Source organism: Streptomyces sp. NPDC104831 (assembly GCF_055583025.1).
In genome coordinates this window covers 1-56,803 of record NZ_JBVJOT010000052.1, presented here as the reverse complement: position 1 = coordinate 56,803, position 56,803 = coordinate 1, and the positions used below count along the sequence as shown (strand labels likewise).

Below are 56,803 nucleotides of genomic sequence, written 5' to 3'. Positions count from 1 at the left end.
GCGCCACGTCCCTGCTTGTGCCCGGGCGGCCCGAACACCACGTCCCCTCGTCGCCGGAACTCCTGCAGAGCCTCCAGCACGGGTACGCGGGAGTGGTCCATGGCTGCCTCCTGAGCTGTTCGGTGCCGCACCCCCCGTGTTGCACCACGGGGGCGGCCCAAACCCGCCCGCCCGGTGTCGGGGGCCGTCCGGGTGGAACCCGGACCGGCACGGAGCACACCCGCCGCACCGAGGAGGTCTCGTGTCGCTGTATCACCGGATCGGGGAAGAGGTCGCACGGCGTGCCGACGCGCTGTGGTCCGTGGCGTCGACGCTGCACGCGGACCCGGAGACCGCGTTCGCCGAGCACCGGGCGGCGGCACTGCTGACGGGCGAGCTGGAGGGCGCGGGCTTCGAGGTGCGGCGCGGGGCGGCGGGGCTGCCGACGGCCTTCACGGCCCGCTCGGGCCGGGGCCGGCCGGTGGTGGCGTTCCCGCTGGAGTACGACGCGCTGCCCGGGCTCGGCCACGCCTGCGGGCACAACCTGATCGCGGCGGCCGGCCTCGGGGCCGCCCTGGTCCTGAACGCCGTGCGGGACGGCGCCGAGGGCACGGTACTGGCGGTGGGCACACCTGCCGAGGAGGGCGGCGGCGGCAAGGCGCTGGAGGTGGAGGCGGGCGTCTTCGACGGGGTGGACGCGGCCCTGATGTTCCACCCGGGGGTGTACGACTGGGTGCGGGCCCCGCTGACCGCGCAGGAGCAGTACCGGGTCGCCTTCCGGGGCCGGGCCGCGCACCCGACGGGCAATCCGACCGAGGGCATCGACGCGCTGGCGGCGCTGATCGAGCTGTTCAACGTCCTGTCGGCGCTCGGCCGGCGGCTGCCGGAGGGCTCGCACGTGCAGGGCATCATCACGCACGGCGGTACGGCCACGAACATCGTCCCGGAGTTCGCGGAGGGCCGGTTCGGGCTGCGGGCGCTGACGACGGCCGCCCTGGACGAGCTGGCGGAGCGGCTGGCCACGGCCGCCGAGGGGGTGGCGCGGGCGACCGGCACGACCGTGACGGTGGAGCGGGCGAGCGTGCGCTACGAGCACTTCCGGGACAGTTCACCGCTGTCCGAGCGGTTCGCCGGGCATCTGGACCGGGCCGGGATCGCCCTCGCCCCGCCCGCTCCCGGCGTCTATCTGGGTTCCTCCGACATCGGCAACGTCAGCGGCCGGGTGCCCGCCATCCACCCCTTCGTCGCGATCATGGACGCGGGGGGTTCGGACCACACGCCGGAGTTCGCCGAGGCCGCGGTCTCGCAGCGGGCGCGCCGGGTGCTCCTCGCCGTGGTGGAGGCGCTGGCCTGCACGGCGGCGGACGTCCTGGGCGACGCGGCCTTGCGGGACCGGGCCCGGGCGGAACTGCGCCAGGCCGGGGAATGAGGCCTGGCGCGTCCGGCGGGCGGTGCCGTACGGGTCCTACGGGAAGGACGTCACCTTGGACGGGACGGTGTCCGTGCCCGAGGTCGGGGCGCCGGTGCCGTTGACGACGTGGGCGTACTGGCCCTTGCCGCCGAGGGAGATCACCAGCAGGTCGTGCATCTTGATCCCCGCGGTGACGGGCACCTGGAAGCCGTGGGTCTGGACGATCGACGGATCGGCCGTGAAGTTGCAGTAGCTGCCCAGGCCCCAGGCCTCGTGGGTGGTGACGGAGTCGGCGACCTTGTAGGCCGCGTAGCCGACGATGCCGTCGTGGGTGACGGCGGCGGCGTTCGGGACGTCGTACGCCTTCTCGTTCTGGAAGAAGATCGTCCGGCCGCGTTCCCCGCTCCAGTAGACGTCGTACTTGTTGAAGTGCTCCACGAACAGGCCGGTGGCCAGGACGTCGTCGCCGTTGACGCGCAGGCCGTAGTCGGCGCGGTTGGTGTCCCAGCCGACGCCGCTGCCGTGGTCGGCACGCCAGATCCAGGTGTGGTCGACGATGACGTCGTCGCTGTCGACGACGACGGAGTTGGTGGCGAGTCCGGGTCCGGCGCCGCCGATGCGGATGAACACGTCCTGCATGGTGGTGGGGTTCGCCGAGTGGTCGGCGGCGGCGCCGGGGGTGCCGATGCGCAGCAGCGTGTCGGAGTTGACCGGGCCCGCGTCGATCAGGAACCCGGCGAGCCGGACGCCGTCGACGTCGGCGACGTGCATCGCGTCGACGCCGTTGTCCGGGACGAGGGTGGCGAGGCCGAGGCCGAGGACTACGGTGTCGGGGCGGGTGACGTCGAGGGTCTGGTCGAGGTGGTAGACGCCGGGGGTGAACAGGAGGTTGAGGCCCTGGGCGAGGGCCGCGTTGATGGTCGCGGCGGTGGCACCGGGCTTGACGACGTAGAACCGGTCCAGCGGGAGCGAGGTGCCGGCGTTCGCGGGCCAGGACACCCCCCGGGCGGCGGTGCGCTTGGCGGGGACGAACACCTTGTAGGCGGAGCCGTCCAGGTAGAGGAAGGGCTTCTCGCGGGAGACCGGGGTGGTGTCCAGGGTGGTGTACGGGCCGCTGTCGAAGTTGGTGGCGGGGGCGCCCTGGACACCGGAGAAGGTCATGTTCCACACGCCGTTGGTCCAGCCGCCGACCGAGCTGTCGCGGGTGTACCACTGCTGCTGGGAGTAGGGGCCCACCGTGCCGTCGACCTTGGAGTCGGCGATGTAGCCGCCGGAGGCCCAGCCGTAGCCGTTGGGCGCCAGGTTGAGGCCGCCCTTGACGTGGATGCGGCGGAAGGGCGCGGCCTGGGCGACCGCCCAGCGGTCGGTGCCGTTGGACGGGGTGATCGCGAGGTTCTCCGCCGAACGCCAGAAGTTCTGCGTGGCGTTGCCGTTGAACCAGCCGGCGTCGACCGTGACGTCCCCGTTGATCTGGGTGTCGTCGGGGTTCAGGCCGAGTCCGGAGATCGAGGTGTAGAAGCCGAGCTGGGCGTTGATGCCGTTGTAGGTGCCGGGCTTCAGCAGGAACTGGTAGCGGCCGGTGCCGAACTGGGCCGATTCCTGCCGGGCGAAGACGTCGTCGAACTTCTGCTGGAGGTTCGGGGTGGAGGGGTCGACGACGATGACGTTCGGGCCGAGGTCGCCGCCGCCCTGGACCGGCGGCACGCCGCTGGTGCCGGTGTGCACGGCGACCTCCCACAGCGAGTAGCCGTAGCCGGTGCCGCGCGCGGTGCCGTAGATCCGCACGTACCGGCCGGAGCCGCTGACGTCGTAGGAGGCCGTGCCGCCGGCCGCGCCGGTGACGGACTTGAGGGTGCTCCAGTTCTGGCCGTCGGCGGATGCCTGGATCTGGAAGTCCTTGCCGTAGGCGGCCTCCCAGTTCAGGTCGACCTTGCACAGGTCCTTGACGGCGCCGAGGTCGACCTGGAGCCACTGCGGGTCGGCGGCCCGGCTGGACCAGCGGGTGGCGGTGTCACCGTCGAAGGCGGCGGAGGCGGGGGTGCCGGCGTTCTCGGTGGAGGAGGCGGTGGCGGTCCTGCCCTTGGCCGCGTTGCCGCTGTCGCAGCCGCTCTGGCCGGCGTCGGCGCTGCCGAACACCTGGAACTCCCACAGGGAGTAGCCGTACTGGGTGGCCCGGTGCACGCCGAGCATCCGGACGTAGCGGCCCCGGCCGGAGACGTCGAGGGTGTCGGCGCCTCCGTCGGAGCCGGTGACGGACTTCAGGTCGGTCCAGGTCTTGGCGTCCCCGGAGATCTGGACCTTGTAGTCCTTGCCGTAGGCGGCCTCCCAGGCGAGTTCCACCCGGGTGACCGAGGCGGTGGCGCCCAGGTCGACCTGGAGCCACTGGTCGTCGCCGGCGGCCGAGGACCACCGGGTGCCGGTGTCGCCGTCGACGGCCTTGCCGGCCGCGGTGCCGGCGTTCTCCTCGGACGACGCGGTGGCCGTCCTCCCCTGGGACAGGGGTGTTTCGGCCGCGGTGGCCGAGGGGTGGGTGGCGGGCAGGGCGGTCAGCGCGGCCGTTGCGGCCAGCGCGACACCCAGGGATCTCCATCTCATACGGCGGCTCCAGACGTGGCGGGAATCGACTCACCGATCCCACGGCTTAGTTCAGGTTTTGATTTAAGGGATGAATCAAGCCGTCCACAAGCCTTCGGACACCACGTCCTTGCGGAGCCGCTCCGCCGGCCCGCCGTGCCGCTAGGCGCGGGAGGGGGTGAACGACAGGGTCTGTTCGGTGGCCGTGCGGCCGTCGCCGAGGGAGCCGCGGGGGGCGGTCCAGGTGCGCTGCGCGGTGGTCTCGGCGAGCCGGCCGGGGGTCGCGGACAGGCCGAGGACGAGCCCGCTGTAGCGGTTGACCAGACGGTGGGTGCCGGGCGCGGAGGAGTTCGCGATCACGAACCACTGCTGTCCGACGGCCGGCCCGCCGGCCGGGACGGCGGTCACCGTCGGCAATGCTCCCCAGGCCCGGCCCGCCGTCCGCGCGGAGTCGACGCCCAGCAGGCGGCCGGTCGCCGCGTTGGCGATGGTGAAGGCACCGTCCCCGGTCGGGGTGAAGGACCACGACTCGCGGGCGGACCCGGTGGGCCGGGCGAGGGAGGTGACGGCGGAGCCGCCGGACTCCTGGGCGAGGATCCGGCCGGTGCCGGCGGCGATGCGGTACCGGCGGCCGGGATCCACCGGCGGGGCGGCCGGGGTGGCGGGGTCCACGGTGATGTCGGCGTACTCGCCGGCGGAGCCGTGGGAGCAGCCGAAGGAGCAGTAGGCGCGGAAGGTCCGGCCGAGGACGGCGGAGCCGGTGCGGCTCGCGGGATCGAGGAACCAGCGGTACCAGGAGGCGGTGGTGTAGTCGCCGGTGTCGCCGATGAGCCGCCACCGCTGGGTGGCCAGATCGTCGGTGGCGTACAGGTACTGCGGTGCGCCGCCGCTCTGGTCGACGGCCTGCGGGGTGCCGATGTACCGGCCGAGGTGGGCGTCGTAGGCGATGTTCATCACGAACAGCGGGGACGTCGGGGGCATCTCGCCCGCCGCGATCTGCTCGGCGGCGGTGCCGGCGTTGGCCGGGTCGTACTCGTCGGCGGCGGGGGTGTGGCCGGTCGGGTGTTCCGCGTCGACGGGGACGATGTTGCTCTCCCGGCCGCCCGTGCCGGGCTCGGACCAGGTGCCGTCGTACCACTTGCGCCAGGAGCCGGGGGCCATCTTCGCGGCGATCGGGGCGCGGGCCACGTGCTCGTGGAACGCCTTCCAGCCACCGTTCTTGTCGACGATCCGCGAGCCGTAGAAGACGTAGAAGTACCCGGAGGCCGTGTCGGCGAACAGGCGCTGGTCCCCGTCGCCGTAGGAGTACGTCTCGTGCGGGAAGGCCGTCGTGTCGCCGCGCCGGGTGCTGTACGGCGAGGTGAGCACGTGGTCCTTGATGGTCCAGGTGCGGCCCCGGTCGGTGGAGACGGCGTAGTCGACGGCGTCGTAGTGCAGTCCGTCGCCGAAGGGGCGCGGGGTGAACTCGTTGTGCACCAGGCCGTACCAGTCGCCGGTGTCGGGGTCGATCCACACCCCGGACAGGTCGCAGTAGTTCTTCCGCGCGTAGCCGGAGCCGCTCGGCGCGTACGTCGCCTCCCGCCCCGTGGGGCTGTTGTCGCAGCGCCAGGTGGTGTCGTCGTTGCGGTCGGCGGGGTTGGCCGGGTCGGCCGCCTCGCTGAGGGTCCGGTCGAGGACGGCGGTGTCGAAGTCCCTGCCGGTGTAGAAGTCCCAGACCCGGGGGTCGTCGGCGCCGTACAGCGCGGCGGACTGCTGGTAGTGGAAGGTGCCGTCGCGGTCGGTGAACGGGGTGGCGGGGGTGTCGGTGGGGTGGGGGAAGGGCACCGGGGTGCCCACGGTCACGGTGTGGCGGGCGTCGGCGGGGGAGGCGGTGCCGGTGCCCAGGACCAGGGCGACGGCGGCGGCCACGGCGCCGCCCGCTCGGATCGACAGTCGCACGGTAGCTCCTAGTTGGCTGAGGGCCGGGATCCACGGAACGATCCGGCCCCCGCGCCGCCCCGGCAATGGACTCCCGGCGTCCGCCTCTTGCACTTTCGCGCGCCGGCGCCCGCGTTCCCGCGTCCGGTTCGGGCGGTGTCGCGGACAGCGCGGTGTCTCGGGCGAGTCGGCGAGGACGCCTCCCCGGTGCCGGTGGCCGAGAGGGGCCGGTCCCGAACCCGGGGGCCCCGTCCGGGCGCCGCACCGCTGTGGGCGGCCGGGACCACGGCGTGCGCGGTGCGCGCGCAGCCCGCCGCCGGACGGGCGCCCGCCCGCACCCGGAGCGCGCGCCGCGTGCCACCGGACCGCGTCGGGCAGCCCCGCGAAACGGTCCGAAGGCGCGCGCCGGCAGGTCCGTGCACCGGCACGCCCCTCGTGCGGAGGGTGATCGTGCCGGTGGAGTGGGTACGTCCCGGCCATGCGGGTGAGTGTGGTGGACGCGGGGTCGAACACGGTGCGGTTGGTTGTCGCGGACGTGGAGGGGGGTGTGCCGCTGCCGGTGCACACGGTCAAGTGGAAGCTGCGCCTGTCCGAACACCTCGGTCCGGACGGGACGATCGCCGACGAGGCGGTGCGGCGGCTGGTGGAGGCGGTGGACGCCGCGAGCGCCACGGCCCGCCGCTGGCAGGCGGCGGGTCCGCTGGCCTTCGCGACCACGGTCGTCCGCACCGCCCCGAACCGGCAGGAGGTGCTGCACCGGGTGGCGGCCGGGACCGGGGTGCGCATGTGCACCCTGCCCGGGGAGACGGAGGCCGAGCTGACCTTCCTGGCGGCCCGCCGCTGGCTGGGCTGGAAGGCGGGCCCGCTGGCACTGCTCGACATCGGCGGCGGCTCGCTGGAGGTGGCCTTCGGGCGGGGCCGGATGCCGGGCTTCGTGGCGTCCCTGCCGCTCGGCGCGGGCCGGCTGACCCGGGAGTACCTGGCCGCGCAGGACCCGCCGGAGCCGGGCGAGCTGAAGGAGCTGCGCCGCCGGGTCCGGCACGAACTGCGGGACGTGGCCGCGCGGATCCGCTGGGAGCGTCCGCGCACCGCCGCCGTCACCTCCCGCACCTTCCAGCAGCTGGCCCGGCTGTGCGGTGCGCCGCCGGGGCGCCACGGCCCGTTCGTGGAGCGGGAACTGGCCTGCCGGGACCTGGGCGAGGCGGTGCGTGCGCTGGCCGCGCTGCCCGCCGCCGAGCGGGCCCGGCTCCCGGGGATCTCCGCGCCGCGCGCCGCGCAGAGCCTGGCCGGGGCGGTGGTGGGGCACACGGCGCTGAAGCTGATGGGCCTCACCCGGGCCGTGGTCTGCCCCTGGGCGATCCGGGAGGGCGTGCTGCTGCGCTATGCCGAGGACGGCGCCGACTGGTGGACGGACGCCACCGCCGGCGGCGGCGCCGCCGACGCCGTCGCGCCGGCGGTCCTGCGCGTCGCGGGCCCGCCGGCCTGACGGCCGGGCCCGGCGGCCGGGTTCAGGAGGTGTGCTTCAGGCGGGGCATGCAGCCGAACCAGTTCACCGTGTCCTTGTCGGTGGTGTAGCCCAGGCACCGGATGCTCCGGTCGTGCAGGGTGGCGGTCCGCTCGACGCCCCCGTCCACGTAGTCGTTCTTGTGGTGGGGCTCGACGAGGGTGTCGAAGGCGACGGTGTACCAGCGGTGGTCCTGGTCCGGCACGCTGCAGTGACGGGCGGTCACGTTACGGCTGGGCCCTTCACTCCATATGGGGCGTTCGGCGCGGTCGCAGTGGGCGCGCTCGCCGGCCTCGGCGGTGCCGGCGCCGGTGCCGAGCAGGGCGGCGGCGCCCGTGGCCACCGCCGCGCCGGTGCCGAGCAGGCGCTTGAGTGTGGGGTTCATCGTGTGGTCCTCCTGCCGGCCGCGGTGACGGCCGGGATCGCTGGGTCACCTTCCTGTGATCGTCACACCGGCCCGCGGGTCCGGCCCGCCGGCCGTCGGCCCACTCCCCCGACCCGGTGACCGGGGTCCCGCCAATGCAGCAGAGCGCCCCCCTCCGGCCGGTGCTCCGTCGCGCCCGGAACCGTGACACGACCCGCTATTGACATGTACCTGTATCTACCCCGAGGCTTCGTGCGTGAAGTTGCTCGAATGATGCTTGTTTCAAGCGTTTCCGAGCAATCCAGCCAGGACAGTCAATCCGCAAAGGTGCGAGGGGAGCTGTTCCGCCGTGCGAAGACTCCGACATCGTGTGCCGTGGCCCGCCTGGGTTCCGCTGGGGCTGGCGACCGCCCTGGCCGCGACCGTGCTGGCCGGCCCCGCGCCCGCCGAGGCCGCCCCCGCCGGATCCGGCGCCGTACTGGACCCGGCCCACGGCAGTGCCGGCTGGCGGAGCCCGGTCTACGCCAAGGGCACCGGCGGCGGCCCCGAGAAGTGCCCCGCCGCGGCCGACGACCCCGGGAACACGGTCTGCCACCGTTTCGACCTCACCGTCTCGGTGCCGGACGGCTACTGGGACGACAGCCCCGAGGGCGGCGTCCCGCTGTCCATCACCTGGGAGCGCCCCTCGGACGACTTCGACCTGTACGTCTTTGACGACCACGGCAGGCAGGTGGCCTCCGGCGCGGGCACCGCCGACCCCGAGGCCACGGTCATCCCGCGGGCGTCGGGGACGTACCACGTGCTCGTGGTGCCGTACGACGTGCACGACAACTCCTTCACCGGCAGCGCCTACCTGCCCGCGACCACGGACGCCGGCGACCTCACGTCCTTCTCGGGCGGAAACGGCCGGTACACCATCAGGGCCGGACGGCTGACGGCGCGGGCGGACTTCCTGAGGGGCGGTCAGCTCAGGCTCCAGGCCGACCCGTCCGGCGCGCCGAGCGATCCGGCCGGCACCGCCATCGTGCGGCACCGGCCCGCCCCGGACCGGAACACGTCGTCCTTCGACGCGGGCGACTACTACGGCATCCGGTCCCCGAAGGCCGTGCTGCGCGTGTACAAGAGACCGCTGCGGTTCGGGCTGTACCGGTCCGACAACCGCACCCGGATCTGGCAGGAGGACAGGCCGCTGCGCTGGTCGACCGGCGGGATGCGGCAGAGCCTTGCGCGCGGCGCGGACGAGCAGTTCTTCGGCGGCGGCGAGCAGAACGGCGGCTTCTCCCACCGCGGCCGGACCGTGCACGTCGCCAACAGCTTCGACTGGAACGAGGGGGGCTACAACAACTCCCAGCCGTTCTACCTCTCCAGCGCGGGCTACGGCGTCTTCCGCAACACCTTCGCGCCGGGCGTGTACACCTTCGGCGCGCCGGTGACCACCGGCCAGCAGGAACGCCGCTTCGACGCCTACTACTTCCTCGGCGACGCCAAGCAAGTGATCGGCAAGTACACGGCGCTGGTGGGCCGGCCCTTCATGCCCCCGGTGTACGGCCTGGAACCGGGCGACTCCGACTGCTACCTGCACAACGCCAACCGGGGCGAGCGGCACACCCTGGACGCGCTGAAGGTCGCCGACGGCTACACCGAGCACCACATGCCGCTCGGCTGGATGCTGGTCAACGACGGGTACGGCTGCGGCTACGAGAACCTGGAGCAGACCGCCAAGGGCCTCGAAAACCATCACGCCCGGCTCGGCCTGTGGACCGAGAACGGCATCGACAAGCTCGCCGACCAGGTCAGGGCCGGCCAGCGGGTGGCCAAGCTGGACGTGGCCTGGGTCGGCAACGGCTACAAGTTCGCGCTGGACGCCTGCGACGCGGCGAAGAAGGGGATCGAGGACAACAGCGACGCCCGCGGCTTCGTGTGGCTGCCGGTGTCCTGGGCGGGCGCCCAGCGCTGCGGGGTGCTGTGGAGCGGCGACCAGAAGCTGTCCTGGGACTACATCCGCTGGCAGATCCCGACGTACGCCGGGGCGACGATGTCCGGCATCGCCTACAACACCGGTGACGTGGGCAGCATCTACCGCCACGACGCGAAGATGTACGCCCGCGACCTCCAGTGGAAGGCGTTCCTGCCCGCCATCATGACGATGGACGGCTGGGCGAGCGACCTCACCACCGGCAAGCCCGCCGACCAGCAGCCGTGGCGGGACGGCGAGCCGTACACCTCCGTCAACCGCAAGTACCTCCAGCTGAAGGAGCGGCTGCTGCCGTACACGTACACCCTGTCCGCCGAGGCGGCGAAGACGGGCGTGGGCGCGGTGCGGCCGCTGTGGCTGGAGTACCCGGACGACCCGGCCACCCTGGGTCCCGCGGCGAAGTACGAGTTCCTGTCCGGCCGGGACTTCCTCGTCGCGCCGGTGTACGAGGACTCCGACACCCGGGACGGCATCTATCTGCCGAAGGGCACCTGGACCGACTACTGGACCGGGCGCACCTATCGGGGCCCGGTCACGCTCGACGGCTACCACGCCCCGCTGGACACCCTGCCGCTGTTCGTGCGCGAGGGCGCGATCGTCCCCATGTGGCCGAAGGGCACGACCAGTTGGCAGACCCGCGACCGGCACGAGCTGGACTGGGACCTGTACCCGGCCGCGCACGGCACCAGCCACTACACGCTCTACGAGGACGACGGCGTGACCCGGGACTTCGCCCGGGGCGCGGCGGCCACGCAGCGGGTGTCGGTGCGCGCCGGCGCCCGGGACACGACCGTGACCGTCGGCGCGAGCGAAGGTGACTACGCGGGCAAGGCGGACGCCCGGGCGTACCGGTTCACGGTGCACGGCGGCACGGCGCCCGCGCGGGTGCTGCTCGACGGCCGCACCCTCCCGGACGGCGCCTGGTCGTACGACCCCGCCACCCGGGTCACGACCGTGACCACGGCCCGGCTGCCGCTCGACCGCGGCTTCGCGCTGCGCCTGGCGGGCGGGAGGTAGGGGGACCGCGCCGGCCCCCGGAGGGCGGGGCGCCCCGCTCGGGACCCCCGCCCTCCGGGGGCACCCGTGCGAGGGGGCCCGGGAGGGCGGGGGCGCTGCCGGGACCTCGGTTCGCCGACGTGTCCGGGGCCGGCCGCCGGCCGCTCGGCGGATGCCGTGGCACGTGGTCCGACCTGCGCGACTGGTGCGAACGGCCGGACGGTCGTAGCGTCGGGGTCACGCGTTCGGACCAAGCACGACCGGGAGCGGCGATGCGCGCATCAGTGGTGGGAACGACGGTCACCCTGGCGGCGGGAGCCCTGCTGACAGCGGCGATGACGACGGCCTCGGCCGACGGGCCGGACACCGCGTCGCCGCCGCGCCACTCCGGCACGGCGCGGCCCGTCCTGGTCGACTGCCTGTGGCAGCGCACCGTACGCCCCATCGACTTCATCCTGGCCTGCGGCGACGGCAACAGCCGGCTCACCGGACTGCGCTGGTCCGAGTGGAGCCCGGACGGGGCGACCGCGGTGGGGGTGAACGTGGTCAACGACTGCAAGCCGTATTGCGCGGCCGGCACCTTCCACGCCTACCCGGTGACCGTGCGGCTCGAGCGCTCCGAGCCGTGGAAGGAGCACCCGGGCGTCGCGCACTACACCCGGATGAGCCTCACCTACCCCGGTGACCGTCCGGAGGGCTTCCAGCAGGTCATGACCTACCCGCTCTGGGACTGACGGCCCGCCTCCGGGCGCCCCTCGGCGCGGTCACGGCCGGATGCCGCCCGGGTGTGCCTCGTACGGTGCGCCCCGGTGGTCCGCGCGGGCGATCCCGCGGCCCCGGCTCCCGCCACCGGCGGCCCGTCCACCCCCATGTTGGTGTGGCCCCGCACGCCGGCGCCCCGCGCGCCGCCCGAAAAGAGGTCACATGCCCCGACGCCCCCGTCTGACAGGTGCCGCCACGGCCGCGCTCGCGCTCGGCCTGGTCGCCGCCGCGCCCGCCACCGGGACCGAGCCGCCCGTCGGCGACGCGCGTGTCGTCGCCCGCTTCGACCCGGCCGCCGGACGGACGCCCGAGAACATCGCGCTGGAACCCGACGGCTCCGCCGACCTCACCTTCGCCCACGCCCGCACGGTCGCCCACGTCGCCCTCGACGGGACCGCCACCACCCGTGCCACGCTGCCCGCGGTGACCGCCCCGGCCACCCCGCTGGTGCGCGGGGCCGTCGTCACCGGCCTCGCCCGCGCGCACGACGGCACGCTGTACGTCAACTACGCCACCGGCACGCGCGCGACCGGCGTCTGGCGCCTCTCCCCCGGCAGCGCCCCGGTGCAGATCGCCGCGCTGCCGCCCGACGGGTTCCCCAACGGCCTGGCCCTCGACGAGCGCCGGGGCGTGCTCTACGCCGCCGACTCGGTGCGCGGCACCGTCTGGCGCGTTGCCGCGTCGGGCGGCCGGGCCACCGCCTGGGCCCGCCGGGCCGAGCTGCGGCCGTCCCGCGCCGGCGGCTACGGCGCCAACGGCCTCAAGATCCACCGCGGCGCCGTGTGGGTGTCGAACACCGACCGGGGGACGCTCCTGCGCGTCCCCGTGCGCGAGGACGGGTCCGCCGGGGCACCGGAGACCCTGGCGCGCGGGCTCGCCGGGATCGACGACTTCACCTTCCCCGGCGCCGGCCGCACCGCCCTGGCCGCGCTGAACGGCGGCAACCAGGTGGTGCTGGTGCGGCGCGACGGCAGCCGCACCGTCGTCCTCACCGAGGCGGACGGGCTGGCCGGCCCGACCTCCGTCGCCGTACGCGGCCGCGCGGTGTACGTGCCCAGCGCCGCCTACCGGACCGGGCGCGGGGCGAACCTGCTGGTGGCCCGGTTGCGGTACCACTTCGGCCGGCTGTAGCCGGGCCGCGCGCCCGCCGGGGCCGGCGCGAGTGCCGGCCCCGGCGGGCGCGGCGCGTCAGGCGATCTCCACCAGCAGGTCGCCGCCCTCCACCTGCTGGATCCGGGTGATGGCGAGGCGGGAGACGCGGCCCGCCTTCGGGGCGGTGATCGTGGCCTCCATCTTCATCGCCTCGATGGTGGCGACCGTGGCGCCGGCCTCGATCTCGTCGCCCTCGGCGACGGCCAGGGTCACCACACCGGCGAAGGGCGCCGCCACGTGCCCCGGATCGCCGCGGTCGGCCTTCTGCGTCGCCGGGACGTCGGAGGCGGCGGCCCGGTCGCGCACCTGGATGGGCCGCAGCTGGCCGTTGAGCGTCGACATCACGGTGCGCATGCCGCGCTCGTCGGCCTCGCCGATCGCCTGCAGCTCGATCAGCAGCCGGACGCCGGGCTCCAGGTCGACCGCGTACTCCTTGGCCGGGCGCAGGCCGTAGAAGAACGCCTTGCTGTCCAGCACGCTGGTGTCGCCGTAGCTCTGCCGGTGGGTGTCGAACTCCCGGGCCGGGCCGGGGAACAGCAGCCGGTTCAGGGTGGCCCGCCGGTCCTTGGCCAGCCCCTCGTGGTCCTCGGCGGACAGCTCGGGCGCGGGCCTGGGCGCCGCCCGGCCCTGGAGCGCCTTGGTGCGGAACGGCTCCGGCCAGCCGCCGGGCGGGGTGCCCAGCTCACCGCGCAGGAAGCCGATCACCGAGTCCGGGATGTCGAACGTGCCGGGGTCCGCCTCGAAGTCCTCCGGCGAGACGCCGGCGCCCACCAGGTGCAGGGCGAGGTCGCCGACGACCTTGGAGGACGGGGTGACCTTGACCAGGCGGCCGAGGATGCGGTCGGCGGCGGCGTACATCGCCTCGATGTCCTCGAAGCGGTCGCCGAGGCCCAGCGCGACGGCCTGGGTGCGCAGGTTGGACAGCTGGCCGCCGGGGATCTCGTGGTGGTAGACACGGCCGGTCGGCGAGGCGAGGCCCGCCTCGAACGGGGCGTAGATCCTGCGGACGCCCTCCCAGTACGGCTCCAGGTCGCCGACCGCCTGGAGGTCGAGCCCGGTGGGCCGCTCGGAGTGGTCGGTCGCGGCGACGATCGCGGACAGCGACGGCTGCGAGGTGGTCCCGGCCATGGAGGCCACCGCCCCGTCGACCGCGTCCGCGCCCGCCTGGATCGCGGCCAGGTAGGTGGCGAGCTGGCCGCCCGCGGTGTCGTGCGTGTGCAGATGCACCGGCAGGCCGAACTCGCGGCGCAGCGCCGAGACCAGCTTCGCGGCGGCCGGGGCGCGCAGCAGGCCCGCCATGTCCTTGATCGCGAGGACGTGGGCGCCCGCCTCGACGATCTGCTCGGCCAGGCGCAGGTAGTAGTCCAGGGTGTACAGGCGCTCCGCCGGATCGCCGAGGTCGGCGGTGTAGCAGAGGGCCACCTCGGCGATCGCGGTGCCCGTCTCCCGTACGGCGTCGATGGCGGGACGCATCTGGCCGACGTCGTTGAGGGCGTCGAAGATGCGGAAGATGTCGATGCCGGTGGCGGCGGCCTCCTGCACGAAGGCGTCGGTGACCTCGGTCGGGTACGGGGTGTAGCCGACGGTGTTGCGGCCGCGCAGCAGCATCTGGAGGCAGATGTTGGGCACCGCCTCGCGCAGCGCGGCCAGCCGCTCCCAGGGGTCCTCGGCGAGGAAGCGCAGCGCCACGTCGTAGGTGGCGCCGCCCCAGCACTCCAGGGAGAGCAGCCCCGGCAGGGTGCGGGCGACGACCGGGGCGACGGCGAGGAGGTCCTTGGTGCGCACCCGGGTGGCGAGCAGGGACTGGTGGGCGTCGCGGAAGGTGGTGTCGGTGACGCCGAGGGTCGGCGACGCGCGCAGGTGCCGGGCGAAGCCCTCCGGGCCGAGGTCCACGAGGAGCTGACGGGATCCGGCGGGCGGCTCCCCGGCGGGCAGCGGCGGCAGCTTGGTCACCGGGTCGGGCAGCTCGGGCCGCTCGCCGTGCGGCTTGTTGACGGTGACGTCGGCGAGGTAGGTGAGCAGCTTGGTGCCGCGGTCGGCGGAGTGCCGGGAGGTCAGCAGGTGCGGGCGCTGCTCGATGAAGGCGGTGGTGACCCGGCCCGCCCGGAAGTCGGGGTCGTCCAGGACCGCCTGGAGGAAGGGGATGTTGGTGGCCACACCGCGGATGCGGAACTCGGCGACCGCGCGCCGGGCCCGGCCGACGGCGGCCTGGAAGTCGCGGCCCCGGCAGGTGAGCTTGACCAGCATCGAGTCGAAGTGCGCGCTGATCTCCGTACCGGCGTGGGTGGTGCCGCCGTCGAGCCGGATGCCGGAGCCGCCCGGGGAGCGGTAGGCGCTGATCCGGCCGGTGTCGGGGCGGAAGCCGTTGGCGGGGTCCTCGGTGGTGATCCGGCACTGGAGGGCGGCGCCGCGCAGGGTGACCGTGTCCTGGGAGAGGCCGAGGTCGGCGAGGGTCTCGCCGGCGGCGATGCGCAGCTGGGCCTGGACCAGGTCGACGTCGGTGACCTCCTCGGTCACGGTGTGCTCGACCTGGATGCGCGGGTTCATCTCGATGAACACGTGGTTGCCGGCGCGGTCGAGCAGGAACTCCACCGTGCCGGCGTTGCGGTAGCCGATCTCGCGGGCGAAGCGGACGGCGTCGGCGCAGATCCGGTCGCGCAGGCCCGGGTCGAGGCCCGGCGCGGGGGCCAGCTCGATGACCTTCTGGTGGCGGCGCTGCACCGAGCAGTCGCGTTCGAAGAGGTGGATGACGTTGCCCTCGCCGTCGGCGAGGATCTGCACCTCGATGTGGCGGGGCTCGACGACGGCCTTCTCCAGGAAGACGGTCGGGTCGCCGAAGGCGGAGGCGGCCTCGCGGGAGGCCGCCTCGATGGACTCGCGCAGCCGGGCCGGGTCCTCGACACGGCGCATGCCGCGCCCGCCGCCGCCGGCGACCGCCTTGACGAAGACGGGGAAGCCGATCTCCCCGGCGGCGCGCACGAGCTCGTCCACGTCGGTGGAGGGCGGGCAGGAGCCGAGGACCGGCACGCCGGCCGCGCGGGCGGCGGCGACCGCGCGGGCCTTGTTGCCGGTCAGTTCCAGGGTGGCCGCGTCGGGACCGACGAAGGTGATGCCCGCCCGTTCGCAGGCGCGGGCCAGCTCGGGGTTCTCGGACAGGAAGCCGTAGCCCGGGTAGACGGCGTCGGCGCCCGCCCGGCGGGCCGCGGCCACGATCTCCTCGACGGAGAGGTAGGCCCGTACCGGGTGTCCCGGCTCCCCGATCTCGTAGGCCTCGTCGGCCTTCAGCCGGTGCAGCGAGTTGCGGTCCTCGTGCGGGAACACGGCGACGGTGCGCGCGCCGAGTTCGTAGCCCGCCCGGAACGCGCGGATCGCGATCTCCCCACGGTTGGCGACCAGCACCTTGCGGAACATCATGGATTCCCTTCAGCTGCCTGTCGGCGACGAACACCCCGGCCTCGGCCCGGCCCGCCGTACTCGCGGGCCACCCTAGGGGCTGCCCGCACGGGCCGATGTGCGAAAACCATCACACCGACGGGGTGGCCGGCGCCACAGGGGCGCGCCGCGCGGCCGTCACCGGCACAGGTGGTCCCGCCGGGCCTGACGTGCGTGCGGGTACGGGCGCGGCGGGGGCGGGCCGTGCGGGCCCGGGGCGGGGGCGGAAGCGGGGGCCGCCGGGGTGGCGGGCCCGGGCCGCTCCGGGCGGCCCGCGGGGCTCGCGGCGGTGGGTCCCGGGAACCGCGGGACCGCGAGGCGGCGCAGCCGGGCCCGTACGGCCGTGCGCAGCCGCTCGCCCCGGCCGTGCGGCAGGGCGAGGACGATCGCCGCGGCCACGGCGATCAGGTGCTCGCGGCCCGCCAGGTTGGGCACGGCGACGGACTCCCACACCATCGAGCCGCCGGTGAGGACGAACACCACGGGGGCGCGCCGGACCACCGCGAGATAGGTGAACAGGCCGACCACGGCCGCCGAGGGGCCGGTGTCGAGCACCCGACCTGCCTCGGGCGGCAGTCCGAGCCCCCACCAGCCGGGGCCCAGGGCGACCATGAGGCGGGCGGTGAGGGTGCCGGCCAGGGTGGTGGTGTAGGCGATCAGCAGGGTCCGGGCCCGGCCCAGGGTCAGTTCGGCGAGGGCGAAGGCCAGGAACAGCTGGGTGATGCCCGCCCACACCGGCAGGTCGAGCGCCGGGACGTACAGCGACACGGGGGTGCGCAGCAGGGACAGCCACAGCGGCAGGTCGGCCTGGACGCCGCCGAGCCGCCGTACCCACACCGCCCCGGCGGGGTGCTGGGCGATGTCGTGGCAGAGGACGACGCCGCAGGCCGCGACGAACGCGAGGAGCAGTCCGGACAGCCCGCGCCGCGCGAGCCGCCGTACCGGGTCGACGACGATGCCGTGCCACTCGGTCGCCAGCGCCCGCCCGGTGCGCCGGACCAGGCGCGCGAACGGGGACGCGGAGGGGCTCCACCGGGTGTGTCCTTCTTCGATCACCGGGGACAGTCCAGCGACCCGGCACACGGGTCGTCAAGTCGCATAAGAGTGGCAAGTCCCACCGTGGGAATCAGGAGCCGGACGCAACCTTCGCCCCCTTTGTTCCGTCCCCGATCCAGGCATCTCGGTGCGAATGACCGTCCGGATAAAGGAACGTAACGGGACCCGTTCTTTTTTGATCACGAACTCTCGTATAGTGACCGCGAGTTCACGACCTGTGCCATGTCTCCCAGCCGCACGAGGACCAGACCGGACCGATGACCGCGCCCACGCACCCCGGCGACCGACCCTCCCTCCGTACGTTCGTCTCCGCTCTCGCCGTGACCGGTGTGCTGTCGGCGCTCGCGGTCTGCGCGGCCGTGGCGGTGGCCCCGGGCTCGGTGCGCACCCCGCTCGCCGGGGGCGGGGCCGTGGCGGCGGTCGTCCTCAGCCTGGCGGTGGCCACGGCCGCGCACGCGCGGCGCTCCGCGCGGGACGCCCGGCAGCGCCTGGAGGGCGTCACCCAGGACATCGGACGGCTGCTCCAGCAGCAGGCCCGCACGACCGAGGAGGCCCGCCAGGAGCAGCAGCGCCTCATCGGCGAACTCACCCGGCAGCGCGCCGAGCTGACGGAGTCCTTCGGCGCCGAGCGGGACCGCCTGGTCGCGGAGGGCGCCCGGGAGCTGGACCGCGTCCGGCAGGAGAACGCCCGGCTGGCGGGCGAGCTGGAGCAGGCCCGGCGGGAGCGGTCGGCCGCGATCTCCGCGACCTCCAACGCCGCCGGCCGGATGCAGGCCCTGGCCACGGCCACGCTGGCCGACCTGCGCGCGATGGAGGAGCGGCACACCGACGAGGACGTGCTGACCGATCTGCTACACCTCGACCACCGCACCGCCCAGGCCGGCCGGCTCGCGGACTCCATCGCCGTGCTCACCGGGGCGCGTTCGGGGCGCCGGTGGGCGCGGCCGATCGGGATGGAGTCGATCCTGCGCGGCGCGATGGGCCGGATCGCCGGGTACCGGCGGGTGCGGGTGCACTCCACGAGCGAGGTCGCCGTAGCCGGGCACGCCGCCGAGGGCGTGATGCACGCGCTCGCCGAGCTCCTCGACAACGCCGCGAACTTCTCCCCGCCCACGGCCGAGGTCCACGTGTACGTGGAGGAGGTGCCGGCCGGGGTCATCGTCTCGGTGGAGGACAGCGGACTGGTGATGGGCGACGTGCAGCTGCGCCGCGCGGAGCGCGCGGTCGCCGGGGACGTCTCCGAGCTGGGCGGTCTGACCGGTACCCGGCTCGGGCTCGCCGTGGTCGGGCGACTCGCCCGCAAGCACGGGCTCAAGGTGTCGTTCCGGCCCTCCGCGCGCGGCGGCACGGGCGTGCTGCTGCTCATCCCGCAGTCCATCCTGACCGGTCCCGCACCGGCCGGACCGGCCGCCGCGGCCCCGCCCGCGCACGACGCGACGCCCGCGCGCGGCGCAGCGTCCGCGCCGGCGCCGGCCGCCGTGGAGGCCGCACCGGTCCACGAGTCCGCCGCTCCGCCGGATCCGGGCCCGGCCGGGCTGCCCAAGCGGCGCCGGGGCCGTACGCTCGCCGAGGCCGAGCGTGCCCGGTCCGCGTCCGGCACCGAGCCGCGTACCGCGCCGACCGCCGACGAGGGCAGGGCCCGCGCCGCACGCTTCAGCAGCTTCCGCCAGGCCGTGCGCCCGTCGTCCACGGGCTCGCGGCCCGGAGCCACGGCCGGCACACCGGAGAGCGGGGACCCGGCCGGTTCCTTCGGGCCGGCCGGTACCGCCGACGCGGCGGACACGCCCGGCCCGGCCGGCACGCCGGTGCCGGACGACCGCGACTCCGTGCCCACGCCGGCCGACGCGCCGGCCGGCCGTTCCCCGTACGGCGCCGGCGAGCACGGCTCCCCCGAGTCATCCCACCCGCACACGCACGCGCACCCGGAAGGCGACACCACTTCATGACCGGCCCGACCACCGCCGACGACAAGCTCACCTGGCTCCTGGAGGGCCTGCTGGAGAGGACCCCGGGCGCCCGGCACGCGCTCGTGCTGTCCCGGGACGGGCTGAAGCTGTGCCGGACGCCGGAGCTGAGCGTCGACCAGGCCGACCAGCTGGCCGCGATCGCCGCCGGCATCCAGTCGCTGTCGCACGGCGCGTCCGTGGAGTTCGGCGACGGCAGCGGCGGGGTGCGCTCGGCGATGACCGAGTTCTACGGCGGTGTGCTGTTCATCGTCGAGGCGGGCGCCGGCGCCCATCTGGCCGTGGTCACCACCGAGGACGCGGACGCCGGTGTCGTCGGGCACAACATGAGCGAGCTGGTGGAGCAGCTCGGCGCGTACCTGACCGCTCTGCCCCGTACGTCATGAGCGGACCCGGCAGGAACCGTCCGGGCCGCGACGACGCTCCCGACCGGCTGTACACCATCACCCAGGGCCGCAGCCGGTCCGACCCCGACAACCCCTTCGACCTGGTCACCCTCGTGGTCGCCGAGTCGGAGCCGACGGCCGGCATGCAGTCGGAGCACGTGGCGATCCTGAGGCTGGCCCAGTCCCCCACCTCGGTGGTGGAGATCGCCGCCGAACTGCGGCTGCCCGTGGGCATCACCAAGGTCCTGCTGGCCGATCTGCTGGCGGCGGGCCGGGTCAGCGCCCGGCATCCGCGCCGCCCGGCCATCACCGATCCCGACATACTGGAGCAGGTGCTCGTTGGACTTCGCAACCTCTGACATGGGGGTCCCCCCGTTCGAGCGGAGCCGAGAGCGGGGGAGCACCCCGTTGGCTGCCTCCGCCGACCAAGGCTTCAAGATCGTGGTCGTGGGCGGCTTCGGCGTCGGCAAGACCACGCTGGTCCGTTCGGTCAGCGAGATCCGTCCCCTCAACACCGAGGAGACGATGACCCAGGCCGGCGCGGCGATCGACGACATCGCCCAGGTCCGCGGCAAGTCCGCGACCACCGTGGCCTTCGACTTCGGCCGGATCACCCTGGACGCGCGCAATGTGCTGTACCTGTTCGGCGCGCCGGGCCAGGAGCGGTTCTGGTTCCTGTGGGACCGGTTGTTCACCGGCACGCTCGGCGCGGTCGTCCTGGTCGACACCCGGCGGATCGACGACTCCTGGTACGCCATCGACCGGCTGGAGCACCACGGCACGCCGTTCATCGTCGCCTGCAACGACTTCGGCGGCCCGGTGCGTGCCGGGGCGGACGTCCGCGAGGCCCTCGACCTCGATCCGCAGGTGCCGCTGGTCGACTGCGACGCCCGCTCCCGGGAGTCGGGCAAACAGGTGCTGATCACGCTCGTGCAGCACGTGAAGAACCGGTACGCCGACCCGTCCGCGCGGGCGGGCCTGCCCCGACAGGAGTTCGTGTGACCACCTCCGACGCCGTCCCGCTCAGCGGTCCCCGGTTCCAGACCGAACCCGCCCGCCTGTACCGGGAGATGCGGCGCGACCACGGCGCCGTGGTGCCGGTGCTGCTCGACGGTGACATCCCTGCCTGGCTGGTGCTGGGCTACCGGGAGCTGCACCAGGTCACCGGCGATCCCGTGCTGTTCAGCCGGGACTCGGACCTGTGGAACCAGTGGGAGAACATTCCCGCGGACTGGCCGCTGCTGCCGATGATCGGACGCAAGCAGCCGTCGATCCTCTACACCGTCGGCGAACGGCACCGGCAGCGCGCGGCGATGGTGAGCAACGCGCTGGAGGCGGTCGACGCGTTCGAACTGCGCGGGCACGCCGAGCGGTTCGCGGACGAGCTGATCGACGCGCTGTGCTCCGCGGGCGAGGCCGATCTGATCGCGCAGTACGCGATGCTGCTGCCGGTGCGGGTCCTGGCCCGGCTGTACGGCTTCCCGGACGAGGACGGCCCCGGGCTCGTCACCGCCCTGAACGACATGATCGACGGCCGGGAGCGGGCGCTGGCCGGGCAGGCGCACCTGGCCGGTTCCATGGCCCGGCTGGTCGCGGACCGGAGGAAGGAGCCCGCGCACGACGTGGTCTCCCGGATGCTCGCCGACGACAGCGGGTTCAGCGACGAGGAGATCGTGCAGGACCTGATGGTCATGCTGGCGGCCGGGCACCAGCCCACCGCCGACTGGATCGGCAACTCGCTGCGGCTGATGCTGACCGACGACCGGTTCGCCGCCTCCCTGTTCGGCGGGCGCAACAGCGTCGCCGAGGCGATGAACGAGGTGCTCTGGGAGGACACGCCCACGCAGAACGTGGCGGGCCGCTGGGCCGCCCGCGACACCCGCCTCGGCGGCCGGGCCGTCCGGGCCGGCGACCTGCTGCTGCTGGGTCTGCAGGGCGCCAACTCCGATCCGCAGGTGCGCACCGACGCCTCGGTGCTGACCGGCGGCAACAACGCGCACTTCTCCTTCGGCCACGGCGAGCACCGCTGCCCGTTCCCCGCGCAGGAGGTCGCCGAGGTGATCGCGCGGACCGGCATCGAGGTGGTGCTGGACCGGCTGCCGGACATCGACCTGGCGGTGCCCGCCGACTCCCTCGCCCGCCGGCCCTCGCCCTGGCTGAGAGGACTGACCAGACTTCCCGTCCGGTTCAGCCCCGCACCAGCCCGCTGATCCCGCGTCGCCCCGGCCGGAGCGTCGTGCGGCCGGGGGTCCGGGTTCCTCCCCGGACCGGCGCCGTACCCGCGCACTTCCGACCCCTGACCTGGGAGGCACGTCACGATGACGACCGGTACCGCAGCATCCCGCATCGCCCTGGACCCCTTCGTCACCGACCTGGACGCCGAGAGCGCGGCGCTGCGCGCGGCCGGTCCGCTCGCCGCGGTCGAGCTGCCGGGCGGGGTCCAGGTGTGGGCCGTCACCCACCACGCCGAGGCCAGGGCACTGCTGACCGATCCGCGCCTGGTGAAGGACATCGACGTGTGGGGGGCCTGGCAGCGCGGCGAGATACCCGCCGACTGGCCGCTGATCGGCCTGGCCAACCCGGGCCGCTCCATGCTCACGGCGGACGGCGCCGACCACCGCCGGCTGCGCACGCTGGTCGCGCAGGCGCTCACCCCGCGCCGGGTGGAGCGGATGCGGGAGCGGATCGAGAAGCTCACCCAGGGCCTGCTGGACGCGCTGCCCGCGGACGGCGGGACCGTCGACCTGAAGTCGGCCTTCGCCTATCCGCTGCCCATGTACGTCATCGCCGACCTGATGGGCATCGACGAGGCGCGGCTGCCCCGGCTGAAGGTGCTGTTCGAGAAGTTCTTCTCCACGCAGACCCCGCCGCAGGAGGTCGTGGCGACCCTCACCGAGCTGGCGGGGATCATGGCCGAGACGGTGGCGGCGAAGCGGGCCGAGCCCGGCGACGACCTGACCAGCGCGCTGATCCTCGCGGCGGAGGACGGCGACCGGCTCACGGACGAGGAGATCGTCTCCACGCTCCAGCTGATGGTGGCGGCGGGCCACGAGACGACGATCTCACTGATCGTCAACGCCGTCGTCAACCTCTCCACCCACCCCGAGCAGCGCGCCCTGGTGCTGTCCGGGCAGGCCGACTGGTCCGCGGTGATCGAGGAGACGCTGCGCTATTCCACGCCCACCTCGCACGTCCTGATCCGGTTCGCCACCGAGGACGTGCCGGTCGGCGACAAGGTGATCCCGGCCGGGGACGCGCTGATCGTGTCGTACGGCGCGATCGGCCGCGACGAGCACGCGCACGGCCCGACCGCGGGCCGGTTCGACATCACCCGCGAGACGCGCAACCGGCACATCTCCTTCGGTCACGGCCCGCACGTGTGCCCCGGCGCCGCACTGTCCCGGCTGGAGGCGGGGGTCGCCCTGCCGGCGCTGTACGCCCGTTTCCCCGGACTCGACCTGGCGGTGCCGGCGGGCGAGTTGCGCAACAAGCCGGTGGTCACCCAGAACGACCTCTTCGAACTGCCTGTACGACTCAACCCCTAGCACCCCGGCGCAGCGCCCTCGGCGCGCGGCAGCGGTGCCGTGCGTCGAGGGCGTCAACTTCACGCCCGTCGATTCATCCTGGGAAAGGGTGAGCGGCACGGGAGCGGGCGGGGGTTTTCGGCCGCGGCTGAGCTGGCGACTGGTGCCGGGCGTACGTGGGGGGCCGGAGTGACCCGGTTCCGTCGGCCACCGGCGATCGGGGGAAAGGGGCGTCGGCGTCAGGGGGTTGAAACCCGCCGGACCAGGTTGGCGAGAGCCGTGCGGCCGTCTCTTCCCGAGGTCACCCGGATGCGCTGCCCTGACTGGCGTACGGGCGTCGCCACCGGCGCATTCGGGGCCGGTCGGGGGCGCACTTGGGCAACGCCGACGCAAGGGGAAGACCCATGACCACACCTCCCACCGCTCCGCTCCGGGTCGCGCTCGTCAACGGCGGCTTCGAACAGCCTCCGGTCGCCGACATGGCGATCCTGCCGGACGCCTCGCAGACGCAGGCGCCCAACCGGGTCCCGGGCTGGCGCACCACCGCGTCCGACCACATGATCGAGCTGTGGCGGTCGGGCTTCAACGGCGTTCCCTCGGCCGAGGGTTCCCAGTTCGCCGAGCTGAACGCCAACGAGGTCTCCACGCTCTACCAGGACCTGCCGACCACGCCCGGGTCCACGCTGTACTGGCGGCTCTACCACCGCGGCCGGCTGGGGCAGGACACCATGGCCCTGGACATCGGCGCGCCGGGCTCGCCGGTGGAACAGCGGCGCTTCACCGACGGCACCACCGCCTGGGGTTTCTACACCGGCACCTACACCGTCCCGGCGGGACAGACGACGACGCGCTTCTCCTTCCGGTCCGTCTCCGCGGCCGGCGGCAACCGCAGCGTCGGCAACTTCCTCGACGGCATCTTCTTCGGCACCGCTCCCTTCGTGGAGCTGACCAAGTCCGCCATCCCCGTCGGGCCGCTGGAGGTGGGCGACGTGATCACCTACCGCGTCACCGCGAAGAACGAGGGCGGGGGCGCGGCGGAGAACCTCGTGCTGACCGACGACATCCCGGAGGGCACGACGTACGTTCCCGGGTCCCTGCGCATCGTCGACGGCCCCAACGCGGGGGCGAAGACCGACGCGGAGGGCGACGACGAGGCGTACTTCGACGAGGACACCGACACGGTCGTCTTCCACCTGGGCAACGGCGCGTCCGCCGGGCAGGGCGGCAGCCTGCCCAGCACCGAGACCGTACCGGCGGGCACCACGGTGGAGTACCGGGTGGTCATCGACCGGTCCGCCGGCGGCACGCGGCTGAGCAACACCGCCACCGCCACCTACGAGAACCGGCTCGGCGGCACCCCGCAGCCGCTGACCGCCACGTCGAACGAGCAGGTCACCGAGGTCCTTCCGGCCGCCGACCTGGCCGTCACGAAATCGGCCGACGCGACGACGGTGACCGTCGGCCAGACGGTGACGTACCGCATCACCGTCCGCAACACCGGCCCGAACGAGGCCACCGGCGTCGTCGTCACCGACGAGCTGCCGTACGGCCTCACCTTCCTGTCCGCCGACAGCGCCTCCGGCACGTACGACCCGGTCACCGGCGAATGGGCGGTCGGGCACGTGCCCGACGGCGGCACGGCGGCCCTCGTCCTGCGGGCCAAGGCCACGGTGGCCGGTCCGCTCACCAACGCCGCCTCGGTGACGGGCAACGAGACGGAACCGGACACCTCCGACAACACCGACTCCGTCACCATCTGCGTAGAGCCGGCCCCGTCCTGCTGCGACCCGTGCGCGGCGCGCGCCTAGCGGCCGGCGCCGTCCGCACCACCCCGCGAGGCCCCGGGACCGTGCCCGCGCGGAACCGGGGCCTCGCGGACACCCCGCTCCGCCGGCCGTGGCGCCGGTGCAGTGCGGCTCGCTCCACGGCGGGGTGCGCGGGCCGGTCACCGCGTGCCGCGCAACGGTGTGGAACGGGAGGCGCCCGCTCAACGGGCCGGCGGGAGGCGTCCGTTCAGGAGGACGCCCGTGGCCGACGGTCCCGGATGCCCTCCAGGTGACGCGCCGCCGCACGGATGGCCTCGGTGTACGGGGCGTCCGCGGCGCGCGTGCGCGGGTCGAGGTCCTCGAAGGGCACCAGGGCGTCGTGCGCGCTGTCGATGGTCTGCATCCAGGCGGACCACGCGTCGTGGACGTCCTCGTCGCGGACCTGCTCCCCCTTGGCTCTCAGCAGCACGGCGTAGAGCCGGAACAGGTCGTCGCAGTCCTCGGGAGGTGTGGCGTCCGGGGGCAGGCAGGACCGGATCAGTTCGGCGAGCGGATCAAGGTAGGTCACAGGGACAGTGTGCCTGCCAGCAGGGCCAGATGCGCCAGTGCGAACACCAGCGGGACGATGCGCTCGGAGGTGCCCAGCTCCGCGTACCGCTTCAGCCGCCCGGGGGCCGGATCGCCCTTCAGGACGTCCCACTCGTCGGTGAAGATCCTGACCGGCAGGCGCCCTTCGAGATTGTTGATGACCGTGAACTTGGCCGAGTTGAGGTGCCGGTAGCTGCGGAGCTGCATCCACCAGGCCGAGGACAGGGTGACGCCGCCCAGGGCCATGACCAGGGACACCCACCACGGTGACTCCGCCAGCTCGGGCATCCCGAACCCGACCAGGCTGACCAGCGCGGTCTGCACGGAGAGGAAGAAGGCGTTGGCCGTCCCCCGGCGCGCGGACACCCGGTCGGCCATCTCCACCGCGAGCTTGTACAGCTCGAGCACGTCCCGCTCTTCGCTCCGTTCTTCACCCCGCGCGGCGGGCACCGCCGCCGGTCCCTCCTCGCGGACCCCTGGCGGACGAGGATCCAGACCGGCGAGACCGCCGAGTCCGCTCTCTCCGGCACGATCGGCTTCCATCAGGCTCCCGCGAACTGGCGACGGTCCACTGCGCGCATCGTAGGCCCGGGACGGGGACGCCGTCAGCCGTTCTTCGCACACCCGCGGTCAAGCCCCTTCGAGGTCGCGCGAGCACGTCCCCCGAGGGGGTGAGGCGCCCCCGCCACCCGCATGCCGGAGTCCGCCTTGACTTCGAGTGCGCTTCAGCTCGTAGCGTCGCCGGAGAGACGACAACCCGGTGTGCGAAAGGAACCTCATGGACAAGCGCGGTCTGGGAGATCTTCGGGTTTCGGCCCTCGGGCTCGGGTGTATGGGAATGTCCGCCTTCTACGGTTCGGCCGACCGGGCGGAGGGCATCGCGACCATCCGGCGGGCCCTGGAGCTCGGCATCGACTTCCTCGACACCGCGCAGATGTACGGACCGCTCACCAACGAGTCGCTCGTCGGCGAGGCGGTCAGGGGGCACCGGGACGAGTACGTGATCGCCACGAAATTCAATTACCGGATGGACGGCGCCGTGCCCGGCGACCTGAGCACGGTCGGGCCGCAGGACGGCTCGGCCGAGCATGTCCGCAGCTCCGTGGACGGCTCGCTGCAGCGCCTCGGCACCGACCACATCGACCTGTACTACCAGCACCGCGTCGACCCGAACGTGCCCATCGAGGAGACGGTCGGCGCGCTCGGCGAGCTGGTCGCCGCCGGGAAGGTGCGCTACATCGGGCTGAGCGAGGCGAGCGCGGAGACCATCCGGCGCGCCCACGCCGTGCACCCGGTCACCGCCGTGCAGAGCGAGTACTCGCTCTGGTCGCGGGACGTGGAGGCCGAGGTGCTGCCGGCGTGCCGGGAACTGGGCATCGGCTTCGTGCCGTACTCGCCGCTCGGCCGGGGCTTCCTCGCGGGCCGCTTCTCCTCGCCGGACGAGCTGGACCGGGACGACTACCGCCGTTCGAACCCGCGCTTCGCGGACGCCAACCTGGCCGCGAACCTCCGGCTCGCGGAGAAGGTCAAGGAGATCGCCGCCGAGAAGGACGTGACCCCGGCCCAGCTGGCCATCGCCTGGGTGCTGGCCCGGGGCGAGGACCTGGTGCCGATCCCGGGCACCAAGCGCCGTGGCTACCTGGAGCAGAACGCCGCCGCGGTCGGCATCGAGCTGACCGAGGAGGACCTGGCCCGCATCGACGCCGAGCTGCCCGAGGCGGCGGGCGAGCGGTACGACGAGGCGGGGATGCGCGCCATCAACCTGTAGGCGATCGGCCCGCGAGCAGACGGCGGCGGGCGGGGCGGAGCCGGGTCGCCCGGACGGGGCGCGTCGGACGTACGCGCCGTCGCCCGCCGTCTCCCCCACCGGGTGCCCTGGTCAGCGCCCACGCGGTGGAACGGGGCCTGTGAGGAACTCCACCCCGGTGCCGACGGGCCTGCTCGGAGGGGGTTTCGCCGGCTCCGCGGGCCCGGGCCGTGGGATCGTGGTGACGACTCGGCCGTCCCGTCTGCCACCATGGTCGGCGCCCTGACCAGGCGGCCCGGCCGTGCGACGCAGCCGGCCCGACGGGCCCCGCCGGTCCCTCTTCCGCCCCATTGGTTGCCGAGTACCCCGCCGTGCCCTCTGCCTCTGCCGTGTCCACGCCCGCCCCCGACCCCGCCTCGCGTTCGCCGTGGCGGTCCCTGCGCCACCGGAGCATGCGCTGGTGGTCGGCGGCCAACTTCGTCTCCAACGCCGGTACGTGGATGCAGCTCACCGTGCAGAACCTGCTCGTGCTGCACATCACGGGCTCGGCCGCGGCGACCGGTCTGTCGATGTCCGTCCAGGCGGCGCCCGCGCTGCTGGTGAGCCTGCTCGGCGGCGCGGTGGTGGACCGCTGGCCCCGGAAGCCGACGGTCGCCGTCAGCCAGGCGCTGCTCGGCGCGGTCGCCTTCACCACCGCGCTGCTCGTGGCGCTGGACCGGATCGACATGACGGCGCTGCTGGTGCTGGCCGCCGTGACCGGCGTCGTGGCCACCGTCGACGGACCGGCCTGCGCGCTGCTCGGCAACGATCTCGTGCCCGTACGGGACGTGCCGTCGGCGATCGGGGTGGGCGCGCTGGTGCACAGTGCGGGCCGGCTGGCCGGCACCGCCCTGGCCGGGGTGGCCGTCGGCTTCCTCGGCACGGCCTCCGCGTACGCGGCCAACGGGCTGTCGTTCCTGTTCGTGGCCTCGGTGGTGCCGTTCCTGCGGCCGGTGCCCGGGGCCGCCGGGGAGGCGGGGACCGGGCCGCGGGCCGTACCGGCGGACGCCGCGATGAACGTGCGGGAGGGGCTGGCCTTCTTCGTGCGCAGGCCCCGGCTGGTCGCCCTCGCCGGCATCACCGGTCTCAGCTCCGTCTTCGGCCGCAACTACGGTCTGACCCTCGCCGTCCTGGTCACCGGGCCGCTCGCGGGCGGTGCCGGGGCGTTCGGCACGGTCTCCACCGTGCTGGCCGTCGGCGGCATCATCGGCGCGGTCCTCGGCGCCCGGCTGCGCAGGCCGTCCGTGCGCACCGTGGGCCTGCTCGCGGCGGCGGGCGCCCTGCTCCAGGTGGTGGCCGGTCTGTCGCCGTCGCTGGCGGTACTGCTGGTGCTGGTGCTGCCGATGGCGGTCGTGGAGTCCGTCTCCGACACCGCCGGTACGGCCGTGCTCCAGACCGACCCGCCGCCGCATCTGCGCGGCCGGGTGCTCGGGGTGTGGAGCAGCGTCGGCACGGTGTGGAGCCTCGGCGGCCCGCCGCTGCTGGGCCTGCTCATGGAGTGGGCCGGGGCGCGCGGCGCCCTGGTGGCGGGCGGGCTGCTGATCGCCGGGTCGGTCGGCGCGGGGCTGCTGGTGCGCCGCCGCGGCGGCCCGGTACCGGTGCCGGTGGCCGCCCGGGACGGCGACCTGACCGGCCGCGAGGCCCTGGGCACGGCCGCCTGACGGGCCCTGCCCGGGTCACTCCGCCGTACCGGGCAGCGGCCCGGCCACAAGGCCGCCGCCGGGCCGCCGCCAGGGAGCGGGCGGCCGCAACGGGCGCGTGCTCGGGATCAGGCCGCCGTACCGGGCAGGTGGTACACGTGGAAGGCCTGTCCGATCACCGGCTGGGCGACATTGCGCACGCGGACCCCGCCGGTGGTCATGCCGTGCTCGGTGCCGGCGTGGGCATGGCCGTGTACGGCGAGGTCGGCGCCCGCGGTGTCGATCGCCTCGGCGAGCAGATAGCTGCCGAGGAAGGGGTAGATCTCCAGCGGCTCCCCGGCCAGGGTGTCCGGCACCGGCGAGAAGTGGGTCAGCGCGACGCGCACGTCGCAGTCCTGCTCCTCCAGCTCCTTCAGGGCGCTGTGCAGGCCGTCGGCGCACCGGCGGGTGTAGCGGACGAACTCCTTCATCAGCGGTTCGCCGAACTCCCCGGCGCAGCGGCCGACGAAGCCGCCGCCGAAGCCCTTGGTCCCGGCGATCCCGATCCTGGCGCCGTCCGCGGTGACGACGGCGGCCTGTCCTTCGAGGACGTGGGCGCCGGCGTCCCGGAGGATCGCGGTGACCTCCTCGGGCCGTTCGTCGTGGTGGTCGTGGTTGCCGAGTACGGCGACGACGGGCACCCCGAGGTCCTTGATCTCGCGGGCGACGACGGCCGCCTCCTCCGGTGTGCCGTGCCGGGTGAGGTCGCCGGCGAGCAGCAGCACGTCGGCGCAGCCGGGCAGGGTCTCGAAGGAGGAGCGCAGCGTGCCCTGGCTCTCGGGGCCCATGTGTATGTCCCCGACGGCCGCGACGCGGATCATGTCAGGTCCTCTCCGTGGTCGGGCGAGGCCGTCCCGGCGATGAGCAGGTCGCTGTGGACCGGGTGCCCCGCCAGTTCCTCGCGGGCCATGCGCAGGATGTCGTCGCGGCACTGGGTGGACGGCACGGTGCCGGTGAGCAGGACGACGTCGCCGCGCAGTTCGAGTCGTACGCCGAGTTCGCCGAGCTGCCCGGAGGCGAGGTGTTCGGCGAGGTGGGCGACGCGGTAGTCGAGGTTCCCGGCCGCCGGCGGGGGCGGCGGGCTCGTGTCGGTCATGGCTGCCCCTCCTGGGCGTCGATCACGTTCAGCCGTTCGAGGAGGAAGAGGAAGGCGGCGGGCATGGGCTCGGCGCCGCAGGCCGTGCGGACCGCGTCCCAGTCGACCTTCTCGCGGACGGCGCGCGCCACCGGCAGGACCGAGCCGAAGTCGCAGTAGTGCTCGGAGAAGGCGCTGATCAGGCTCTGGATCAGGTCGGTCGGGCTGAGCACGGGCATGAGCACCGAGTCGACCGGCAGGACGTGGGCCCGGTCGAGCATCTCCCGGGTGACGGGCTGGTGGGCCAGGAAGAAGATGATGTCGACGTTCTGCCCGTGGCAGGTGGTCTTGATCAGCCAGTCCTCCGGCGGCATCCGCACTTCGAGTCCGGCCTCCCGCAGGGTGGCGGCCACCGCGTCGGCGTCGTCGGGCAGGATGGCGAAGTCGGCGTCGTGCTGGAGGTAGCGGCTGCCGCCGTGGGCGTAGACGGCCACGCTTCCGGCGAGCGCGAAGGGGTGTCCCGCGCGTTTGAGGAGGGCGCCGATCTGCTTGGCGGCCTCCAGGATCGCCTGGCTGCGGTCCTGCGGCAGTTCCGCCGACTCCGGGCCGGACGCGGCCGGCGGCTCGATCGTCTCGGGGCCGGCGGCGGGCGCGGTCTCCGCGGCCCCGGAAGCGGAGGCCGACCGCGGCGCGGGCGGTTCGGGGGCGGCCCCGGGTCGCGGCTCGGCCGGATCGATGGCGGAAGCGGGCCCCGGCTCGGCCGGATCCGAGGCGGAGGCGGGCCGTGGCCCGGCCGGCCCGGAAGCGTACGCGGAGCGCGACTCGATCGGATCGGAGGCGTACGCCGGCCGGGGCCCGACCGGATCGGAGGCGTACGCGGGTCGTGGCTCGGTGGGTGTGGGCGCGCGGCCCGGATCGTCGGGGGCGAGGCGGAGTTCGGTGAGCTCCGGTCGCCGCGGGTACGCGGTGTCCTCCCCGTCGTGCGTCATGACCTCTCCATTCGGCACCCTCGCACCCGGGCCGCCTGATCGGCCCGGGGGTCGTACGGGTACCCGGGGCGCCGCCCGCGACACGGTGCCCGGGAAGGGTTCACTCCTCCACGACGAGCGCCGGGGTGCCGGCGGTGAGGACCTCCCCGCGGAAGAAGGCCGGATCGCGGCGCCGCATCACCAGCATGATCACCGCGCCGAGGAGCAGCAGGCCGACCCCGATGACGAAGACGGAGCCGATGCCGAGGACGGCGGAGCCGCTGCCGTAGGCCGGGTCCCACATGTCGTAGAGCGTCTTGCCGAACACGGCGGTGAGCAGCAGTCCGCCGAGGACCGGGAAGACGCCCTTGAAGAAGGTGTCGCGCGGGGAGCGGGTGAGTTCGCGGCGGAAGAACCAGGCGCAGGCGAACGCGGTGAGCGCGTAGTAGAAGCAGATCATCAGGCCGAGGGCGTAGATGGTGTCGACCAGGACGTGCTCGCTGAGCAGCGACATCACCGCGTAGAAGACGCCGGTGGCGACGCCGGCGGTGACGGTGGCCCGGCCGGGGGTGCGGAACCGCTCGTGGACGCGGGCGTAGGAGGCGGGCAGGGCCTGGTAAGTCGACATGGCGAGCACCGTGCGGGCGACCGGGATGAAGGTGGTCTGGAGGCTGGCGGCGGCCGAGGCGAGGACGGCGGCGAAGAGCAGGATGCCGCAGAGGTGGCCCATGACGGGGCCGGCCAGGGCGGCGAAGACGTTGTCGGAGGTGTCCGGGTTGGCGAGGCCGAGGCCCTGGGTGCCGGAGCCGACGGCCATCTGGGCGGCGACACCGGTGACGAGGTAGGAGCCGACCAGGACGACCATGGCGATCAGGGCGGCCCGGCCCGGGGTCTTCTCGCTGCCGACGGTCTCCTCGTTGGCGGTCAGGCAGGTGTCCCAGCCCCAGTACATGAAGATCGACAGGGACAGTCCGGCGCTGAAGGAGGCGAAGGAGTCCACCGCGAAGGGGTTGAGCCAGGACCAGGAGAAGTCGGTGTGCCCGGGGAAGGCGCCGGTGCGGGCCTTGTGCAGGGCGAGGACGACGAAGAGGGCGAGCACCACGAGCTGGAGTCCCACCAGCGCGTACTGCACGCCCTTCGTCGTGGTCATGCCGCGGTAGCTGATCGCGGTGGCGGCGGCGATCAGGGCCAGACAGGTGGCGATGTGCACGGCCTTGTTCCCGTCGAGGCCGAAGACCGCGTCGCTGCCGGTGATCTCCCCGGCGAGCAGCCAGAAGTAGGTGGTGGCGACACCGGCGAGGTTGGACAGCACGATCACGGTGGCGATGACGAGGCCCCAGCCGCACATCCAGCCGACGTGCGGGCCGAACGCCTTGACCGTCCAGGTGAAGGAGGTGCCGCAGTCGGGCACGGCCTTGTTCAGCTCCCGGTAGGCGAAGGCGACCAGCAGCATCGGCAGGAACCCGGCGAGGAAGACGGCCGGCATCCGCAGGCCGACCTCGCCCGCCGTGGAGCCGAGCGTGGAGGTGAGGCAGTAGACCGGGGCCACGGTGGACAGGCCGATGACCGCGCTGCCCAGCAGGCCGATGGAATTGCCGCCGAGGCCCTTGCCCCGTACTCCGTCGCCAGGTGCCGTGTCAGGGGCGTCCGGCGTCATTGCCGTCTGTGTCATGACACAGGACGCTAAATGCTGCGATTTCGGTTGAGGGTGGTTCAGAACACCCGCAGAGGCCCTTTGTTTCGCAGGCCGAACCGGCAAACCAGCCGGTATTTGAACGGAGAATGACGCTATCCGATCCTCTTGATGAAGGCAACGTGATCACCGTCCGGTATTCGGGAATCGAAGAGCCACCCGGAATGTCCGATTCCAAATCTACCGGTGTGACGTGCGTCGCCTCCGCCTCGGGCGCACGCTGGAAGGCATGGCACCCCGGCCCGGACGCGCACGACCGTGGCAGCCGTGGCAGTCGGCCCGCGCGCTGCCGGCGCTCCCCGTCGCGCTCATCGTGGCGATCACCGTGGTGGACGTGCGGGCCCCCCACGACGTCCACCTCGGTCCGGCTCTGGTGATCGCCCCCGCGCTCACCCCCTCCTTCGCCGGTCCCCGCACCACCGCGGGCGTCGGCGTCCTCGCGATGGCCGCGCAGCTCCTCATCGGCGTCACCCACGGCGGGCTCGGCACCACGAACCACATCGTGCAGATCATCACCCTCGCCGTGCTGGTGGTGCTCACGGTCGTCTACAGCGCCCTGCGCGAGCGCCGGCAGGCCCAGCTGGCCCGCGTCCGCACGGTCGCCGAGGCCGCGCAGCACGTCCTGATGTGGCCGCTGCCCGAGCGGATCGGGGCGCTGCGGATCGCCTCGCTGTACCTGGCCGCCGAGGACGAGGCCCAGATCGGCGGCGACCTGTACGCGGCGACGTCCAGCGACGGCACCGTACGGGTCCTGATCGGGGACGTCCGGGGCAAGGGGCTGCCCGCCATCGGGGAGGCGGCGCTGCTGCTCGGCGCCTTCCGGGAGAGCGCGCACCGGCGCATCCCGCTGACGGACGTGGCCGCCACCCTGGACCAGAGCATCACCCGCTACGCCGCCGAGCTGGACCCCCCGGAGGAGGAGGGCGAGCGGTTCGCCACCGCGCTGCTCGTGGAGATCCCGGACCGCGAACCGGTGACCCGGGTGACCAGCTGCGGCCATCCCCCGCCGCTGCTGCTCGGCCCGGGCCACGTCGTCACGGCCCCGGACCTGCACCCCTCGCCGCCCCTCGGGGTGCAGTGCGGCGTCGGGCACACGCTGGACGTCTTCTCCTTCGCGCCGGGCGACACACTGCTGCTCTACACCGACGGGGTCGTGGAGGCCCGGGACGAACACGGCCGCTTCTACCCGCTCGCCGACCGGGTCGCGCGGTGGACCGGGGACGGCCCCGAGGCGCTGATGCACCACCTGCGGCGCGATCTGCTCGCCCACGCCGGCGGCCGGCTCGGCGACGACGCCGCGCTCATCGCCCTGCACCGCACCCCCACCGAGCGCCGCCGCCACCACGGGTGAGCGGCCGCCGCGGGGCCGCGGGCGGGGCGTTCACCCGTCCGTGCCCCGTCCGTGCGGCGATGTTCAGCCCGGAGGGTGGTCCGGGGCTCCACCGGTTGCGAGAATCTGCGGCGCCCGACGGCGGACTCCCCCGCCCGCCCGGACCCGAGTGAGGTTCCCGATGTCCGTACGAACCCTGCCCCCGCGACGCCTGTTCGCGCCGCTGCTCGCCGGCCTGGCCCTGCTGCCCGCGCTGCTGTCCCCGGGGGCCGCGCACGCGGCGCCGGGCGGACGCGCGCCGGCCCGCTTCGACCTCCAGGCCCATCGCGGCGGCCTCGGCATGACCACCGAGGAGTCCCTGGAGGGTTTCGGCAAGGCACTGCGGCTCGGGGTGTCCACGCTGGAGCTGGACACGCAGGTCACCCGGGACCTGAAGGTGGTCGTCAACCACGACCGGCAGATCAGCGGCGTCAAATGCCAGGACACCGGTCCGGCCACGCCCGGTGACCCGATGTACCCCTATGTCGGCAAGTACATCAAGGACTTGACGCTTCGGCAGATCAAGAGACTGGACTGCGGTTACCGGCAACTGCCCGGCTTCCCCGAGCAGGAGGTCGTCAAGGGCTTCCGGATGGTGGAGCTGAGGGACGTCCTGGACCTGGTCGAGCGTTATCACGCTCGGGGCGTGAAGCTGAACATCGAGACCAAGGTGGAGGCGGGGGCACCCGAACAGACCGCGCCGCGCGGGGTGTTCGTCCGCCGGGTGTACGAGGAGATCCACCGCTCGGGCGTCGAGCGGCAGGTCACCATCCAGTCGTTCGACTGGGGCGCGCTGAAGGCGATGCACCGGCTCGCGCCGGCCTGGCCGCTGGTGGCGCTCACGAACCACGACTTCCTCCAGGTCGGCCGGCCCGGCGCGTCCCCGTGGCTCGGCGGGATCGACGCCGACGACTACGGCGGGGACTTCGTCCGGGCGGCGGCGACCCTGCCCGGCGTCACGACGCTCTCCCCCAACTACGGCTTCCCGCAGAGCGGCAAGGTCGGCGACCCGGGGTTCCGGTTCTACTCCGACGCGGCGATGGTCGCCGAGGCGCACGCCCGGGGGCTGAAGGTGGTGCCGTGGACGTGTGACGACCCGGCGACCGTGGAGGCGCTGATGGACCTGGGCGTCGACGGCGTCATCACCGACTACCCGGACCGGGTACGGCGGATCATGGCCGACCGGGGCATGCGACTGCCCCGCTCGTACCGCCCGCACGGCCACGCCTGACCTGTCCCGGGGCACGGGCGCGGATCCCGCCCCGAATGGGGCGGGGCGGGACCCGCGTCCGGGTCAGCGGACCGGCTTGAGGCCGGTGATCTTCCGGGTCTTCAGGTCGGACTGGACGTCGATCCGGCTGACCTGAGGGCGCGGACCGTCGCTCCAGGTGAGCGTGACCCTGCTGGTGGCGTGGCCGGCGCCGGAACCCGTGGCGGCGACCTTCCACTTCACCGGCACGTTCTGCGCGAACAGGATGCCGTCGGCGTGCTCGCGCTGCTCGTAGGCGGCGACCGCCTTGCGGGCCCCGGCGGAGAGGTAGAAGCCGCGCAGGGCCTTGGCGCTCGTCGCGGCCGTGGGGTCGTCGGCGGCCCAGACGGCGTCGATGTAGGCGCCGTAGAAGTCGGCCACGTGCTGGGTGACGTCCCGCGGGTCGCCCTGGGCGGAGGAGGCCGCCGCGGTGGCGCGGGGGGCGTGGCCCGTGGTGCCGCCCGCGAGGGCGGGGGTGACGGCGGCCAGGGTGAGGCCGGCGGCCAGGGCCGTGGCGGTGAGGAGGGTCTTGCGGCTGCGGTCGGACATGTGTCTCATTCCCCCGGAATCTTCGTGACCGGGCCCATCCCGGCCGTCCATGGTCCTCAAGACCGCTTTCCGGGCCCTCCGGTTCCGTGTTCCGGGGGTGGTTTCCTCCGGTCGCGCCGGGGGCGGTCGCTTCCGGCCGTGCCAGGGGGCTGTCTGCCGGCCGCCGCGTGCGGCGACCGCCCGGCCCGCCGCAGGCCCGTCGTACGCGTCGTACGCGTCGTACGAGGAAGGGCGGGGCCGGGGTCCGGGAGGTGGGTCGGACCCCGGCCCCGGGTCTGTCACGGCTTGCGGGCCACCGCGCCGTACATGGCGATGTCCTCGTCCCGGATGCCCTGCTCTCCGCTGCCGTCGGGGTGCCACTTGTGCACCTGGACGATGCCGGGTCCGAGCAGCTCCAAGCCGTCGAAGAACTCGTGCGCCTCGGCCAGGGAGCGCAGCCGCATCGGCATGCCGCGGGCCGCGTACTCGCGGGCGACCCGGCCCACCTCCTCGGGGGCGAAGTCGGCGGTGCCGATGGACATCGCGAGGTGGCTGCCGGAGGGCAGCGGCTCCAGCAGCCGGCGCACCACGCCGACCGCGTCGTCCGCGTCCAGCATGAAGTGCACGATCGCGATGACGGTGAGGGCGACGGGCCGGCCGGGATCCAGCGTCTCGCGCAGCTCGGGCGCGCTCAGGATCGCCGCCGGGTCGCGGAAGTCGGCCTCCAGGTACACGGTGCGGCCCTCGGGGGCGCTGGTCAGCAGGCCCTGGGACAGGGTGAGCACGATCGGGTCGTTGTCGACGTAGACGACCCGCGACTCGGGGGCCACGGCCTGGGCGATCTCGTGCAGGTTGGGGGAGGTCGGGACGCCGGTGCCGATGTCCAGGAACTGCCGTATGCCCGCCTCCTCGGCGAGCCGGCGCACCACGCGGTTCATGAAGTCGCGGTTGGCGCGCATGTGCACCGGGAGCGCGGGCCACTCCCGCACCATCGCCTCGCCCGCCTCCTTGTCGGCGGGGTAGTAGTCCTTGCCGCCGAGGATGTAGTCGTAGATGCGGGCCGAGTGGGCGTTCTCGGTGTCGATCCGGTCGGCCGGCCATCCGTTCTCGGGCAACGCCGTGTCTCCCATTCGGCTCGGGGTCGGGCCCTCGCGTCGACGTGCGGGGGCGGGTGCGCGGGGTGGTGCGAGAGGGCGGATGCGGTCGGCGGCTCACCACTCCTTGCGCAGCGCGGCGAGCAGGGTCTCGGTCTTGCGGGCGGACGGCGCCTGGGCGCTCAGCCGGTCCAGGGCCTCCCGGTAGACCACCACCTCGTCGGGCTTGTCCAGGTACTCGGCCCTGGCCAGTCCGCTGAGGTAGGCGATGTCGGGCAGTTCGCGGGCCCGGAACCGGAAGAGGTGGAAGGCGCCGGCCCACAGCGCGGGATGCGGTCCGTTGGCGAACGGCATGACCTGCACGGTGACATGGGGCAGCCGGCCCACCTCGACGAGGTGGTCGATCTGCGCGCGCATCACCTCCGCGCCGCCGACCGGCCGGCGCAGCACGGTCTCGTCCATCACCACCCACAGCCGCGGCGGTTCCGCTCCGGTCAGCAGTTGCTGGCGGCGGGTGCGCAGCGCGACCCGGCGTTCGGTGACGTCGGCGGGCGCGTGCGGGTAGGACGCGGTGAGCAGGGCGCGGGCGTAGTCCTCGGTCTGGAGCAGGCCGTGCACGAACTGGTTCTCGTAGCCGCGCAGTTGCAGGGCCGCCTGTTCCAGGCTGAGGTAGGCGGGCAGCCAGTGGGGCACGACGTCGCGGTAGGTGTGCCACCAGCCGCGCTTGTTGGCCTCGCGCACGGACTCCAGGAAGGTGTCGATCTCCTCCTGGTCCACGACGCCGTAGACCCGGAGGAGTTTCTCGGCGTCCGCGAGCCGCAGCCGGGCCACCTTGGCGGCCTCCATGCGGCGGATCGTGGAGTGGCTGACCCCGATGGCCGCACCCGCCTCGGCATAGCCGAGCCCGGCCCGGGTGCGCAGTTCCTCCAGGCGCCTGCCGAGGATCATCCGCAGCACGGAGGGGGCGCCGCCCCACGTGGTCTCCACGGTCACGCCCACCCCCTCGTCCCCTCCCGGTCGTCCGCGCAGGCGGATCGGTCCGGCCCGTTCGATCACGTTCCGTCGGATGCAGCATGCACTTCGCCACTTGCAAATTTCAACTTGCCGGTTGCGAGCCGTGGTTGGCAGGTGCCAGAGTGGACCCGCCGCCCGCCCGTCCCCCGGGGCGGACGGCACGTCGGGCTCGGCGGGCGAACAGGCCGCCACCAGGGCCTTTGGACGGGTGGCGGAGGCATTCGCCACCCGTCCGGCCGACCCGCCGGCCGCGGCCCCGCGCGCGGGCCGGACGCAAGACGCACGGCGACGGCTCCGTCCCGTACCTCCGACGGCTCCCCCGCCCGGCCGCCGGCCACCCACCGCAGCGGACCGCTCCCGCGCGGCGGGAGCCGTGGCGCCGCCGGGCGGGGCGAGCGGCACGCCCCGCGGGCACGGCGGGTGCCGTGCGCCGTCGCGCCGGGCTCCGGTGGCTCCGGATCGCGGGTGCCGCGGCGCGCGTGCCGGCCGGGCACCCGGCGCCGGACGGTCCGCGCACCGGCCGCCGGCGTTCCGGCTCGCGCCCCGCACCACCCGGAGGCGAGCGTCCCGGTCGACCCCCCGGGCCCACGGCCCCGACCGGCTCGCCTCCGGGACCTTCGCCGCCCCGTTCCCGGGGCCGCCTTCCCCACGGCACTCGGACCGGCCGGGCAGCGAGGGCGGGCGGCACCGGTCGTGCCCGACCGCCAGAGCGGACATATGCTGCGAAATGCCGCACCGAAGGGAGTGCTCATGGCCGACACGCCCACCGACCCCGCCGCCGCACCGGCCCCGCAGGATCCGCCCGCCCCGCGGGAAGGGCCCGCGTCGGCGCCCCCGCCCGGCTCCCCCGCCGGCGAGCTGACGCTGCGCCCGCTCGGCTTCGAGCACCTGGCCGCCGTACTCGACCTCGGCCACCGGGTCTACGACACCGGTGCGATGCCCTACACCGGCTGGTCGCTGTCGGCCGTCGCCGGGCATCTGGACGCGCCGGACCCGGCCTGCTTCGTGCTGCTCGACGGGGACCGGGTCGCCGGGTTCGTGCTCGGTTCGCTGTCCTTCGAGCAGCGCGCCGACTGGGGCTACCTGGAGTGGATCGCCGTCGACCCCGGCTATCAGGGGCGCGGGGCGGCCTCCCGGCTGGTGCGGGAGTGCTGCGCGCGGCTGGCCGAGGCCGGCGCGGTGTGCGTGGTCACGGACGTGGAGCGGCGCAACACCGCGTCCGCCGAGCTGATGCGCCGCAACGACTTCGTGGAGGAGGCCAGCGTCAGCCTGTTCGTCCGGCAGCTCGCCGACGCCCCCGGGTCCGGGCCGGGCCGGGCCGGGGGCGGCGCCGGGCCGCGCCGCCACCTCACCCGCGCGGCGGCCGAACGGGTCCGCTGACCCCGGCCGGGCCGCCGTCGGCCGTCCGGCGCCGGGCGGTGCGGCGGCGGTCCGGCCAGCGCACGTCGTAGGCCCAGCCGAGGCACTCGAACCAGCGGATCAGCCGGGCACCGGCGTCGAGCTGGCCGGTGAGCACGCCGTGCCGGGCGCTGGTGGGGTCGGCGTGGTGCAGGTTGTGCCAGGACTCGCCGAAGGACAGCGGGGCCAGCCACCACACGTTGCCCGAGCGGTCCCGGCTGCGGAAGGGGCGGGAGCCGGTCGCGTGGCAGATGGAGTTGATGGACCAGGTGACGTGGTGGACCAGGCAGATCCGGACCGCCCCGGCCCAGAACAGCGCGGTGAGGGCGCCCTGCCAGGACCGGGTCAGCGCCCCGCCGAGCAGGGCGGGCAGGGCGAGGGAGGCGAGCACCAGCAGGCCGAAGCGGCGGGAGATCAGCATGAGGGCGCGGTCGCGGACGAGGTCGGGGGCGTAGGCGCGGGGCGGGGCGTGCTCGGTCTCGAACAGCCAGCCCAGGTGGGCGTAGAGCATGCCCTTGGCGAGGGCGCGGGGTGAGCGGCCGTACCGCCAGGGCGAGTGCGGGTCGCCGTCGCGGTCGGAGTACCGGTGGTGTTTGCGGTGGTCGGCCACCCAGGTGACCAGCGGGCCCTGCACGGCGAGGCTGCCGGCCAGCGCCAGCGCGATCCGCAGCGGCCGGCGGGCCTTGAACGAGCCGTGGGTGAAGTGCCGGTGGAAGCCGACGGTGATGCCGAGCCCGCTGACCAGGTAGAAGGCGACGGCGAGCGCGAGGTCGACGGGGCTGAGCCCGTGCCGCCAGGCCAGCGGCACGGCGGCGAGCAGCGCGAGGAACGGCACGGCGACGAAGACGCCGATCATCAGCTGCCCGCCGGTGGGCCGGGGCCGGCGGCCGGCCGCCGGCGGGGCGGTGTCGGAGATCTCCGCGGACATCACGGTCCTTTCTCGGCCCGGGCGCACTAGTGGGCGTCGGTGAAGGCGAGGACGGCGTTCTGGCCGCCGAAGCCGAAGGAGTTGCTGACGGCGGCCCGGGTCCGGTGCGGGCGGGGCACCTTGGTGACGATGTCCAGGTCCATCGCCGGATCGAGGGTGTCCAGGTTGGCGGTGGGCGGGATCAGCTGGTGGCGCAGGGTGAGCACGGTGCAGGCCGCCTCGATGGCCCCGGCGCCGCCGATGGCGTGCCCGATGGTGCCCTTGACCGCGGTGACCGGCGGGGGGCGGCGGCGGAAGACGCGGTGCAGCGCGTGGTGTTCGGCGGCGTCTCCCCGGGGGGTGGCGGTGCCGTGCGCGTTGACGTGGTCGATGTCCTCGGGGGCCAGGCCGGCGTCGGCGAGGGCGGCGTCCAGGGCGCGGGCGGCGCCGTCGCCGTCGGGGCGCGGGGCGGTGAAGTGGTGGGCGTCGCAGGAGGCGCCGAACCCGGCGAGCAGCGCCTCGGGCCGTGCGCCCCGGGCCCGGGCGTCCTCGGTGCGCTCCAGGACGAGGACGGCGGCGCCCTCGCCGAGGACGAAGCCGTCGCGGTCCCGGTCGAAGGGGCGGGAGGCGGCGTCGGGGCTGTCCGCGCGGCGGGACAGGGCGCGCATCTGCGCGAAGCAGGCGGCGGTCATCCGCAGCCGGGCCGACTCGCTGCCGCCGGCCAGGACCAGGTCGCAGCGGCCGGACAGCAGCCAGTCCCGGCCCAGGCCGAGCGCGCTGGTGCCGGAGGCGCAGGCGGTGCTGACCACCATGTTGGGACCGAGGGCGCCGAGGTCCAGGGCGATCTCGGCGGCGGCCATGTTGGGCACGCTGCGGGGCAGCGCGAGCGGGGAGACGCGCTCGGGGACGGCGTCGGCGAGCCGGTCGAACTCGGCCTGCCAGCCCTGCATCGACCCGGTGCCGACGCCCATCACCACGCCGACGCGGGCGCCGTCCCAGTCGGCCGGGGCGAGGCCCGCGTCGGCGACGGCCTCCCGGGCGGCGAGCAGTGCGAAGGTGGTGAACCGGTCGAGCCGGCGGGCCAGCCGGTGTCCGAGCAGGCCGGGCGGGTCAAGGCCGGGGACCTGGCAGGAGAAGGCCACGGGCAGTCCGGCCAGGGCGGGGTCCGGGGCGGCGGTGGACTGCCCGGCGCACAGCCCCGCCCAGGCCGCGTCCCGGCCGATGCCCGCCGGGGTGATCAGACCGAGTCCGGTGACGGCGACGGGGGCCCGGGGCGGGCCTGCTTTCACCTGGTGCATGAGCCGTGATTATGCGGACCGGGCGGGCCGGTTCCGCGCCGCGACGGCTCGACCGGCGCCGGATGGCACCCGCTACCACCCGGATGCGCGAACGCCCCGCACCGCTCCCCCACCGGCCCGGGGCGGTCGGCCGCGCGCACCCTGTCCGCGCCGGGCCCGTCACCCGCCGGGGCCGGCCGCCCGCGCGCCCCCGTCCGTCTCCTCCGTCTCCTCTGCCAGGGCCCGGACCGCGTGCGACCAGGCCTCGGCGAGGGCGGTCTCCAGGGTGTCCAGGGGGTGGTCGCAGGTGTCGAGGCGGACGGCGGGGCCGATGTGGACGTGGACGTGGGGGCGGCGCAGGGGCGCGGTGGCCCAGCCGGCGAGTTGCTTGGCGCGGCTGCCGGAGGAGACGCGGCGGGCGCCCGCGTGTCCGACCGGGATCACCGGCGCGCCGGTGGACAGGGCGAGCCGGACCACCCCGGACTTCAGCCGGCCGGGCGGGCGGTCGTGGGAGGCGCGGTAGCGGGGCAGGCCGCCCTCGGGGTAGACGAGCACGTCCCGTCCGGCGGCCAGGGCGTCGGCGGCGTGCCGGAGGGCGTCCGGGGCGCGGCGGCTGCCCCGGTGCACGGGCACGTGGCCCTCCCGGGTGAGGGCACGGCCCAGCAGCGGCACCCGCCACAGTCCGGCCGTGGCCAGTACGGCGGGACGCAGGCCGAGCCGGTGCAGGGTGCCGACGAGCAGGACCGGGTCGAAGAACGAGGTGTGGTTGGCGGCGAGGACGCGTCCGGTGCCGCACGGTTTCGGGAGGTGGCCGGTTCCGGTCACGCTCGTGTCGCTGAAAACGGGCACCAGGGCCCCGGCCCATGCCGTCAGCACCGGGCCCTCCTCTCCGCCGCGTTCCCGGGGCGACCATCGTCACCCGTGCGCCGCCCGCCCGCACACCCCCTGCCCTCGAATGCCCGTCCGGCGTGCGGTGGCCCCGGGCCGGTGGCTGAATGACCGGCATGGACTTCCTCGCCGCCTACGACGCGATCCCGCGGGACGACGTCCCGCGGCGGGTGGCCCTGCTGCGGCGGGCCCTGGCGACCGGCAGGGCGGACCTGTTCGCCGAGCTGCGCGCGCACCGGCCGGTCTTCCGCACGCCCGTGGGCGTGTTCGTCACCCGGCACCCCGATGTGCTGGAGGTGCTGTCGGCACCGGAGACGTTCACCGTGGGGGTGTTCGGCCCGGTGCTGGAGGAGGTGCTCGGCGGGCCGTTCGTCCTCGCCCGGGACGGAGCGGACGTGCACTGGCGGGAGCGCGGGTACGGGCAGCTGATGCTCGCCGCCGAGGACGCGCCGCGGGTCCGGGAACTCACCGCGCGGATCGCCGACGAGGTGCTGGACGAGGCGACCGGCCGGGGCACGGACACCTTCGACCTCGTCCAGGACTACGCCCGGCTGGCCGCCGCCCGGGTCGCCGTCGCCTATCTCGGCTTCACCGGTGTCGAGGAGGAGACGCTGCACTCCTGCACGCGCCGGATGCAGTGGGCGTTCGCCGTCAACCCCGACCGCGATCCGGGGATCCACGCGGCGGGCGTGGCCGCCGGCCAGGAACTGCACGACCGGGTCGCCGAGGTGATCGCCCGCCGCCGGGCCGCGCCGCCCGGCGACGGGCCGGACGACGTGCTGGGCCGGATGCTGGACACCCGGCTGCCCGCCGGGTACGGCTTCGACGACGAGCGGGTCAACGCCAACCTCGTCGGCTACCTGACGGGCTATCAGCAGAATGCCACCCAGTGCACGGCCACCGCGCTCAAGGAACTCGCCGTGCGTCCCGAGGTGCTGGCGCGGGCGGAGCGGGCGGCGGGCGAGAGCGACCCGTCCCGCTTCGACGCCTACGTGTGGGAGGCGCTGCGCTTCCATCCGTTCGTGCCGGTCACGCCCCGGCTGTGCGTGCGCGACCACCTGCTGGCCGCGGGCACCGGGCGGCAGACGCCCGTCCCGGCCGGAAGCGTGGTGCTGGCCTGCTTCGCGTCGGCGATGTTCGACGAGGACGTGCTCGACGCGCCGGACGAGTTCCGGCCCGGCCGCCCGCCCGGGCACAACCTCGTCCTCGGCTACGGCGCCCACGACTGCGTCGGCCGGTACGCGGCCCGGGTCATCGTGCCGGAGCTGGTGCGGCGGGTGCTGCTGCGCCCCGGCGTGCGTCCGCTGCCGGGCGCCGAACGGGCCCTGGACTACGCGGGCACCCCGTTCCCGCAGCACTACACCGTGCGCTCCGGCCGCAGCGCCGTGGCCGCGCCCTGACCCCGGGATCCGACCGATCCAGAACCGACCGGAGGACCGATGACCGTCACCTCCCGCCCGCCCGAGCCGGGAACGCCGCCCTGGACCGGGGCCAGGGACCGGTCCAGGGACGGGCTGCGCAACCGCTTCGAGACCCATCTGCTGACCCACTACGGCCCGGCCTGGCAGACGGTCCAGCGCAGCCGGTGGCTGCACCGCAGGCTCAACTCCACGCTGACCGACCTGGCCGTGCTGAAGGCGCCGGTGCGCCCCAACCCGCTGAGCACGAAGGCCCCGTACACCTCCTGGGACTCGCTGACCGACCGGACCTGGGTGGGCCGGCAGCTGCCGCCGGTGACCACCGTGCCCAGGGACCTACCCGCCCCGGAGCGGGTGGCCGAGCTGTTCCGCCGCGAGGGCGGGGGCCGCTCGTGCTCCCGGTCCACCGCGCTGCTCCCGGCGTTCGCGCAGTGGTTCACCGACGGGTTCCTGCGCGGCCACGCGGCCACCGGCGACCCGCGCCGCACCGACTCGCCGCACACCCTGGACATGTGCCAGCTCTACGGCGACCGGCCGGAGGTCACCGCCTGTCTGCGCGCCTTCCGGGGCGGCCGGCTGAAGAGCCGGGTCGTCGACGGCGGCGAGTTCCCGCCCGCGCTGTGCGAGGGCGGGCGGATCAGGGAGGAGTTCCGGGCGATCCGGCCGGTGCGGTTCGACGAGGTGCCCGAGGAGTTCGTGGACACGCTGTTCGCGTGGGGCGGGGAGCGCGCGCACGCCCACATCGGGCCGATGGCGCTGAACGTCCTGTTCCTGCGCGAGCACAACCGGGTCGCCGGCGTCCTCGCCGCCGCGCACCCGGACTGGGACGACGAGCGGGTCTTCCAGACCACCCGCAACACGCTGATCGTGCTGATGATCCGGGTGATGCTGGAGGAGTACATCAACCACATCACGCCGTACCACTTCGGTTTCGTCCTCGATCCGGTGCGCACCGACCGGGGGGCGTGGCACCGGGAGAACCGGGCGACGATCGAGTTCAGCCTCGTCTACCGCTGGCACAGCCTGATCCCGTCCACGTACGCCATCGCCGGCCGGCCGGTGCCGCTCGCGCACACCATCGCCAACGGGCAGCTGCTCCTGGACCGGGGTCTCGGTCCGCTGTTCCAGGACCTCTCCCGGCAACCGGCCGGCCTGTCCGGGCTGTTCAACACCGATCCGCTGCTGCTGCCCATCGAGGAGCGCAGCGTCGCCGTCGGCCGGGAGCTGCGGCTGGCCCCGTACAACGACTACCGGGCCTACTACGGCTTCCCCCGGGTCACCGACCCGCGGCAGATCTCCGGCGACCCGCGCGTCCAGCAGGCGCTGCTGGAGGTGTACGGCGACGTGGACGCGATCGACCTGCACGTCGGGCTGTTCGCGGAGGAGCCGGAGCCCGGGGCGATCTTCGGGCGGCTGCTCGAACGGATCATCTCCGTCGACGCGTTCTCCGAGGCGCTGAACAACCCCCTGCTGGCGCCCCGTCTGTTCGGGCCCGCCACCTTCTCCCCCGAGGGCTGGGAGATCATCCGGCACACCCACAACTTCTCCGACCTGGTCCACCGCAATTTGCCCGAGGACAAGGGGCGTTACGTCGTCTCGCTCGGCCGGAGCGCGGCGACGGCCCGGGCCGCGCTCGACTAGGAGCCGCAGGCCGAGGAGCCGCAGGCCGGGGGCGCTCAGTCCCCGGCTCGCGCGTGGGTGCGCAACGCCTCGGCGGCGGTGCGCAGGTGCCCCGCGGCCGTGGTACAGGCGTCGGCCTGCCGTTCCAGGGTGGGGCGGCTCCACTCCGGGGCCGCCGGACAGCCGGCGAGCGTGTCCGCGGTGGCGCGCAGCCGCCGGGCGTACTCCTCCATCAGCTCGGCGTCCGACCGCAACACCTCGGCGCGCTCGAGGAGTGTGGCGTCGTACGACGTGGCTCCGGGCGACTCGGTCACCATGGCGGACTCCCGTGGGGGTGGGCGGCGTCAGCGCGGCAGGACGGCGCCGGCGCTGCGGTGGAGCATGAACTGGGGGCAGGTGAGGACCAGCCGGGGGCGGGCCGTGGCGATGCCGAGCCGGCGCAGGGGTCCGGCGAGGGGTTCGGCCGCGCCGGCGTCCAGCCGCAGCCGGATGCCGCCGCCGCTGTGCAGCCGCAGCCCGCCGTGGGCCCGGACCAGGGTGCGCACGGTGCTCTCGCCCCGGCGGCCGTAGAGGATCCAGTCGGCCTCGGGGCAGCGCGTGCCGCGCCCGAGGCGGCCCTCGACGGCGAGGCCCAGCCCGGGAGCGCGGACGGCGAGGTCCCGGCCCGTCAGTCGGGCCTCGGCCTGCGCCCGGACCGCGGGCTGGCCCCAGATCTCCCGGGCGACGGTCCGGGCCTCCTCGCTGGTGACGGCGAGGGAGAGGACGTAGCGGCCGGTGCGTCTGAGGTCGACCCGGCGCAGCAGGTCGAGGACGACGTCGTAGGGGCGGGGCCGCCACAGGTCGTCCACCAGCACGGAGAGCGCGATCTCGGTGTACGGGCCGATGGTGGTGCAGCGGTGCTCGTACAGCGACAGCACCGCCAGCGCGTGCCGGCCGAGCCGGCTCGGGGTCATCCAGGTGACGTCGGGCAGCAGCGCGCGGGCGGTGTCGGCGTCGACGGGGAAGCACAGGTGGGCGGCGGAGGAGTCGTAGTAGCGCACGGGCACGTCGACCGGGCCGGCCGTGGTGGCCACCGAGGTGGTGGGCAGGGTGAGGAAGGGGTAGCCCTCGGGCGGGTTGGCGCGGTCCTTGAGCTGGTAGGCCTGGGTGCGCACGACGGGGCCGCGGTAGGGGGTGAGGGCCTCGTCGACGCGCTCGCGGGCCTCGGGGACGACGGTCCGCAGGTGCTCGATGTACTCGTGGAGCATGTGGCAGAGCGGGAACTCGTGGCCGGGCCCGGTGTAGTCGACCTCGTACCAGTTCGGATGCGGGTCGAACGCGGAGCCCGCGCCGCGCCCGTCGAGGACGGGCACGATGTCGTGCTGGTTGGTGATGCTGGCGACCCAGGTGCGCGGGTCGGCGGGCTTCTTGTTGTCGACCGGGGAGCCGACCGCGACGACGTGGGTGACACGGTAGGTGCGGCAGAACTCCTCGCTCTGGGCGAGGTTCATCACGGCGATCCCGCCCTCGCTGTGCCCGATCAGCGCCAGGTCGGCGCCGCGCGGGATGCCGTAGTCCCGCAGGGCGAGCAGGATGGCGCGGGTGTACGGCGAGTCGGGCATGAACAGGTTGCGCCAGGCGCCGACGAAGTCCTGCGGGGAGTCGGTGCGGGGGCGGCCGGGGGCCATTCCGGGCGCCTGGAGGACGTAGCGGACGACGCCGTCGGGGCCGCGCACGTTCTGCAGCAGGATCCGCCCGTCGGTGGAGAGCACCTCGATGTTGCGCAGGAAACCGAGGAAGGAGCCCTTGCCGGCGATGACCTGCCGCTCCTGGTCGGTGAGGTCGACGGGCTCGGCGGCGCCCTCGCCCCGGTCCATGCCCGCGAGGTGGGCGGCGCTGACGCCGTGCAGCGGGTCGGCGGACAGCTCGCGGCCGGTGGCCAGCGCCCAGCCGGTCTCGTCGTTCTTCGGGTCCTCGTCCAGCAGGGCGCGGATCGCGAGGAGTTCGGCCATCAGCGGGGCCAGCCCGGACAGCGCGCGCTGCGCCCCCTGGTCGCGGAACAGGGCGCGCAGGGCCCGTACGGCCGCCAGGTCCTTGTCGGCGGTGACGGCCTCGGTCAGCCGGCGCATCCCGGGATCGCGCACGAACTCGGGGTGGTCGACCAGGACGGCGGCGATCCGCAGCCGCAGCGAGGTGACCGCGACCAGCGCGGCCAGGCTCTCCCGGCCGAGCACCTCGCCGGCGGCGCCGAGGACGTGCCCGACGCCCTTCGGCGCGGTGATCGCCGAGCCGCCGAGCCCCTGTTTGCTGGTCAGGGCGCGCAGCAGCGCCCACCGGGCGGCCAGGCCGGGGCGCAGATGGCGGCCGGAGGCGGCCGGGGCGGGGCCGAACAGCGCGGTGCTGGTGCGCTCGGACACCGCGCGGATGCCCTCGGCCACGTCCACCACGTCCCGCGCGCACCCCCGCAGCAGGTCCCTTGCCTCCCGGCCGTCCGGTACGGGCCGTCCGGGCGCGGTGCCGTCCGCTCGCATCCGACGCTCCCTCGACTAGACGACATGGGGAGGTGCCGGGGCCGGACCGACGGGCACGGCCCCGCTCCCATGGTCGGCCAGCGGGTCCGCGCCCGCACCTTCATCCATCCAGGTAGAGGATGTCCGCGGGGACGGCGCCGCGCGCCGAGCCTGGGCGCCGGGGGCCCGGGACCGGCGCATAATCGCCGCCCATGACCCCCTGCACCGCACCGCACCGCCTCGCGGGAGGCGCGCCGTGACCGTGACCCCCGGCCGCCCGGACGGCCCGCGCGCCCCGCTTCCCGACACCGTCCCGGTCGGCCTGCCGCTGCGCACCGGCTATCTGCTCACCCTCGTGGTGGGTCCGCTGGCCGTGCTGGCGCTGGCGCTGCCCGTCGCCCTGACCGGCGGCTGGGGGCCGCGCTGGTACGACGCGGTCCTCGGCGCCGGGATGTACGCGCTGTCCATCATGGGCATCACCGCCGGCTACCACCGGCACTTCACCCATCTGTCGTTCAAGGCGCAACGGCCGCTGCGGATCGCCCTCGGGATCGCGGGCGGCCTCGCCATGGAGGGCCCGGTGACGATGTGGGTGGCCGAGCACCGGCGCCACCACCGGTACGCGGACCGGGCGGGCGATCCCCACTCGCCGTGGGCCTACGGCACCAGCCGGCGGGCGCTGCTGAAGGGGCTGTGGCACGCCCAGGTCGGCTGGTTCTCCTCCTCGCCGGTCCGCTCCCACTACCCGCGCTACGCCCCGGATCTGCTCGCCGACCCGGACGTGCGCCGGCTGGACCGCTGCTATCCGCTGACCATCGCCGTCTCGCTGGCGCTGCCGCCGGCGCTGGTCCTGGCGGTCACCCAGGACGGACGGCCCGCGCTGGTCACGCTCTTCTGGGCGAGCCTGGTGCGGTACGCCGTCGTGCACCATGTCACCTGGTCGGTCAACTCCGTGGCGCACGCCTTCGGTCCGCGCCACTACAGCACCCGGGACCAGTCCCGGGACGTGCCCTGGGTGGCCCTGCTGACCTTCGGCGAGGGCTGGCACAACCTCCACCACGCCGACCCCAACAGCGCCCGGCACGGCGGGCTGCGCGGCCAGCCGGACCCCACGGCGTGGCTGATCGCCCGGTTCGAGCGGTGGGGCTGGGCGTACGACGTGCGCTGGCCGGACGAACGGCGGATCACCGCCCGGCTGCGCGCGGAGACGGCCGGGCGCCGGGTGCCGCACCGTCAACTGTCCGCGAAGTAGCGGGAGAACGGGGACGAGTCGACGGCGAACAAGCCGTTGAAGGGCTGGTTCAGCTCGAAGACCAGCAGCACGGTGAAGGTGATGAGCGCGGTCAGGCCCATCACCATCACCACATGCGTGGCGCTGCGCCGTACGCCGAACATGAACATGAAGGCCACGGTCAGCACGCCGCCGACGATCAGCCCGAACCACAGCACGGGTGACAGGGACTCGCCGACGTCCGCCTCGCGGCCGCGCCGGGCATCGTCCAGGGCGCTGAGCTGGGCCAGGGACTCCTGGAGCGTGGCCTGCTGGACGGGGGTGGCGCCGGCCGGGACCTGGCCGGCCGCCCTCAGGTCGTCCAGCAGGTCCCAGCCGCGCCGGTCCGGCGGCTGCCCGGCGGCCATGAGGGGCCACTCCTCGGACACGACGTGGTGGGCGTACGCGTCCACGGCGTCCCTGGCGCGTCCGCCCGCCGGCGCCGGCAGCCCGGCGGAGAGCAGCCGGATCTGGTGGGCGGCGCTCGCCTCCGCCTGCACGTGCTCCTCCGCGGCGGACCGGGCCTCCCACACGGCCACCATGGACAGGCCGAGCACGAGGGCGTAGAGCACGCTGACCATCATGGCGATGTACTCGGCGACGTCCTCCCTCGGCTCCTCGTCCGGGGTCGGAGGCCAGAAGCGGTGCTTGATCACCACGATGCCCGCGGCGACCACGGCGATCCCCAGAACGATGGCGAAGGTCTCGATCACCGGCGCGGTCTCCAGTCGTCTCGATGTGCTCGGTCCAGGAACGAGGGCGGTGGCAGGGGGCGAGGGAAGGGACTGGGGCGAAGTAGCGGCTACCTGCCGATGCGGCGGGAGCCGAACAGCGCGGCGGCGAGGGCGGCGGGGATGAGCAGCAGGAACAGGATGGTGAGCAGACCGAGCCCGGTCGGCCTCCCGCCGGGCCGGATGAACCGGGACATGATGGACGGGGCTCGGGGTGAGGCGGAGGGGGTCCGGGGGGTCGCGGTGGGGGGCCGGGAGCCGGTGGGGGACGTGGGAGTGGTGGAGCCACCGGTGGTGTGACCTCCCGTTGCCTGGCCCCCGGTGGTTCGACCGCCGGTCGCCTGGCCGCCGACTGCTTCACCCCCAGTTGCCTGGCCGCCGACTGCTTCACCGCCGGTCGCCTGGCCGCCGACTGCTTCGCCCCCGGTCGCCTGGCCGCCCGTTGACCGGCCGCCGGTCCCCTGGCCTCCCGTTGCGCCACCGCCGGTAGCCTGGCCGCCGGCTGCCTCGCCTCCGGTGGTCCGGCCCTGGCCCGCGGTGGCGCCGCCTTGGCCGGCCGTGGCCCCGCCTTGACCGGCCGTCGTCCCGGCGGCCGCTCCCGCCGTGCCCCCGCCGGCTGCCGCTCCGGCGCCACCGGCAGCGGTCCCGCCGCCACCGGCCGCCGCGCCCGCGCCTCCCGCTGCCGCCGCCCCACCGGCCGCCGCAGCCCCACCCGCCGCCGCTCCCGCGCCGGCCGCCGCACCGGCACCACCGGCAGCCGCCGCCGCTCCCGCACCCGCCGCAACACCCGCTCCTGCCACCGCGCCGGCGGCCACTCCAGCACCGGCTGCCGCACCGGCACCAGCACCAGCACCGGCACCAGCACCAGCACCAGCACCAGCACCAGCACCAGCACCAGCACCAGCGGCGGCTGCCCCGGCGGCAGCACCCGCACCCGCACCGACACCTGCCACCGCCCCTGCACCAGCGGCTGCACCAGCGGCTGCGCCGACCCCGGCGCCCGCTCCCCCAGCACCGGCACCGGCACCGGCACCCGCCGCAACGCCGGCACCGGCGGCAGCACCGGCACCGGCTGCCGCGCCCGCACCGGCCGCCGCCCCGACTCCTGCGCCCGCCACCGCTCCACCCCCTGCGCCCGCCGCAACGCCGGCACCGGCGGCAGCACCGGCACCCGCACCCGTACCAGCCACCGCCCCCGCGGCTGCGCCGACTCCCGCTCCCGCACCGCCGGCCCCGGCGCCGGCGACCGCGCCGGGGGCGGCCACACCGGGCGCGGGTACGCCGACACCGGGCGCGGGTACGCCGACACCCGGGGCGGGGGCGGGGGCGCCCGGCAGTGGCAGTGGCGGGGGTGGCGGGAAGACCGCTCCGGGCGGAATCGGCAGCACCGGGGGTGCGGGCGGCGGCACAGGGGCGGGCGGCGGCACGGGAACGGGCAGCGGTGGGGGTGGGGCGGGGAGTGGTGGGGGTGGGGCGGGGAGTGGTGGGGGCGGCACGGGGACGAGGGTCGGGGGCGGGGGCGGCACGGGGACGGGAGTCGGCGTCGGCGGTTCGGCGGGTGGAGGCGGCGGGGGCGGTGGAGGCGGGTACAGGGTGAATCCGCCGGATCCCCAGGCCTTGAGCTTCGGTGGCCACTCGGGGCAGCCGTCGGGCCGGAGCGTGGTGAGGTGGTCGCTTCCCTTGACGTGTCCCTCGCTGAGGTACTCCCCCGGGGGCCGCTCGACGATCGCCACGCACCGCGCCGTGACGCCCGGTTCGAGGCTCGGGACGGTGTCGTCGCCCGTGGCGCACACGATGGCGGGCGGCTGGAGGACCGGGTCGGTGAGCCGCAGGTCGTACACCGTGCGGTTGCCGGTGTTGGTGACGTCGTAGGAGACGGTGGCCCGGCCGAGAAGCAGGGCGCCGTCCGGGATCTCGCCGCCGGTCGTCACGGTCTCGGTCAGCGACAGCCGTCCGCCGACGCCCGTGTATCCGGAGCGGGCCGCCGCCCGGGACTCGTAGCCGAGGGAGGGGACGCTGCCGACGGCGGTGACGTCCGCGATCCAGGTGCCCTCGCGCGCGGTGGACCACGCGGTGCAGGTCGCCGAGGCGAGGCCGCGGAGCATGGGGAGGCGATCGCCGCCGCCGGGACAGCGGATGACGGCGCCGGGCAGGCCGGGGTCGCTCACCCGGACGTCGTAGAGGTCGGCGCCGGTGCGGTTGATCAGGCGGTACGTCTTCACGAGCGGGTGTCCGACGCGGATGCCGGGCCGGGTCGCCGCCGTGCCCGGCCGGGTGTTGACGGTGACTTCCAGGGCGAGCCCGTGGGTACCCGCGCCGTCGGCGACGGCGCGGTCCACCGCCCCGGCCGACACGGCCACGATGAGCGGCAGCACCGCGGGGAGGCGGGTCCCGACGGCCCGTCCGCACCCCCCTAGGACTCGCATGAACACATAAATAGGATTAACAGGGCGATAAAGGGGGCGGGCTTCAGTCCACGCCGATCATCCGACGTACTTGTATGAAGATCACTCCGGTGGCCGCGTGACGGACGCCGGGCCGTCCTTCACGCGCCGGGCATCAGGCCGGCCGCGACCGTCGCGCCGAGTTCCCAGCACGCCTCGGTGTCCGCCTTGCCCGGCTCCCCGGTGACCGTCACCGGGCCGGCCGCCCGGCGCCAGCCGAGGCCCGTGGTGACGGCCTCGACGGCACGGACGGCGCCGGTGACGTCGTTGCCGCCATGGACGTAGTAACCGAAGGGACGGCCCCTGGTCTCGTCCAGGCAGGGGTAGTAGACCTGGTCGAAGAAGTGCTTGAGCGCCCCCGACATGTAGCCGAGGTTGGCGGGCGTGCCGAGCAGGTACCCGTCGGCTTCCAGCACGTCGGAGGCGGTGGCCGACAGCGCCGCCCGGCGGACGACGCGGACGCCCTCGATCTCCGGTGTCGTGGCGCCCGACACGGCGGCTTCGAACAGCGCCTGGCAGTTCGGTGACGGGGTGTGATGGACGATCAGCAGGGTAGGCACACCCGGCACCCTGCCGTGCGTCCGCCGCCGGCGCAAACGGCGGGTGGCGCCGGGCGGCGCGAGGGGCGCGCCGCCGGCCGGCGGGAGGAGACGCGATGACCGAGGAGAACGAACCGGCGCCGGACGCCGCGAACCGGACGCCGGCCGCCGTGATGTTCGACGCGCTGGGCCTGGACTACGAGCGGGCGTACGCCGGTTCCCCGGCACGCCGGGCGTCGCTGGACTGGCTGCTGGAGCGGCTGGCGCCGGGCAGCACGGTGCTGGACGTGGGCAGCGGGACGGGACGGCCGACCGCGCAGGTGCTGGCCGGGGCCGGGCACCGGGTGCTGGGCCTCGACGTCTCGCCGGTGATGGTGGAGCTGGCCGCCCGGCAGGTGCCCGGGGCCGAATTCCGGCTCGCCGACATCCGTGACACGCCGCTCGCGGAAGCCTCCTTCGACGCCGTGTGCGCGTACTTCTCGCTGCTCCAGATGTCGCGCGCCGAACAGGCGGCCGTCATCGCGAAGCTGGCGCGCGCGGTACGGCCCGGCGGCCTCGTCGCGCTGGCCACCGTCCCCGTCGACGTGGAGGACGCCGACGGCCTCTTCATGGGACAGCCGGCGCGGCTGACCAGCTTCGGCGCGCGGGCGTTCGGCGACCTCGTGACCGGGGCCGGCCTGACGGTGCTGGCCGAGGAGTGCTCCCGGTTCACCCCGGACCTCCCCGGGGCCGTGCCCGAACCGCAGTTGTTCCTGCACGCGCGACGCCCCGAGGACCGGTGAGCCGTATCCCGTTCGGTGTCGCCGGTGCCCTCGGCTAGAGTTGCGGCTCCGCATCGAACGGGAGACGACAGTGCAGGTCAGGGTGGGGACGAGGGGCGGCCGCGCAGCCGTCGCGGCGGCGGTCGCGGTGATGCTCGGCGGCTGCGCGGGGACGGCCGACGACGGGGAGAGGTCCGCGGGCGCGTCGGCGAGCGCCGAGGGCGCGGCGGCCGGGGAGGCGAAGGCCACGGCGGCCCCCCGCGGCGGCACCCTCGGCCCGGCCGGTTCCGCCTGCGAACTGCCCGTCAGCTTCGACATCGCCAAGGGCTGGAAGCCGAAGTCCATCGACGCCGAGAAGGAGCTGGCCAAGGCCTCGAAGGGCGGGGACGGCGACCTGGCCGGCGAACTCGCCGCGGCCGTGCTCCGCCAGGGTCCGGTCCTCGCGGCCTGCGAGATCGACGCCAAGCCCGCCGGGAACATCGGCTTCCTGCGCGTGTGGAAGGGCAAGCCCCAGGACGCCGACGCGGGCGGCGTCCTGCGTGCGTTCCTCGCCGCCGAGAAGGACACCGGCAAGGCGAAGTACCACTCCTTCAGGACCGGCGGCGGTGTCCCCGCCGTGGAGGTGGAGTACCTGAAGACCAACAAGCTCATGGAGGAGACCAAGAAGGAGAGCGCCTTCGCCGTCGGCACCCCCGAGGGCCCGGTCGTCCTGCACCTCGGCGGCATGGACACGCAGGAGCACGAGGAGATGCGGCCCGCGTACGACCTCGCCAAGCGGACGCTCAAGCTCTCCTGAGGGCCGCCCGGCCCGCTCAGTTCCGGGCCGTGGCGCGGCCGAGGTAGGTGAGGGGGCCGGCGTCCGGTACCGGTATCGGGTGGAAGCCGACCCGGTCGTAGAACGCGCGGGCGGCGGTGTTGGCGGTGACCATGCCCAGGTGCACCGCCTGGACGCCCTGTCCGCGCAGGGCGTCCAGGAAGGTGTGCAGCAGGCGGCGGCCGTACCCTCGTCCCTGCCAGCGCGGCAGCAGGTCGATGTGCAGGTGCGCGGGGTAGCCGGCGAGTTCGGGCACCAGCATCCGCTCCGGGTGGTGCAGCAGCCGGATCATCTCCTCGGTGGGCGTGCGCGGCGGCCCGGCGGGCTCGGGGTAGCGGCCGGCCAGCCGGGGTATCCAGGTCCGCCGGAAGTCCTCGACGAAGCGTTCGGTGTCCGCGGTGCCGAGGATGTATCCCACGGCCCGGCCGGTGCCGTCGTCCAGGACGAAGGCGAGGTCCGGGTCGAAGTGGCAGTAGGGGTCGGCGAAGAGGGACGGCATGAGGTCCGGGTCGGGGTAGATCGCCCGGGAGTCGCCGCCGAGGTGCGCGGTGCGGACGCAGACGTCGGCGACGTCGTCGCGGTCGGCCGGGCGGAAGGGTCGGATCACGGGGGGCTGGTCCTGGTCCTGGTCGCAGAGTGGCATGGCGCCATATTGATCGTTTGGGAGCGCTCCCACAAGAGGAAGGACGACCGGTCCCGCGCGTGCGTCCGGTCCCGCCGCGTGCGGCCGGTGGCACAGGCGTCTGGCGCGGAGCGGCGGAGCACGCCCGGCAGGGCGAGCGGGGGTACTGACGGTGGCGCGGACACGACACGGCCGCCGTCCTGGGGCATAAGCCGGTCCTGGGTCAGTCATAAGAACGACTTATGAGGTCATAGACCGGACCCCCGTACCAGGTTAGGGCTGCCTTAGTTTAGGCTTCCTGATCAAGTCGCCGTTCGCGTTCGAAGGGAACCTGATCATGCCGCGCCCCCTGCGGGTAGCCATCGTCGGAGCCGGCCCCGCCGGGATCTACGCCGCCGACGCCCTGCTCAAGTCCGAGGTGGCCGCCGACCCCGGTGTGTCCATCGACCTCTTCGAGCGGATGCCCGCCCCGTTCGGCCTGATCCGGTACGGTGTCGCGCCCGACCACCCGCGCATCAAGGGCATCGTCACCGCCCTGCACCAGGTGCTCGACAAACCGCAGATCCGCCTGTTCGGCAACGTCGACTACCCGGCGGACCTCAACCTGGACGACCTCCGCGCCTTCTACGACGCGGTGATCTTCTCCACCGGCGCGATGGCCGACCGCGCGCTGTCCATACCCGGCATCGACCTGGACGGCTCCTACGGCGCCGCCGACTTCGTGTCGTGGTACGACGGCCACCCGGACGTGCCGCGCACCTGGCCGCTGGAGGCCGAGAAGGTCGCCGTGCTCGGCGTCGGCAACGTCGCGCTGGACGTGGCCCGCATCCTGGCCAAGACCGCCGACGAGCTGCTGCCGACCGAGATCCCGCCGAACGTCTACGACGGTCTGAAGGCCAACAAGGCCGTGGAGATCCACGTCTTCGGCCGCCGTGGCCCGGCCCAGGCGAAGTTCAGCCCGATGGAGCTGCGCGAGCTGGACCACTCCCCGAACATCGAGGTCATCGTCGACCCCGAGGACATCGACTACGACGAGGGCTCGATCGAGACCCGGCGCGGCAACAAGCAGGCCGACATGGTCGCCAAGACGCTGGAGAACTGGGCGATCCGGGACGCCGGAAACCGCCCGCACAAGCTCTTCCTGCACTTCTTCGAGTCCCCGGCGGAGATCCTCGGCGAGGACGGCAAGGTCGTCGGGCTGCGCACCGAGCGCACCGCCCTGGACGGCACCGGCAACGTCAAGGGCACCGGCGCCTTCAAGGACTGGGACGTCACGGCGGTCTACCGCGCCGTCGGCTACCTCTCCGAGAAGCTGCCCAAGCTGCCCTGGGACGCCGACTCCGGGACCGTGCCGGACGAGGGCGGCCGGGTCGTCGAGGACGGCGGCACCCACCTGCAGTCGACCTACGTCACCGGCTGGATCCGGCGCGGCCCGGTCGGTCTCATCGGTCACACCAAGGGCGACGCCAACGAGACCGTGGCCAACCTGCTGGACGACTACGCGAACGGCCGGCTGCACACCCCCTCGGCGCCCGAGCCTGCGGCCGTGGACGCCTTCCTCGCCGAGCGGAACGTCCGCTTCACCACCTGGGAGGGCTGGTACAGGCTGGACGCCGCCGAGCGCGCCCTGGGCGAGCCGCAGGGCCGCGACCGGGTGAAGATCGTCGAGCGTGAGGACATGCTGCGGGAGAGCGGGGCGTAGGGTCCCGGTCCCACCGACGGGGCGGGGGGGGGGGGGGGGGGGGGGGGGGGGGGGGGGGGGGGGGGGGGGGGGGGGGGGGGGGGGGGGGGGGGGGGGGGGGGGGGGAGGGGGGGGGGGG

At 74.3% G+C, this 56,803-nt stretch carries 48 protein-coding genes (1 of these 48 cut by a window edge); 24 read left to right on the top strand and 24 right to left on the bottom strand.

The features are described 5' to 3' along the window. Positions 1 to 101: the start of an aminotransferase class I/II-fold pyridoxal phosphate-dependent enzyme gene (locus ACZ63H_RS29860; RefSeq protein WP_469870342.1), read on the bottom strand. Its footprint begins 1,363 nt before the window's first position; the window shows 101 of its 1,464 coding nt (coding positions 1-101); its start codon is at positions 99 to 101; its stop codon lies beyond the left edge, outside the window. A gap of 140 nt (positions 102 to 241) precedes the next feature. Here ACZ63H_RS29860 and ACZ63H_RS29855 point away from each other — a divergent pair, with 140 nt between their 5' ends. Then, positions 242 to 1,408, top strand: coding sequence for an amidohydrolase (locus tag ACZ63H_RS29855; RefSeq protein ID WP_469870340.1), 1,167 nt, complete (start codon positions 242 to 244; stop codon positions 1,406 to 1,408). A 36-nt stretch (positions 1,409 to 1,444) separates the two neighbouring features. Here the strand turns inward: ACZ63H_RS29855 and ACZ63H_RS29850 are convergent, their stop codons facing one another. Next, positions 1,445 to 3,985, bottom strand: coding sequence for a discoidin domain-containing protein (locus ACZ63H_RS29850; protein ID WP_469870338.1), 2,541 nt, complete (start codon positions 3,983 to 3,985; stop codon positions 1,445 to 1,447). A gap of 141 nt (positions 3,986 to 4,126) precedes the next feature. Then, entirely contained in the window at positions 4,127 to 5,902 is a 1,776-nt protein-coding gene (locus tag ACZ63H_RS29845; RefSeq protein ID WP_469870336.1) for an RICIN domain-containing protein, read from the bottom strand. 457 nt (positions 5,903 to 6,359) lie between these two features. Between ACZ63H_RS29845 and ACZ63H_RS29840 the strand changes: the two genes are divergently transcribed. Next, entirely contained in the window at positions 6,360 to 7,367 is a 1,008-nt protein-coding gene (locus ACZ63H_RS29840; protein ID WP_469870334.1) for a Ppx/GppA family phosphatase, read from the top strand. Between the two features lie 22 nt (positions 7,368 to 7,389). Here the strand turns inward: ACZ63H_RS29840 and ACZ63H_RS29835 are convergent, their stop codons facing one another. Further along, a complete protein-coding gene (locus tag ACZ63H_RS29835; protein ID WP_469870332.1) occupies positions 7,390 to 7,770 on the bottom strand; it encodes a hypothetical protein in 381 nt (126 codons plus the stop codon). Between the two features lie 799 nt (positions 7,771 to 8,569). Between ACZ63H_RS29835 and ACZ63H_RS29830 the strand changes: the two genes are divergently transcribed. The 3 genes from ACZ63H_RS29830 to ACZ63H_RS29820 all read left to right on the top strand — a co-directional run bounded on the left by ACZ63H_RS29830 (position 8,570) and on the right by ACZ63H_RS29820 (position 12,613). After that, on the top strand, positions 8,570 to 10,741 hold the full coding sequence (locus tag ACZ63H_RS29830; protein WP_469870354.1) for a glycoside hydrolase family 31 protein: 2,172 nt from the start codon (positions 8,570 to 8,572) through the stop codon (positions 10,739 to 10,741). A 251-nt stretch (positions 10,742 to 10,992) separates the two neighbouring features. Next, the gene (locus ACZ63H_RS29825) at positions 10,993 to 11,454 is read left to right on the top strand and encodes a hypothetical protein (RefSeq protein WP_469870330.1); all 462 of its coding nucleotides are present in this window, start codon (positions 10,993 to 10,995) and stop codon (positions 11,452 to 11,454) included. A gap of 190 nt (positions 11,455 to 11,644) precedes the next feature. Further along, entirely contained in the window at positions 11,645 to 12,613 is a 969-nt protein-coding gene (locus ACZ63H_RS29820; RefSeq protein WP_469870328.1) for an SMP-30/gluconolactonase/LRE family protein, read from the top strand. 57 nt (positions 12,614 to 12,670) lie between these two features. Here ACZ63H_RS29820 and ACZ63H_RS29815 read toward each other — a convergent pair whose 3' ends face one another. Then, entirely contained in the window at positions 12,671 to 16,045 is a 3,375-nt protein-coding gene (locus ACZ63H_RS29815; protein WP_469870352.1) for a pyruvate carboxylase, read from the bottom strand. 159 nt (positions 16,046 to 16,204) lie between these two features. After that, on the bottom strand, positions 16,205 to 17,122 hold the full coding sequence (locus tag ACZ63H_RS29810) for a hypothetical protein (RefSeq protein ID WP_469870326.1): 918 nt from the start codon (positions 17,120 to 17,122) through the stop codon (positions 16,205 to 16,207). A 257-nt stretch (positions 17,123 to 17,379) separates the two neighbouring features. Between ACZ63H_RS29810 and ACZ63H_RS29805 the strand changes: the two genes are divergently transcribed. From ACZ63H_RS29805 to ACZ63H_RS29775, 7 genes are all read left to right on the top strand, one after another. Next, positions 17,380 to 19,068 (top strand): ATP-binding protein, encoded by a 1,689-nt coding sequence (locus ACZ63H_RS29805; protein WP_469870324.1) that lies wholly within the window; start codon positions 17,380 to 17,382, stop codon positions 19,066 to 19,068. Continuing rightward, a complete protein-coding gene (locus ACZ63H_RS29800; RefSeq protein WP_469870322.1) occupies positions 19,065 to 19,472 on the top strand; it encodes a roadblock/LC7 domain-containing protein in 408 nt (135 codons plus the stop codon). Before ACZ63H_RS29805 ends, ACZ63H_RS29800 begins: the two co-directional genes overlap by 4 nt. Beyond that, the gene (locus tag ACZ63H_RS29795; RefSeq protein WP_358690457.1) at positions 19,469 to 19,831 is read left to right on the top strand and encodes a DUF742 domain-containing protein; all 363 of its coding nucleotides are present in this window, start codon (positions 19,469 to 19,471) and stop codon (positions 19,829 to 19,831) included. Before ACZ63H_RS29800 ends, ACZ63H_RS29795 begins: the two co-directional genes overlap by 4 nt. Beyond that, entirely contained in the window at positions 19,812 to 20,474 is a 663-nt protein-coding gene (locus tag ACZ63H_RS29790) for a GTP-binding protein (RefSeq protein ID WP_469870320.1), read from the top strand. The genes ACZ63H_RS29795 and ACZ63H_RS29790 overlap by 20 nt, the downstream gene beginning before the upstream one ends. Beyond that, entirely contained in the window at positions 20,471 to 21,682 is a 1,212-nt protein-coding gene (locus tag ACZ63H_RS29785) for a cytochrome P450 (RefSeq protein WP_469870318.1), read from the top strand. Before ACZ63H_RS29790 ends, ACZ63H_RS29785 begins: the two co-directional genes overlap by 4 nt. Before the next feature lie 108 nt (positions 21,683 to 21,790). Continuing rightward, positions 21,791 to 23,017, top strand: a complete 1,227-nt coding sequence (locus ACZ63H_RS29780; protein ID WP_469870316.1) for a cytochrome P450 family protein — start codon at positions 21,791 to 21,793, stop codon at positions 23,015 to 23,017. A 383-nt stretch (positions 23,018 to 23,400) separates the two neighbouring features. Continuing rightward, positions 23,401 to 24,804: a DUF7507 domain-containing protein gene (locus tag ACZ63H_RS29775; protein WP_469870315.1), complete on the top strand. Its 1,404-nt coding sequence runs from the start codon at positions 23,401 to 23,403 to the stop codon at positions 24,802 to 24,804. 205 nt (positions 24,805 to 25,009) lie between these two features. Here ACZ63H_RS29775 and ACZ63H_RS29770 read toward each other — a convergent pair whose 3' ends face one another. Both ACZ63H_RS29770 and ACZ63H_RS29765 read right to left on the bottom strand, forming a co-directional pair. Continuing rightward, the gene (locus tag ACZ63H_RS29770; protein WP_469870313.1) at positions 25,010 to 25,330 is read right to left on the bottom strand and encodes a DUF7701 domain-containing protein; all 321 of its coding nucleotides are present in this window, start codon (positions 25,328 to 25,330) and stop codon (positions 25,010 to 25,012) included. Next, on the bottom strand, positions 25,327 to 25,758 hold the full coding sequence (locus tag ACZ63H_RS29765; protein ID WP_469870311.1) for a RipA family octameric membrane protein: 432 nt from the start codon (positions 25,756 to 25,758) through the stop codon (positions 25,327 to 25,329). Before ACZ63H_RS29765 ends, ACZ63H_RS29770 begins: the two co-directional genes overlap by 4 nt. Positions 25,759 to 26,128: 370 nt before the next feature. Between ACZ63H_RS29765 and ACZ63H_RS29760 the strand changes: the two genes are divergently transcribed. Together ACZ63H_RS29760 and ACZ63H_RS29755 are read left to right on the top strand one after the other, a co-directional pair. Next, on the top strand, positions 26,129 to 27,118 hold the full coding sequence (locus ACZ63H_RS29760) for an aldo/keto reductase (protein WP_469870309.1): 990 nt from the start codon (positions 26,129 to 26,131) through the stop codon (positions 27,116 to 27,118). A gap of 431 nt (positions 27,119 to 27,549) precedes the next feature. After that, complete coding sequence (locus tag ACZ63H_RS29755; protein WP_469870350.1) at positions 27,550 to 28,797, top strand: MFS transporter; 1,248 nt, start codon at positions 27,550 to 27,552, stop codon at positions 28,795 to 28,797. A gap of 107 nt (positions 28,798 to 28,904) precedes the next feature. Here the strand turns inward: ACZ63H_RS29755 and ACZ63H_RS29750 are convergent, their stop codons facing one another. The 4 genes from ACZ63H_RS29750 to ACZ63H_RS29735 form a co-directional block, all read right to left on the bottom strand. After that, positions 28,905 to 29,636 carry a metallophosphoesterase family protein gene (locus ACZ63H_RS29750; protein WP_469870307.1) on the bottom strand — a complete coding sequence of 244 codons (732 nt, stop codon included), beginning with the start codon at positions 29,634 to 29,636 and terminating at the stop codon, positions 28,905 to 28,907. Continuing rightward, positions 29,633 to 29,911, bottom strand: coding sequence for a BON domain-containing protein (locus ACZ63H_RS29745; RefSeq protein ID WP_467937184.1), 279 nt, complete (start codon positions 29,909 to 29,911; stop codon positions 29,633 to 29,635). The genes ACZ63H_RS29750 and ACZ63H_RS29745 overlap by 4 nt, the downstream gene beginning before the upstream one ends. Next, the gene (locus tag ACZ63H_RS29740) at positions 29,908 to 30,519 is read right to left on the bottom strand and encodes a nucleotidyltransferase family protein (protein WP_469870348.1); all 612 of its coding nucleotides are present in this window, start codon (positions 30,517 to 30,519) and stop codon (positions 29,908 to 29,910) included. Before ACZ63H_RS29740 ends, ACZ63H_RS29745 begins: the two co-directional genes overlap by 4 nt. 460 nt (positions 30,520 to 30,979) lie before the next feature. Next, positions 30,980 to 32,530, bottom strand: a complete 1,551-nt coding sequence (locus ACZ63H_RS29735) for an APC family permease (RefSeq protein WP_469870305.1) — start codon at positions 32,528 to 32,530, stop codon at positions 30,980 to 30,982. A 250-nt stretch (positions 32,531 to 32,780) separates the two neighbouring features. Here ACZ63H_RS29735 and ACZ63H_RS29730 point away from each other — a divergent pair, with 250 nt between their 5' ends. Together ACZ63H_RS29730 and ACZ63H_RS29725 are read left to right on the top strand one after the other, a co-directional pair. Further along, positions 32,781 to 33,902, top strand: coding sequence for a PP2C family protein-serine/threonine phosphatase (locus tag ACZ63H_RS29730; RefSeq protein WP_469870303.1), 1,122 nt, complete (start codon positions 32,781 to 32,783; stop codon positions 33,900 to 33,902). 160 nt (positions 33,903 to 34,062) lie between these two features. Further along, on the top strand, positions 34,063 to 35,151 hold the full coding sequence (locus ACZ63H_RS29725) for a glycerophosphodiester phosphodiesterase family protein (protein ID WP_469870301.1): 1,089 nt from the start codon (positions 34,063 to 34,065) through the stop codon (positions 35,149 to 35,151). A 63-nt stretch (positions 35,152 to 35,214) separates the two neighbouring features. Here ACZ63H_RS29725 and ACZ63H_RS29720 read toward each other — a convergent pair whose 3' ends face one another. From ACZ63H_RS29720 to ACZ63H_RS29710, 3 genes are all read right to left on the bottom strand, one after another. Further along, positions 35,215 to 35,718: a hypothetical protein gene (locus tag ACZ63H_RS29720; protein WP_469870299.1), complete on the bottom strand. Its 504-nt coding sequence runs from the start codon at positions 35,716 to 35,718 to the stop codon at positions 35,215 to 35,217. A gap of 278 nt (positions 35,719 to 35,996) precedes the next feature. Beyond that, a complete protein-coding gene (locus ACZ63H_RS29715; protein ID WP_469870297.1) occupies positions 35,997 to 36,812 on the bottom strand; it encodes an SAM-dependent methyltransferase in 816 nt (271 codons plus the stop codon). 96 nt (positions 36,813 to 36,908) lie between these two features. Continuing rightward, positions 36,909 to 37,784: a helix-turn-helix domain-containing protein gene (locus ACZ63H_RS29710; RefSeq protein WP_469870295.1), complete on the bottom strand. Its 876-nt coding sequence runs from the start codon at positions 37,782 to 37,784 to the stop codon at positions 36,909 to 36,911. A 771-nt stretch (positions 37,785 to 38,555) separates the two neighbouring features. Between ACZ63H_RS29710 and ACZ63H_RS29705 the strand changes: the two genes are divergently transcribed. Next, positions 38,556 to 39,185: a GNAT family N-acetyltransferase gene (locus ACZ63H_RS29705; protein WP_469870293.1), complete on the top strand. Its 630-nt coding sequence runs from the start codon at positions 38,556 to 38,558 to the stop codon at positions 39,183 to 39,185. Here ACZ63H_RS29705 and ACZ63H_RS29700 read toward each other — a convergent pair. From ACZ63H_RS29700 to ACZ63H_RS29690, 3 genes are all read right to left on the bottom strand, one after another. Further along, positions 39,154 to 40,131, bottom strand: a complete 978-nt coding sequence (locus ACZ63H_RS29700; RefSeq protein ID WP_469870291.1) for an acyl-CoA desaturase — start codon at positions 40,129 to 40,131, stop codon at positions 39,154 to 39,156. The genes ACZ63H_RS29705 and ACZ63H_RS29700 overlap by 32 nt on opposite strands. 26 nt (positions 40,132 to 40,157) lie before the next feature. After that, the gene (locus ACZ63H_RS29695) at positions 40,158 to 41,408 is read right to left on the bottom strand and encodes a beta-ketoacyl-[acyl-carrier-protein] synthase family protein (RefSeq protein ID WP_469870289.1); all 1,251 of its coding nucleotides are present in this window, start codon (positions 41,406 to 41,408) and stop codon (positions 40,158 to 40,160) included. A 159-nt stretch (positions 41,409 to 41,567) separates the two neighbouring features. Further along, complete coding sequence (locus ACZ63H_RS29690; RefSeq protein WP_469870287.1) at positions 41,568 to 42,263, bottom strand: lysophospholipid acyltransferase family protein; 696 nt, start codon at positions 42,261 to 42,263, stop codon at positions 41,568 to 41,570. A 119-nt stretch (positions 42,264 to 42,382) separates the two neighbouring features. Between ACZ63H_RS29690 and ACZ63H_RS29685 the strand changes: the two genes are divergently transcribed. Together ACZ63H_RS29685 and ACZ63H_RS29680 are read left to right on the top strand one after the other, a co-directional pair. Further along, positions 42,383 to 43,675 carry a cytochrome P450 gene (locus ACZ63H_RS29685; protein WP_469870285.1) on the top strand — a complete coding sequence of 431 codons (1,293 nt, stop codon included), beginning with the start codon at positions 42,383 to 42,385 and terminating at the stop codon, positions 43,673 to 43,675. Positions 43,676 to 43,714: 39 nt separating this feature from the next. Continuing rightward, positions 43,715 to 45,334, top strand: coding sequence for a peroxidase family protein (locus ACZ63H_RS29680; protein WP_469870283.1), 1,620 nt, complete (start codon positions 43,715 to 43,717; stop codon positions 45,332 to 45,334). Between the two features lie 35 nt (positions 45,335 to 45,369). Here ACZ63H_RS29680 and ACZ63H_RS29675 read toward each other — a convergent pair whose 3' ends face one another. Both ACZ63H_RS29675 and ACZ63H_RS29670 read right to left on the bottom strand, forming a co-directional pair. After that, complete coding sequence (locus ACZ63H_RS29675) at positions 45,370 to 45,630, bottom strand: hypothetical protein (protein ID WP_469870281.1); 261 nt, start codon at positions 45,628 to 45,630, stop codon at positions 45,370 to 45,372. Between the two features lie 27 nt (positions 45,631 to 45,657). After that, positions 45,658 to 47,823 (bottom strand): acetoacetate decarboxylase family protein, encoded by a 2,166-nt coding sequence (locus tag ACZ63H_RS29670; RefSeq protein ID WP_469870279.1) that lies wholly within the window; start codon positions 47,821 to 47,823, stop codon positions 45,658 to 45,660. A gap of 235 nt (positions 47,824 to 48,058) precedes the next feature. Between ACZ63H_RS29670 and ACZ63H_RS29665 the strand changes: the two genes are divergently transcribed. Next, positions 48,059 to 49,054, top strand: a complete 996-nt coding sequence (locus ACZ63H_RS29665; RefSeq protein WP_469870277.1) for an acyl-CoA desaturase — start codon at positions 48,059 to 48,061, stop codon at positions 49,052 to 49,054. Here the strand turns inward: ACZ63H_RS29665 and ACZ63H_RS29660 are convergent. Together ACZ63H_RS29660 and ACZ63H_RS29655 are read right to left on the bottom strand one after the other, a co-directional pair. Beyond that, positions 49,036 to 49,785 (bottom strand): bestrophin-like domain, encoded by a 750-nt coding sequence (locus ACZ63H_RS29660; protein WP_469870275.1) that lies wholly within the window; start codon positions 49,783 to 49,785, stop codon positions 49,036 to 49,038. The genes ACZ63H_RS29665 and ACZ63H_RS29660 overlap by 19 nt on opposite strands. Before the next feature lie 89 nt (positions 49,786 to 49,874). Beyond that, complete coding sequence (locus ACZ63H_RS29655; protein WP_469870273.1) at positions 49,875 to 50,000, bottom strand: hypothetical protein; 126 nt, start codon at positions 49,998 to 50,000, stop codon at positions 49,875 to 49,877. 99 nt (positions 50,001 to 50,099) lie between these two features. Here ACZ63H_RS29655 and ACZ63H_RS29650 point away from each other — a divergent pair, with 99 nt between their 5' ends. Then, complete coding sequence (locus ACZ63H_RS29650) at positions 50,100 to 50,249, top strand: hypothetical protein (RefSeq protein ID WP_469870271.1); 150 nt, start codon at positions 50,100 to 50,102, stop codon at positions 50,247 to 50,249. A 2,099-nt stretch (positions 50,250 to 52,348) separates the two neighbouring features. On the opposite strand, the gene ACZ63H_RS29645 is transcribed toward ACZ63H_RS29650, so the two are convergent. Continuing rightward, on the bottom strand, positions 52,349 to 52,807 hold the full coding sequence (locus ACZ63H_RS29645) for a flavodoxin family protein (protein ID WP_469870269.1): 459 nt from the start codon (positions 52,805 to 52,807) through the stop codon (positions 52,349 to 52,351). Between the two features lie 95 nt (positions 52,808 to 52,902). On the opposite strand from ACZ63H_RS29645, the gene ACZ63H_RS29640 reads away from it, so the two are divergent. Both ACZ63H_RS29640 and ACZ63H_RS29635 read left to right on the top strand, forming a co-directional pair. Further along, positions 52,903 to 53,568 carry a class I SAM-dependent methyltransferase gene (locus ACZ63H_RS29640; RefSeq protein ID WP_469870267.1) on the top strand — a complete coding sequence of 222 codons (666 nt, stop codon included), beginning with the start codon at positions 52,903 to 52,905 and terminating at the stop codon, positions 53,566 to 53,568. 70 nt (positions 53,569 to 53,638) lie between these two features. After that, positions 53,639 to 54,343 (top strand): lipoprotein, encoded by a 705-nt coding sequence (locus ACZ63H_RS29635; RefSeq protein ID WP_469870265.1) that lies wholly within the window; start codon positions 53,639 to 53,641, stop codon positions 54,341 to 54,343. Positions 54,344 to 54,359: 16 nt separating this feature from the next. Here ACZ63H_RS29635 and ACZ63H_RS29630 read toward each other — a convergent pair whose 3' ends face one another. Further along, positions 54,360 to 55,004: a GNAT family N-acetyltransferase gene (locus tag ACZ63H_RS29630; RefSeq protein WP_469870263.1), complete on the bottom strand. Its 645-nt coding sequence runs from the start codon at positions 55,002 to 55,004 to the stop codon at positions 54,360 to 54,362. Positions 55,005 to 55,320: 316 nt separating this feature from the next. Here ACZ63H_RS29630 and ACZ63H_RS29625 point away from each other — a divergent pair, with 316 nt between their 5' ends. Then, the gene (locus tag ACZ63H_RS29625) at positions 55,321 to 56,685 is read left to right on the top strand and encodes an FAD-dependent oxidoreductase (protein WP_469870261.1); all 1,365 of its coding nucleotides are present in this window, start codon (positions 55,321 to 55,323) and stop codon (positions 56,683 to 56,685) included. The last annotated feature ends 118 nt before the right edge of the window (positions 56,686 to 56,803 follow it).

Coding starts and splice junctions, on each gene's coding strand:
- ACZ63H_RS29850 (WP_469870338.1), bottom strand. CDS start 3,985: ATGAGATGGAGATCCCTGGGTGTCGCGCTGGCCGCAACGGCCGCGCTG.
- ACZ63H_RS29840 (WP_469870334.1), top strand. CDS start 6,360: ATGCGGGTGAGTGTGGTGGACGCGGGGTCGAACACGGTGCGGTTGGTT.
- ACZ63H_RS29835 (WP_469870332.1), bottom strand. CDS start 7,770: ATGAACCCCACACTCAAGCGCCTGCTCGGCACCGGCGCGGCGGTGGCC.
- ACZ63H_RS29825 (WP_469870330.1), top strand. CDS start 10,993: ATGCGCGCATCAGTGGTGGGAACGACGGTCACCCTGGCGGCGGGAGCC.
- ACZ63H_RS29820 (WP_469870328.1), top strand. CDS start 11,645: ATGCCCCGACGCCCCCGTCTGACAGGTGCCGCCACGGCCGCGCTCGCG.
- ACZ63H_RS29815 (WP_469870352.1), bottom strand. CDS start 16,045: ATGTTCCGCAAGGTGCTGGTCGCCAACCGTGGGGAGATCGCGATCCGC.
- ACZ63H_RS29805 (WP_469870324.1), top strand. CDS start 17,380: ATGACCGCGCCCACGCACCCCGGCGACCGACCCTCCCTCCGTACGTTC.
- ACZ63H_RS29800 (WP_469870322.1), top strand. CDS start 19,065: ATGACCGGCCCGACCACCGCCGACGACAAGCTCACCTGGCTCCTGGAG.
- ACZ63H_RS29795 (WP_358690457.1), top strand. CDS start 19,469: ATGAGCGGACCCGGCAGGAACCGTCCGGGCCGCGACGACGCTCCCGAC.
- ACZ63H_RS29780 (WP_469870316.1), top strand. CDS start 21,791: ATGACGACCGGTACCGCAGCATCCCGCATCGCCCTGGACCCCTTCGTC.
- ACZ63H_RS29775 (WP_469870315.1), top strand. CDS start 23,401: ATGACCACACCTCCCACCGCTCCGCTCCGGGTCGCGCTCGTCAACGGC.
- ACZ63H_RS29760 (WP_469870309.1), top strand. CDS start 26,129: ATGGACAAGCGCGGTCTGGGAGATCTTCGGGTTTCGGCCCTCGGGCTC.
- ACZ63H_RS29755 (WP_469870350.1), top strand. CDS start 27,550: ATGCGCTGGTGGTCGGCGGCCAACTTCGTCTCCAACGCCGGTACGTGG.
- ACZ63H_RS29750 (WP_469870307.1), bottom strand. CDS start 29,636: ATGATCCGCGTCGCGGCCGTCGGGGACATACACATGGGCCCCGAGAGC.
- ACZ63H_RS29745 (WP_467937184.1), bottom strand. CDS start 29,911: ATGACCGACACGAGCCCGCCGCCCCCGCCGGCGGCCGGGAACCTCGAC.
- ACZ63H_RS29735 (WP_469870305.1), bottom strand. CDS start 32,530: ATGACACAGACGGCAATGACGCCGGACGCCCCTGACACGGCACCTGGC.
- ACZ63H_RS29730 (WP_469870303.1), top strand. CDS start 32,781: ATGGCACCCCGGCCCGGACGCGCACGACCGTGGCAGCCGTGGCAGTCG.
- ACZ63H_RS29725 (WP_469870301.1), top strand. CDS start 34,063: ATGTCCGTACGAACCCTGCCCCCGCGACGCCTGTTCGCGCCGCTGCTC.
- ACZ63H_RS29720 (WP_469870299.1), bottom strand. CDS start 35,718: ATGTCCGACCGCAGCCGCAAGACCCTCCTCACCGCCACGGCCCTGGCC.
- ACZ63H_RS29705 (WP_469870293.1), top strand. CDS start 38,556: ATGGCCGACACGCCCACCGACCCCGCCGCCGCACCGGCCCCGCAGGAT.
- ACZ63H_RS29700 (WP_469870291.1), bottom strand. CDS start 40,131: ATGTCCGCGGAGATCTCCGACACCGCCCCGCCGGCGGCCGGCCGCCGG.
- ACZ63H_RS29695 (WP_469870289.1), bottom strand. CDS start 41,408: ATGCACCAGGTGAAAGCAGGCCCGCCCCGGGCCCCCGTCGCCGTCACC.
- ACZ63H_RS29685 (WP_469870285.1), top strand. CDS start 42,383: ATGACCGGCATGGACTTCCTCGCCGCCTACGACGCGATCCCGCGGGAC.
- ACZ63H_RS29680 (WP_469870283.1), top strand. CDS start 43,715: ATGACCGTCACCTCCCGCCCGCCCGAGCCGGGAACGCCGCCCTGGACC.
- ACZ63H_RS29675 (WP_469870281.1), bottom strand. CDS start 45,630: ATGGTGACCGAGTCGCCCGGAGCCACGTCGTACGACGCCACACTCCTC.
- ACZ63H_RS29670 (WP_469870279.1), bottom strand. CDS start 47,823: ATGCGAGCGGACGGCACCGCGCCCGGACGGCCCGTACCGGACGGCCGG.
- ACZ63H_RS29655 (WP_469870273.1), bottom strand. CDS start 50,000: ATGTCCCGGTTCATCCGGCCCGGCGGGAGGCCGACCGGGCTCGGTCTG.
- ACZ63H_RS29640 (WP_469870267.1), top strand. CDS start 52,903: ATGACCGAGGAGAACGAACCGGCGCCGGACGCCGCGAACCGGACGCCG.
- ACZ63H_RS29630 (WP_469870263.1), bottom strand. CDS start 55,004: ATGCCACTCTGCGACCAGGACCAGGACCAGCCCCCCGTGATCCGACCC.
- ACZ63H_RS29625 (WP_469870261.1), top strand. CDS start 55,321: ATGCCGCGCCCCCTGCGGGTAGCCATCGTCGGAGCCGGCCCCGCCGGG.